Consider the following 54,906-nt stretch of genomic DNA (forward strand, 5'->3'; position numbering starts at 1 on the left):
GTCGCCCGCCAGTACTTCAAGGAAGGCATCGACATGCGCTCCGCGCGCATCCAGGATGCCCTGCGCGAAGGTCAGGAGCTGATCGTCCAGGTCGAGAAGGAAGAGCGCGGCAACAAGGGCGCCGCCCTCACGACCTTCATCTCGCTCGCCGGCCGCTACCTCGTGCTGATGCCGAACAATCCGCGCGGCGGCGGCGTGTCGCGCCGGATCGAAGGCGACGAGCGTCAGGAACTGCGCGAAACCATGGCGCAGCTGCAGATTCCGGACGGCATGAGCATGATTGCCCGCACCGCGGGCATCGGCCGCAGCGCCGAGGAACTGCAGTGGGACCTGAACTACCTGCTGCAGCTGTGGCGCGCGATCGAAGCGGCGTCGCAAAGCGGCAATGCCGGCCAGCCGATGCTGATCTATCTGGAATCGAGCCTCGTGATCCGCGCGATCCGGGACTATTTCCAGCCCGATATCGGCGAAATCCTGATCGACACGACCGAGATCTACGATCAGGCCCGTGCGTTCATGGACATCGTGATGCCGGACAACGTGTCGAAGGTGAAGCGCTACCACGACGACGTGCCGCTCTTCTCCCGCTTCCAGATCGAGCACCAGATCGAGACCGCGTACTCGCGCACGGTGCCGCTGCCGTCGGGCGGCGCGATCGTGATCGACCACACCGAGGCGCTCGTCGCGATCGACGTGAACTCGGCGCGTGCGACCAAGGGCGCGGACATCGAGGAAACGGCGACCCGCACGAACCTCGAGGCGGCCGACGAAGTGGCCCGCCAGCTGCGCCTGCGCGACCTCGGCGGCCTGATCGTCATCGACTTCATCGACATGGAGTCGGCGAAGAGCCAGCGCGAAGTCGAGCAACGCCTGAAGGACGCGCTCAAGCACGACCGTGCGCGCGTGCAGATGGGCAAGATCTCCCGCTTCGGCCTGATGGAACTGTCGCGCCAGCGCCTGCGTCCGGCCCTGTCGGAAGGCAGCCACGTGACGTGCCCGCGCTGTAACGGCACGGGCCACATCCGCGATACCGAATCGTCCGCGCTGCAAGTCCTGCGGATCATTCAGGAAGAAGCGATGAAGGAAAACACCGCGGCGATCCATTGCCAGGTGCCGGTCGAGGTGACCGCCTTCCTGCTGAACGAAAAGCGCCAGGAAATCAACAAGATCGAGTCGCGCTTCAAGGTCGGCATCGTGCTGATCCCGAACAAGCACCTCGATACGCCGCACTACAAGCTCGAACGCCTGCGCCATGACGACGCACGCCTCGACGATCCGCGCGCGTCCTGGAAGATGGCCGAGGAAGCCGCCCGCGAACTGGAGTCGGAAACCGGCTACAGCAAGCGCGCAGCCGAAGTGAAGCCGAAGCAGGAAGCCGCGGTCAAGGGCATCACGCCCGAGCGCCCGGCCCCGAGCCCGGCACCGCAGCGCCCGGTCGAGCCGGTTGCGGCACCCGCACCGGTCGCCGCGGCGAGCGGTGGCTTCATCGGCTGGCTGAAGGGTCTGTTCGGCATGTCGCCGGCTCCGGCGCCCGCGCCGGTCGCACCGGCACCGGCCAAGGAACAGGCTGCCCGTCCGGCCCGCGAGCGGACCGAGAAGACCGAGCAGCGCGGCGGCGATCGCAACCGCAATCGTCGTGGCGGCGCCCAGCAGGCTCAGGGTGGTCGCGACCAGGCAGTGGCAGGCCGTGGCCAGTCGCAACGCCAGGAGCGCGAAGGCAAGGAAGCGCGCGAGCCGCGTGAACCGCGCGAGGGTCGCGAACCGCGTGAAGGCCGCGAGCCGCGCGAAAGCCGTGAAGGTCGTGAAGGTCGTGAGGGCCGCGAAGGTCGCGAGGGCCGTGGCCCGCGCGAAGGCCGCGAACCGCGCGAGCCGCGTGAAAGCCGTGAGCCGCGCGAACCGCGCGAGAACCGCGAACCGCGCGAGCGCACCGAGCAGCCGGAAGCCGTCGAGGCAGCGGGCCGCGGCGAGCGCCAGGAACGCGGCGAACGTCGCGAGCGCGGTGAGCGCCGCAAGCCGACGCAACACGCGGCTACGCTCGAGACCGTCACCCGTGGCGAGAACCATCCGGAAGCGGAAGCCGACCAGGCCGCGGCCGTCGCCCTGCCGGGCGCCGATGTCGCAGCCGACGCGGAAGCCGGCGCACGTGACGGCGAGGAACGTCGTCGCCGCCGCCGCGGTCGCCGCGGCGGTCGTCGCGAGCGCGAGGACGAAGGCGCAGTCGTCGACCACGCCGAGCAAGGCGCGGACGGCGAAGCCGTGCAAGCTGTGACGACGGAAGCCCCGAGCGCGGTCGAGCCGGCCCATACGGCCGCACCGGTCGCCGTGGCAGCGGTCGCCGCAGCGGGCGCCGTGGTAGCCGAGGCCGCAGTCGAACAGCGTGCCGAAGCGGTCGAGCCGGCCGTGGTCGAGCCGCAACCGGCACCGGTTCGCGTCGAAGCGACGCCGGTCGCGCCGATCGAGCCCGCCCCGGTCGCACCGGTCGCCGAATCGGTACCGGTCGCGCCGGCCGCTGCTCCGGAAGCCGGCCCGGCACCGGTCGCGGTGTCGCCGACCGATGCGTTCGAAGTGCCGGCTGCCGTCGAAGCGCCGCAGTCCGCGCCCGTCGAGCAAGCCGCACCGGCACCGGTCGCCGCGGTTGAAGTCGCTCCGGCACCGGTCGCGCCGGCAGCCGTCGAACCGGCCCCGGTCGAAGCCGTTGCCGCGCCCGCGCCGGCGCCGGTTCAACCGGCCGCTGCGCCCGCTTCGGCGAGCCTCGACGTCGTGCTGGAACAAGCCGGCCTCGTGTGGGTGAACACGGATGCCGACAAGTTCCGCGCTGCCCAGGAAGCCGCGTCGCGCCTGCCGCGTCCGGCCCGCGTGCCGCGCGAGCGCAAGGCGCTGCCGCCGGTCGATACGACCCCGATGCAGCAGGTCGAGACGTCGCACCATTAAGCGGCGCATCGCCCGACCAGGAAAAGCCCGCCTCCGGCGGGCTTTTTCATGTCCGCGCTGCGGGTTTCCGCCCACCGGCCCGGCCGGCCGCTTGCGGCTAAAATAGAAGACTGGCTCGCACTTCTTTCAACATGTCCCGACGCATCATTCCCCTCGCCGACGTCAGCGGGATGCCGGATATCTCCGGCGTCGCGCATACCCCTGACGGCGCCCTGGCCGACACGTTCGCCAGGCCGCTGCGCGACCTGCGCATCTCGGTGACGGATCGCTGCAACTTCCGTTGCGTGTACTGCATGCCGCGGGACGTGTTCGACAAGGACTACCCGTTCCTGCCGCACAGCGCCCTGCTCACGCACGAAGAGATCGAGCGCGTGGCACGGCTGTTCGTCGCACACGGCGTCGAAAAGATCCGGATCACCGGCGGCGAGCCGCTGCTGCGCAAGAACCTCGAGTTCCTGATCGAGCGCCTCGCGCGCCTGACGACCCACGACGGCCGCCCGCTCGACCTGACGCTGACCACCAACGGCTCACTGCTCGCGCGCAAGGCGCGCGCGCTGAAGGATGCCGGCCTCACACGCGTGACGGTCAGCCTCGACGCGCTCGACGACACACTGTTCAAGCGCATGAACGATGCCGACTTCGCGAGCGCCGACGTGCTCGACGGCATCTTCGCCGCGCAGGCCGCGGGCCTCGCGCCGGTCAAGGTCAACATGGTCGTGAAGCGCGGCACCAACGACGGCGAGATCCTGCCGATGGCCGAGCGCTTCCGCGGCACCGGCGTGATCCTGCGCTTCATCGAATACATGGACGTCGGCACGTCGAACGGCTGGAACATGACCGAAGTGTTGCCGTCCGCGGACGTCGTCGCACGGATCGCCGAGCAGTTCCCGCTCGTGCCGCTCGAGCCGCACACGGCGGCGGAAACCGCGCAGCGATGGGGCTACGCGGACGGCAGCGGCGAAATCGGCGTGATCTCGAGCGTGACGCAGGCATTCTGCGGCGACTGCACGCGCGCGCGGCTGTCGACCGAAGGCAAGCTGTACCTGTGCCTGTTCGCGTCGACCGGCCATGACCTGCGCGCACTGGTGCGCGGCGGCGCGAGCGACGCCGAGATCGCGACCGCGATCGCCCGGATCTGGCAGGCCCGCACCGACCGCTACTCGCAGCTGCGCGGCAGCGCGGCCGCCGACGCCGCGCCCGACGGCGCCGGCAAGCGCGTCGAAATGTCGTACATCGGCGGCTGACGCGCGCCGCCCGCCCCGCTTTCCCGCGATGTCCGCTTCCGCCTCGCCTTCCATCACCGGCCTGCTGCTCGCGGGCGGGCGCGCGACGCGCATGGACGGCGCAGACAAGGGCCTGCAGCTGCTCGACGGTACGCCGCTCGCGCTGCACGTGCTGCGCCGGCTCGCGCCGCAGGTCGACGAGACGCTGATCAGCGCGAATCGCAACGCCGCGCGCTACGCCGAACTCGGTGCGCCGTTCGATGCGCGCATCGTGCCGGACGAAACCCCCGATTTCCCCGGCCCGCTCGCGGGCCTGCTCGCCGGCATGCGCGCGGCGCGCGCACCGCTCGTCGTGTGCTCGCCGTGCGATACGCCCTATTTGCCGGCCGACCTCGTCGCGCGGCTGCACGCGGCGCTCGACGCGCGGCAGGCCGACATCGCGATGGCGGTGACCGTCGACGCGCACCACGCGCGTTCGCCGCAGCCGACCTTCGCGCTGCTGCGCGCGTCGCTCGCCGACGATCTCGCGGCCAGGCTCGCGGCCGGCGAGCGCAAGGTGCGTGCGTGGTACGCACGCCACAAGACGGTCGAAGTCGAGTTTCGCGACGAGCGTGCGTTTTACAATGCCAATTCCTGGCAGGAACTCGCCGCGCTTGCACGCCGCTGACGGCACCGGCATCCGTTCCCGCCCGCCGCATGCGCCTTCGCGCTTCGGCGCCCTCCGCGCGCCACCGGCCACGAACCCGATACGCCTTGCGGCGCAGTCCGACTGATGATCACGCAATCCTCGCCCGCCTCCCGAACCGCACCCGATTCCGCGGCCCCGCTGTCGCTCGCCGATGCGCAGGCGCTCGCGTGCCGGTTCGCGGTGCCGGTCGACGCGTGCGAAACGGTGCCGCTGCATGACGCCCTCGACCGCGTGCTCGCGGCCGACGTGAATGCGCCGTTCGACATTCCCGCGTACGACAACTCGGCGATGGACGGCTACGCATTCGACGGCAGCGCACTCGCGCTCCCAGCGGCCGCCGACATCGCGCTGACGGTCGCCGGCACGGCACTCGCCGGCCATCCGTTCGATGGGGCCGTGGTGCCCGGCACGTGCATCCGCATCATGACCGGCGCGGCGATGCCGGCCGGATGCGACACGGTCATTCCGCAGGAGCGCGTGCGCGTCGACGGCGACGTCATCCGCTTCGCCGCACACGAGGTCGCGCGCGGCGCAAACTGCCGCCGGGCCGGCGAGGATCTCGCGCGCGGCGCCTGCGCGCTTGCCGCCGGCCGCATCCTGCGCCCGTCCGATCTCGGCCTGCTCGCATCGTTCGGATTGCGCGAAGTCACGGTGCGCCGCCGCGTGCGCGTCGCCGTGTTCTCGACCGGCGACGAACTGCGCGAACCCGGCGAGCCGCTCGGCCGCGGCACGCTGTACGACAGCAATCGCGGGATGCTGGTCGCGATGCTCGAAAGGCTGCACATCGACGCACTCGATCTCGGGATCGTCCGCGACGATCCCGCCGCGCTCGAACGCGCATTGCACGATGCGGTCGCCGCACAGGCCGACGCGGTGATCACGTCCGGCGGCGTATCGGTCGGCGAAGCCGATTTCACGCGCGACGTGATGGCGCGGCTCGGCGACGTGACCTTCGCGAGCCTCGCGCTGCGGCCCGGCCGGCCGCTCGCGTGCGGCACGCTCGCGCGCACGGGCGACGGCCATGTGCTGTTCTTCGGGTTGCCCGGCAATCCGGTCGCCTCCGCCGTGACGTTCTACGCGATCGTGCGCCCCGCGCTGCTGACGCTGGCCGGCGCGCACACGCCGCCGCCGGCGATGTACACGGCACGCAGCACGCAGGCGCTGAAAAAGCGTCCGGGCCGTACCGAATACCTGCGTGCGATCGCGACGCGCGCCGCCGACGGCCAGTGGGACGTCGCGCCGGCCGGTTCGCAGAGTTCCGCATCGCTGAGCGGCCTTGCGGCCGCCAACTGTTTCATCGTCCTGGGCCACGATTCCGCGACAGTCGACGCGGGCGCCCCGGTCGACATCCTGCCGCTCGACGGCCTGATCTGAATTCCAATCGGTATATTTCTACGGGGGCAATCCGCACATGAAGAAACAAATCTCGTCGATCGCCGCGGGGCAGACCGCGAAGGCGCTGATCCTCGTCTACCTGACGTTCAGCGTGCCGATCGTGCTGCTCGGCATCCTGGTCGCGTACATCCGTTACGGGATGGTCGAACTGAGCACGATCCTGAGCGCGCTGCTGCTGAACGCGATCCTCGGTTTCGTGCTGCTGTGGATCGCCTGCCACGCGTACAACTGGGTCGCGTCGCGCTTCGGCGGCATCGAGATCGTGCTGTCCGATCCGCCGGAGGAAGCGTGAGCGGCGCACCGCTGATCCGCGCGGCCGCAACGCGCGACGTCGGCGCGATCCTCGCGCTGATGCGCGAGCTGGCCGAGTTCGAAAAGCTCACGCACCTGTTCGTCGCGAGCGACGCCGACCTGGCCGACGCGCTGTTCGGCGAACGCCCCGCCGCCGAAGCGCTGGTGGCCGAGCGCGACGGCGCGATCGTCGCGTATGCGCTGTTCTTCCACAACTATTCGACGTTCCTCGGCCGGCGCGGGCTGTATCTCGAGGATCTGTACGTGCAGCCGTCGCAGCGCGGCACGGGCCTCGGCACCGCGATGCTGCAGCACCTCGCGGCACTCGCCGTCGAGCGCCGCTGCGCTCGCTTCGAATGGTCGGTGCTCGACTGGAACCAGCCGGCGATCGACTTCTACGAGAAGATGGGCGCGACCGTGCTGCCGGAGTGGCGCATCGTACGCGTCACCGGCGACGCACTGGACGCGCTCGCCGCACGCTGAACGCGCGCCGGCTACGCCGGTCGCCGTGTCAAAGGAAAACGGGCGCCGCGGCGCCCGTTTTTCGTTCCAGCCGGTTTCGGGCTGCGCGCATCATGCGGGATGCGTCATGCGTCGTCCGCATCGGCGCCGTCGGCGGCTTCCGCGCCGAGCAGCCCGGCCGCCGTCTCGCCCGGCAACGCCTCGACCTGTTTCAGCTTGCGGTTCATCACGCGGGTGCGCTGCTCGGCGGCCTCGATCGAACGCGTGACCGTCTCGAGCTGCGCCTTCGTGCGTGCGAGCACGTCGCCAAACTTGCCGAATTCGGTCTTCACCGCACCGAGCACCTGCCACACCTCGCTCGAGCGCTGCTCGATCGCGAGCGTGCGGAAGCCCATCTGCAGGCTGTTCAGCAACGCGGTCAGTGTGGTCGGCCCCGCCACCGTCACGCGATAGTCGCGCTGCAGCAGGTCGGTCAGCCCCGGGCGGCGCAGGATCTCCGCATAAAGCCCCTCGGTCGGCAGGAACAGCAGCGCGAAATCGGTCGTATGCGGGGGTGCGACGTACTTCTCGGCGATCGTACGCGCCTCCATCCGCACGCGCGCCTCGAGCGCACGGGCCGCCTCCTCGACCGCCACCGAATCGGCACGCTCCTGCGCATCGATCAGCCGCTCGTAGTCCTCACGCGGAAACTTCGCGTCGATCGGCAGCCACACCGGCGGCGCGTCGCGCGTGCCGGCTTCGCGGCCCGGCAGCCGGATCGCGAATTCGACGCGTTCGCTGCTCTTCGGCACCGTCGCGACGTTCTTCGCATACTGGTCGGGCGTGAGCATCTGTTCGAGCAACGCTTCGAGCTGCACCTCGCCCCAGGTGCCGCGCGTCTTCACGTTGGTCAGCACCTTCTTCAGGTCGCCGACGCCGGCCGCGAGCGTCTGCATCTCGCCGAGCCCGCGGTGCACCTGCTCGAGCCGGTCCGACACGAGCTTGAACGATTCGCCGAGCCGCTGCTCCAGCGTCGCATGCAGCTTCTCGTCGACGGTGCGGCGCATCTCCTCGAGCTTCGCCGCGTTGTTCGTCTCGATTTCCTTCAATCGCTGTTCGAGCGTCGCGCGCACTTCGCCGATCCGGCGATCGTTGGCCTCGGTCAGCTGTGTGAGCTGCCGGTTCAGCGTATCGCCGAACAGCCGCAGCGCGACCGTCTGCTCTTCGCGCGCCTGCTGCGCCTGGCGCTGCACGCTCTCGCGCATCGCGTCGAACTGCTGCGCGTTGCCCGCGACCAGCTTGCCGAGCTGCTGCGCGAAACCGTCGATCTGGTTGTTCTGCACGGTCGCGATGCTCGTCAGCTGCGTCGCGAGCGTCTGCTGAAGCTGCGAGAAACTGCCGGCCAGCTCGGTGCGCGAACCGCGCGCGTTCTCGACGATCTCGCCGCGCAACTCGCGTTCGAGCCGTTCGACCGCGAGCGCCTGCGCGTGCGCCGCGTCCTCGATCTGGTCGCCGAGCACGACGGCCGCGTCGTCGTGGCGACCGCCGCCGCGCACGATCGCGACGATCGCCACCGCCAGCGCGACGGCCAGCACGACGACCGCCGCCAGCAACAACATCGTCGTCATGCGCGCGGCTTCCCGATCACGTCAGGGTTGATCGGATTCGGCGGCTGCCCCGCGCGCGGCCCTTCGCCCAGCGCGGCGATCAGGTTGTCGGCCGCGAGGTTCGCCATCGCGCGGCGCGTCTTTTCGGTCGCGCTCGCGATATGCGGCGTCAGCACGACGTTCGGCACCTCGAGCAGCGCCGGGTGCACGCTCGGCTCGCCTTCGAACACGTCGAGGCCGGCCGCGGCGATCGTCCCGTCGCGCAGCGCGACGGCCAGCGCCGCGTCATCGACGATGCCGCCGCGCGCGATGTTGGTCAGCGTCGCGGTGGGCTTCATCTTCGCGAGCTCGGCCGCGCCGATCGTGTGATGGTTCTCCTTCGTGTACGGCAGCACGAGCACGACGTGATCGGCGCGCGCCAGCAGCGCATCCTTCGACACGTATTCGGCGTTCAGCTCGGCCTCGATCTCGGGCGCGACCCGCGACCGGTTGTGATAGATCACCTGCATCCCGAAGCCGCGCGCGCGGCGCGCGAGCGCCTGGCCGATGCGCCCCATGCCGATGACGCCCAGCGTCGAGCCGTAAATGTCGCCGCCGAGGAAACCGTCGTACGCCCACTTCTGCCAGTGCCCGGCGCGCAGCCAGTGCTCGGATTCGGCGATCCGGCGCGCGGCGGCCATCATCAGCGCCCAGCCGAAATCCGCGGTCGACTCGTTCAGCACGTCGGGCGTGTTGGTGCCGAGCACGTTCGCCGCGTTGAACGCGGCCATGTCGAAGTTGTTGTAGCCGACCGCCATGTTCGACACGACGCGCAGGCGCGGCGCCGCCGCGAGCGCCGCCGCGCCGACCGGGTCGCCCGCCGTCAGCGCGCCGTCCTTGTCCGCGAGACGCGCGGCGAGCGCATCGGGGGCGAGCGCGTCGCCGTTGTTCCAGTCGACTTCGAAATACTGCTCGAGCCGTTCGATCACGTCCGGAAAGATCGGACGTGCGACCAGGATCTTCTGCATCGCCATCTCCGCATGCCGCGGCCGGAACGCGGCGCATCGTGCGCCGCCGGAACCGTCCGCGCTTGGTTGAAAATCGTCAGCCTACGCCGTGAAGAAGATCCACGACGTCAGCAGGAATACAGGTACCAGGATCACGAGCGCCCAGCCGAGATACGCGAAGAAGCTCGGCATCTTCACGCCGCGCGATTCCGCGATCGCCTTCACCATGAAGTTCGGCGCGTTGCCGATGTAGCTGTTCGCGCCCATGAACACCGCTCCCGCGGAGATCGCGGCGAGCGTCGTCGCGCCCGCCGTCATCAGCGCTTGCGCGTCGCCGCCCGCGAGGTTGAAGAACACGAGGTAGGTCGGCGCGTTGTCGAGGAACGACGACAACAGGCCGGTGGCCCAGAAGTACATCGCATCGATCGGCTTGCCGTCCGACCCCGTCACGAGATGGACGATCTGCGCGAACGCACCGTCCGCCCCCGCGCGCAGGATCACGATCACCGGCGCGATCGTCACGAAGATCCCCGCGAACAGCTTCGCGACCTCCTCGATCGGCGCCCAGTTGAACGCGTTGCCTTCGCGCGCGGAGCGCGGCGTCAGCGCGAGCGACGCGAGTGCCACGACAACCAGCGCGACGTCGCGCACGAGATTCTGCAGCGCGACGTGCGTGCCCCACACGTCGAACGCGATGCCCGGCTTCCAGATGCCGCTCATCAGCACGAGGCCGATCACGGCCGCGAGCAGCACGAAGTTGACCTTGCCGTCGATCGACAGCGCGCCATCGTCGGGTGTCGGGTCGAGCACGACCGGCCGCTCCTCGCCGCCCTTCCGGTAGAAGTACGTATCGAGCACGAAGAACAGCGTCAGCAGCACCGCGCAGATGAACAGCATCGGCAGCGCGAGATGCGTGGTCGTCCAGAAGAAGCTCACGCCGTTCAGGAAGCCGAGGAACAGCGGCGGATCGCCGAGCGGCGACAGCGAGCCGCCCGCGTTCGCGACGAGGAAGATGAAGAAGATCACGACGTGCACGACGTGCTTGCGATTGTCGTTCGCGCGCAGCAGCGGCCGGATCAGCAGCATCGCGGCGCCTGTCGTGCCCATCACGCTCGCGAGCAGCGTGCCGAGCGCGAGGATCGCGGTGTTCAGCTTCGGCGTGCCGTGCAGATTGCCGTTGACGCAAATGCCGCCGGCGACCGTATACAGCGCGGTCAGCAGCACGATGAACGGGATGTACTCCTCGAGCAGCGCGTGCACCAGCGTTCCGAACGCCGTGCCCGCGCCGAACGCGACCGCGAACGGGACCAGAAACGCGATCGCCCACGCCGCGGCGATCTTGCCGAAGTGGTGATGCCAGAACACCGGCGCGACGAGCGGGAACACCGCGATGGACAGCAGGACCCCGGCGAACGGAATGCCCCAGAGTGCGGACAGCGTGGCACCGTCGAGCGTGGCGGCCGATGCGAGCGCGGGAACGGCGCCAAGCGCGGCTCCCGACGCCATGCCCGCCCAGGCGGCATGTCGTTTCATGCAGAACTTCCTTGTGCGAGTGAGTCGAGTGAGGATCGAGCGGACGCGATCGTCATGCACCGCGCACGACGATCGCGTGAACGCGGTACGGGCCATGTGCGCCCAGCACGATGGTCTGCTCGATATCGCCGGTGCGCGACGGGCCCGATACGAAATTGACCGCGCGCGGCAATTCGCCGCGCTCCGCGCGAATCAGCGCGAATGCGTCTTCATGGCCCGCGACGATCCGCGACGCCGGCACGATCGCGATGTGGGTTTCCGGCAGCAGCCCGGCCGATGCATAGGTGTCGGGGCCGGACAGCAGCACCAGCGAGCCCGTTTCGGCGGTGGCGCAAAAGCAGCCGGTGAGGCCGACGAGGTCGCCGTCGCGCGGCTTGCGGCATTCGACCGACAGGCCGGCGCCGGCCCAGTCGAGCTCGGCCAGCGTGCGCCATGCGACGGCCTGCATCGGCAAGCCGTGAGCGGAAAGATAGCGGGCAGCGGCGGCGGGCGCGTCGGCCAGCGTCGCGACTTCGTCGACCGTCGTCGACAGGCGCGCCGCTTCATCGACGAATGCGGCGACGAGGTCGGCCGGCATCGGCGGGCGCGGCCCCTCGGGATGGCGGGCGAGATAGTCGGCGACGCCGTCGCGCTCCGCTGCATCGGGCTCGGGCGCACGTCCTTGCGCCGCGCGAATGCGTGCGAGGATCTGGCGACGGGCAGCGGAAGTGTCCATGAACGGTCCTCGTGACGTTGGCGTGCGATACCGTCGGATTATACCGGCCGCCCCCGCCGCGACGCACCTGGCCGCATGGCCGACGCTTACTGCGATGCGTCGTCGGCCGGCTGCGCGATGCCGAACACCTGGCGCAGGTACGCGAGATACGCCTTGTCGTCGCACATGCTCTTGCCCGGCGTATCCGACAGCTTCGCGACCGGCTGTCCATTGCAGCGGACCATCTTGATCACGATCTGCAGCGGCACGTAGCCGAGATCGTTCGTGAGGTTGGTGCCGACGCCGAACGCGAGCTTGCAGCGGCCGCGGAACCGTTCGTACAGCTGCATGACCCTCGGGATGTCGAGCGCGTCCGAGAACACGAGCACCTTGGTACGCGGATCGCAGCGGTTCGCCTCGTAGTGGCGCAGCATGCGCTCGCCCCACTCGAACGGATCGCCCGAATCGTGGCGCGCGCCATCGAACAGCTTGCAGAAGTACATGTCGAAGTCGTTCAGGAACGCATCCATCCCGTAGACGTCCGACAGCGCGATCCCGAGGTCGCCGCGATACTCCTTCGCCCACATCTCGAAACCGTAGGTCTGCGAATCGCGCAGCCGCGGGCCGAGCGCCTGGCAGGCCTGCAGGTATTCGTGCGCCATCGTGCCGAGCGGCGTCAGGCCGTGCTTCATCGCGTAGAACACGTTGCTCGTGCCCGCGAACTGCGGTCCGAGCCCGTCGCGCAGCGTCAGCGCGACCTCTTCGTGCCAGACCTTCGAGAAGCGCCGGCGCGTGCCGTAGTCGGCGATCTTGCAGTCGGCGAACTCGGGCTTCGCGCCGAGCAGCTTGATCTTCTCGCCCAGCCGCTCGCGGCCTTCGCGATAGTCGGGCTCGCGCTGCGTGTTGCGGAAATAGACCTCGTTGACGATCGCGAGCACCGGGATCTCGAACAGGATCGTGTGCAGCCACGGCCCTTCGATCACGATGTCGATCTCGCCGTTGCCCTTCGGCGAAGGCGTGATCGAGATGTACTTCTCGTTCAGGTGGAACAGCGCGAGGAAGTCGACGAAGTCGCTCTTGATGAAGCGCATGCGCCGCAGGTAGTCGAGTTCTTCGTCGGTGAAGCGCAGCGCACACAGGCCGCGCACCTCGTCGCGGATCTCGTCGATGTACGGCACGAGATCGACGCCGGGCGTGCGACACCGGAACCGGTACTCGACGTTTGCGGCAGGAAAGTGATGCAGGACGACCTGCATCATCGTGAACTTGTAGAGATCCGTGTCGAGCAGCGAAGTGATGATCATGTTTGCGGCACCGCCAATATCGTGACAGGCCCGGCGCACCGCGCGCCGCCCGGTCTGTCGGCCATGTTACCCGAATGCGGGCCCGACCATCGTGAAACCGCCCTGCCCGACGCGCCGGGCGCACGGCCGCACGCGCCGCGCCCTCCGCCAGCCCCATAAACTAATCACGAAACGATATAAGCCGGAAAGCCGACCACGCCATGCGGGTTTTGCGCTTCAGTTACAATGCCGCTTTTGGCGCACACGCCACCCCATATATACCGCCAAGCAGGAGCGTTTTAATGACTCACGTTGTGACCGAAGGCTGCATCAAGTGCAAATACACGGATTGCGTGGATGTGTGCCCGGTGGATTGCTTCCGTGAAGGTCCCAACTTTCTCGCCATCGATCCGGACGAGTGCATCGACTGCGCCGTGTGCGTCGCCGAGTGCCCGACCAATGCGATCTATGCCGAAGAAGACGTTCCGGGCGACCAGCAGCAGTTCACCGCGCTGAACGCCGAGCTGGCGAAGGACTGGCCGTCGATCACGAAGACCAAGCCGGCACCGGCCGACGCGGACGAGTGGAAGGACGTGCAGGACAAGCTGCACCTGCTCGAGCGCTGATCGCGCAGCGGCGCCGGAAAAAATTTTTGGTGCGCCGCCGCTCAAAAGTGTTGACAGGTTAGCGAACACTCCATACAATCTCGTTTCTCTGCTGTTGTTGTTTGTTCCCCGATAGCTCAGTCGGTAGAGCGCCGGACTGTTAATCCGTAGGTCCCTGGTTCGAGCCCAGGTCGGGGAGCCAAAAAACAAAGGCCCGTTGAAAGTGGACGGGTTTTTTGTTGGTTACCGAACACGCAAGCAGATGTACCGATTTATTCCCCGATAGCTCAGTCGGTAGAGCGCCGGACTGTTAATCCGTAGGTCCCTGGTTCGAGCCCAGGTCGGGGAGCCAGACAGCGAAAGGCCCGTCATTCGACGGGCCTTTTGTTTTTCCGGCGCCCGCCGGTCACCGCCGCGCATGCTAGAGTTTCTGTCCCGCATTCGCATCCGGTTCCGTCGATGAAGCACCGCCTCCTTTCCGCCGCGTCGCTCGCCCTTCTGCTCTCCGCCTTTGCCACCGCGCCGCTCGCGCACGCGGAGGAAGTCGGCAGCGTCAACACCCATTTCCGCGTGACAGGCTCCGACCGCGTGGTCGTCGAAGCGTACGACGATCCGCTCGTGACGGGCGTCACCTGCTACGTGTCGCGGGCGCGCACCGGCGGGATCAAGGGCACGCTCGGCGTCGCCGAGGATCCGAGCGAAGCGTCGATCGCGTGCCGGCAAGTCGGCCCGCTCAGCTTCAAGGAGCCGCTCAAGCAGCAGACCGACGTGTTCAGCGAACGGATGTCGTTCATCTTCAAGACGCTGCACGTCGTGCGCGTGGTGGACAAGAAGCGCAACACGCTCGTCTATCTGACCTACAGCGACCGCATCGTCAGCGGCAGCCCGAAGAACGCCGTGACCGCCGTGCCGATGCCGGCCGGCACGACGATTCCGGTCAAGTAAGCCCGCGCCGGCCGGGCGCGCGAGCGCTACACTGTCGATTCGACCGCCCTCGCGCCCGACCATGTCCGCCCCCCGCCTTCTTCCGGACTCCGCACGTTACTGGCGCACGCCGCTGCTGCCGGACGCGGATCTGCTCACCGCCACCTATCGCGACCATACATTCGCGCCGCACTGGCACGACGCGTACACGATCCCCGTGATCCTCGAGGGGGCGGAGCGCTACACCTGTCGCGGCAGCGGCCATGTCGCCGAAACGGGCACCGTGCCCGTGATCAATCCCGGCGAAGTGCACACCGGCTCGCGCGCGACCGACGAAGGCTGGTGCTATCGCGTGAGCTACGTGCCGGTCGACTACATTCGCGCGCTCGCGAGCGCGATCGCGGGGCGGCCGCAGGATGCGCCATGGTTCCCGTCCGACGTGATCCGCGACACGGATCTCGCGGCACGGCTCGCGCTGGCCCACCGGATGATGGAGGCCGGCAGCGAACGCATGCCGCCGTTCCACCCCCACGAGCAGCCGGCCGCCAATGATCCGGCCGCCGCGGCACAGCGCGCGTACGATCCGCTCGCCGCCGAAACGGCGATGCTCGATGCGCTGTCGACACTGATCGCGCGCCATGCCGACGCGCGGCTGCAACCGGCGGCGCTCGCGGCCGACGAACCGCGCGTCGACGCGATGCGCGAACGGCTCGCCGCCGATCTCACGGGCACGGTCACGCTCGACGACGTCGCGCAGGCCGCCGGCCTGTCGCCGTTTCACGCGGCGCGCCTGTTCACGCGCACGACCGGGATGCCGCCGCATGCGTGGCGCAACCAGCTGCGGCTGCAGCGCGCGCTTGCGCCGTTGCGCGCGGGCGTGCCGATCGCCGATGTCGCCGCGGCCAGCGGCTTCGTCGACCAGAGTCACTTCACGCGGCATTTCAAACGAATGTTCGGCGTGCCGCCCGGACGCTGGCAGGCGCGCTGACGCCGCTCCCTGCATTCGACGACGGACGGCAACCCGCACGCACGCAGCGCCGTCGGCACCCGTGCGGGCGCAAGAACATACAAGCCGCCGCTGCATCGCCCCGCTATCCTCCATTTCATGGAGACGCGCCCCTTGAACCCCACACCCACACCTACGCCCCCGCCTCGCCGCCCGCTCAACGAATGGCTCGACGGCGCACGCGACACGATCCCGATGATGATCGGCGCGGCACCGTTCGGCGTGATCTTCGGCACGCTCGTCGGCGGCGGCCCGCTCGCCGCATGGCACGGCGCGCTGATGTCGCTCGCGGTGTTCGCGGGCTCCGCGCAATTCATCGCGCTCGGCCTGATCGCGGGCAGCGCGAGCTTCGTCGTCGTGCTCGCGACGACGCTGATCGTGAACCTGCGGCACCTGCTGTACAGCGCGACGCTCGCGCCGTACGTCGCGCACCTGCCGCTGCGCTGGCGCGCGACGCTCGGCGCGCTGATGACCGACGAGGTGTTCGCGGTCGCCTACGCGCACTACCGCCACTTCCCGCCCGGCGCGATCGGCCCGCACTACTTCTTCGGCTCGGGCCTCGCGATGTACCTGAACTGGCAGGTCTGGACGCTCGCGGGCATCGGCTTCGGCGCGGCCTTTCCGGGCCTCCAGTCGCTCGGCCTCGATTTCGCGATGGCGGCGACCTTCATCGCGATCGTCGTCCCGCAGCTCGGCACGCTGCGCTATCTGGCGGCCGCCGCGACAGCCGGCACGCTCGCGTACTTCTGGCAGGGCTGGCCGTACAAGCTCGGGCTGCTGGGCGCGGTCGCCGCCGGCGTCGTGGTCGGCGTCGCGCTCACGCTGCTGCACGAGCGTTCGCGCACCGCGTCACGCACGGAGGCCGCATCGTGAGCTACGCGCTGCTGATCCTCGGGATGGCCGTGATCACCTATGCGATCCGGACGACGCTGTTCCTGTTCGGCGAGCGGCTGACCTTCCCGCCGCTCGTGCGAACCGCGCTCGGCTTCGTGCCCGTCACCGTGCTGACCGCGATCATCGTGCCGATGACCGTCTCGCCGCACGGCGGCACGGCCGAGCTGACCTGGCGCAATCCGCAGCTGGTCGGCGCGCTCGCCGCCGTGCTCGTGTCGGCGACGACACGCCGGCCGCTCGTGACGATCGCGGTCGGGCTCGCGGTGTTCTTCTTCTGGCAAGGGGTCGTGATGCCGCACTGGCTGCCGGCCTGAGCGGACCTCGCCGGCCGCGCTCAAGTTTCCGTCCGGCGCGCCGATATAGGAAGTGAAGACCCGCCATCGGCCTCGGCGCGAACCGGTCCGTCGACGCCGCGCCCGAACCGGTGCGCGATGTCGGCCGCCGGCCCGCGCGGGCCGCCATCGAGACGATTCATGGGCCAGATCACCCTTTCCCTCAAGGACGACACGCTTGCGTCCCTGCGCAAGGACTACGACGCGTTCGTGCGCGTGTCGCTGAAACTCGACCCGCAGTTCGCGACGCCGTCGTTCGAGGATTTCCTGCGCGCCAAGCTGCTCGACAACATGGTGCCGCTGACCGAGCACGCCGTGCAGCGGATGCTCGAGGGCGGCCAGTACGCGTGGGCGAAGCGCACGCTCGACAAGGAATTCCCGGACGTCGTCGCGATCCTGATGCGGCAGGCCGGCGAATTCGGCTTCGGCTTCGCGTCGCGCTCCGAATGGACGCCCGACGAGCTCGCGAAGGCGTGCCGCGACTGGGCCAAGGCGATCGTCGCCGAAGCGCAGGGCGATGCGTCGCTGGTCGATCCGCTCGCGGCGCAGATCAAGAGCGCGGTCCACGACATCCAGGCGCTCGAGGAATCGATGCAGACGCCCGCGTGGCGGCTCGCGGAATCGCTGCGCCAGCGCATCTACGAGGCGAAGCTCGCGTGCGAGATGAGCGTCGGCAGCGCCGCGCGCGACAAGCTCGGCGAACTGCGCGGCCTGCTGCGGCTCGGGCTCGCGCACGGCTCGTTCCAGAAACAGGAAGCGCAGCAGATCATGGAATACCTGCGGCTGCTGAAGCCCGAGATCTTCGTCGACGAGCCATACGACGTATTCACGCGGCTCGCCGCGTGGCTGCGCAGCGTATTTACCCCGTCCGCGGCACGACCGGCGCACGGACCGGGGCCGGAGCAGCGCCGGCCGTGACGGCCCGCGTCCACGCATGAAGAACGGCCCGGTTCGCGCGAAACGAACCGGGCCGCCGGTCGATCGCCGTCACGACGCGCCGTCCGGGGCGAGCGTCGTGCGACGTCGGGGTGCCGCTTACTGCGCGGCGCCCGAGGCCGATGCACCGCCCTGCACGCCGGCCGACGCACTGCCTTCGACCGCCTCGTCGCCCACCTTCGACTTCGCCGAGCCGGCGTGATGCTTGGCCGACTTCGCCGCATGCTTCGCGTGCTTCTTGGTCGAGTGGACCGACGACGCCGCCGTATCCTTCGCGCCGTCGGCTGCCGCGCCAACCGCATCGGTTGCGCCGCCGACCGCGTTGCCCGACGCATTCGCGCCGGCACCACCCTGCATACCCGCGTCTGCGCCTGCCCCCGCTGCCGGCGCCTGCGTCTGCACGCCGGCGCCTGCGGTGCCCTGCGCCGCGACGCCGGTCTGTGCGAATGCGGCCGAAGTGGCGAACGCCGTCAGCGCGGCACCGATCAGCATCGTACGAATCTTGGACATGACAATCCTCCTCAAGAAGTTGTGGGCGCGGAGCGCATCGATACGCTCCGTCGCGTCCCCTGCCGCGACACGCAGCAGGTACGATGAAAGACCCGCGGGCGGCACGGCCGGTTCTCGAATCTCTCAGACTGTTACCCACCGTTTCATTTGCTGACGAATCGCTCACAGTCCTTAACAGCTACGGGGCGCAAACATGCGCGCGCGGCCGCACTCGCGCGCGGGCCCGCGGTGCCGTATGATGCGGGGCGATTCCTCCCGCGCCTCGCGCGCCTCCTTCGTCATGCCCAACCTGGATTTCACGCTGACCGGCGAATACGTCGAGCTGCACAACCTTCTCAAGATCACCGGCCTCGCCGACAGCGGCGGCACCGCGAAGATGTTCGTCGCGTCCGGCGCGGTGAAAGTCGACGGCGTGGTCGAACTGCGCAAGACCTGCAAGATCCGCGCGGGCCAGGTCGTGCTGTTCGGCGATACGCGGATCGCGGTTCACGACGCATAGCGGTTCCCCCTGACCGTGACATGGCCATCGGCGCGCGCGTTCGACACCGTTCGAATAAAGCCGTAAGCTAGCCGTCTCTCAAAATAAATACAGACAGCGCGGGCCCGCACCCGCGCGAGCGCCCATTCCATGTCGCATTCCGGTCTTACGCGGACGGCCGCCGCGCCGCCGTCGCTGTCCAGTCATGCCGCCGATACCGCGCGCCTCGCCGCGCCGCTCGCGATCGCACAACTCTCGCAAATGGCGATGAGCGTCACCGACACGGTGCTGCTCGGCTCGCTCGGCCCCGATTCGCTCGCGGCCGGCGGCCTCGGCGCGAACTTCTTCTTCGTCATCGTGACCGTGCTGCAGGGTGTGCTGTCGTCGGTCAGCGTGAGCGTCGCGCATGCGCGCGGCGCACAGGCGGAACACCGCGTGCCGCACATCTACTGGACCGGCTTCGTGCTGTCCGTGCTGCTCGCGATTCCGGCGATCGTCGCGCTGTCGCTGTCCGAGCCGATCCTGCTGATGTTCCACGAGCCGCCCACGCTCGCGCGTCACGTCGGCGAGTACACCGGCATCCTGCGGTTCGCGGCGCTCGGCAGCCTGATCGGCGTCGGGCTGATGCGCGCCTTCCTGCCCGCGATCGGCGCCGCACGGCGGCTGCTGTGGGTGTCGATCGGCGGCGTCGGCGTGAACGGCGTGCTGAACTACGGGCTGATCCACGGCGCCTTCGGCTTGCCGCGGCTCGGCTTCCTCGGCTCGGCGGTCGCGACGACCATCACCATCTGGCTCACCGCGCTCGCGCTGATCTGGCTGCTGCACGGCCGCCAGCGGTTCCGCCATTTCGTGACCGCCGCCCGCCCGAAACTGCCGATGATGGGCGAGCTGATCGGCATCGGCTGGCCGGTGGCGATCACGTACGGGGTCGAATCGACGCTGTTTCTCGCCACGGGCCTGACCATCGGCGTGCTCGGCGCGACGTCGCTTGCCGCGCACCAGATCGCGCTGAACGTCGCGTCGGTGGCGTTCATGGTGCCGCTCGCGATCGGCCAGGCCGCCAACGTGCGGGTCGGCTACTGGGTCGGCGCCGGCCAGCCGGTCGCCGCGCGGCATGCGGGCTTCGTCGCGCTCGGCCTCGGCGTCGCGTTCATGTCGCTGTCGGGGCTCGTGCTGATCGTCGTGCCGCATGCGATCGTCGGCCTGTACCTCCAGCTCGACGATCCGGCCAACGCGGCGACCGTGTCGCTGGCCGCGTCGCTCCTCGGCATTGCCGCGGTGTTCCAGATCGTCGACGGCATGCAGACCGTCGGCTCGGGCGCGCTGCGCGGACTGCGCGATACGCGCATCCCGATGCTCGCGGCGACCCTCGGCTACTGGGGCATCGGCTTCCCGACCGGTTACTGGCTGGCATTCCATGCCGGCCTCGGCGCACGCGGCCTGTGGTGGGGGCTCGCGGCCGGCCTCGCGAGCGTCGCCGCGCTGATGGCCTGGCGCTTCCATCTGAAGAGCGCATCGCTCGTCGCATCGAGCCGCTGAGCGCGACGACACGACGCAAAATCGCGGCCGGCGCTATGCTTGTCGGTTGAAGACCCAACACGTCGCGCCAGCGGCGCGACTGCCTCACGATACGCCAGACGCCGCGCGACGCGCGGCCTTTCCCCTTCCCAAGAGGAGTGCATCATGAACGAAGCAGTTCGGATGGAACGCGACACGTTCGGCGAGATCGCCGTGCCGGCCAACCGGCTCTGGGGCGCGCAGACGGAACGCTCGCTGCAGAATTTCCGGATCTCGACGGAGAAGCAGTCGCCCGAGCTGATCCACGCGCTCGCGATCGTCAAGCGCGCCGCGGCCGCCGTGAACCAGTCGCTCGGCGTGCTGGCCGACGACAAGGCGCGCGCGATCATCGACGCGGCCGACGAGATCATCGCGGGCAAGCATCCGCGCGAATTCCCGCTCGCGGTGTGGCAGACGGGCTCCGGCACGCAGACCAACATGAACCTCAACGAGGTGATCGCGAACCGGGCGAGCGAACTGCTCGGCGGCGAGCGCGGCGAAGCACGCAAGGTCCACCCGAACGACGACGTGAACCGCGGCCAGTCGTCGAACGACGTGTTCCCGACCGCGATGCACGTCGCGGCCGCGTACGCGATCGTCAACCATCTGCTGCCCGCGCTGCGCACGCTGCGCGCGACGCTCGACGCGAAGTCGAAGGCCTTCGCCGATATCGTGAAGATCGGCCGCACGCACCTGCAGGACGCGACGCCGCTCACGCTCGGGCAGGAATTTTCCGGTTACGTCGCGCAGCTCGACCAGGGCATTCGGCACGTCGAATCGGCGCTGCCGCACCTGTACGAACTCGCGCTCGGCGGTACCGCCGTCGGCACCGGGCTGAACGCGCATCCGGAGTTCGCGGTGCGCGTCGCCGACGAGATCGGCCGGCTGACGACGCTGCCGTTCGTGACCGCGCCGAGCAAGTTCGAGGTGATGGCGGCCGCCGACGCGCTGGTGTTCGCGCACGGCGCGCTGAAGACGGTCGCGGCCGGCCTGATGAAGATCGCCAACGACGTCCGCTGGCTCGCGAGCGGGCCGCGCTGCGGGCTCGGCGAACTGTCGATTCCGGAAAACGAGCCGGGCAGCTCGATCATGCCGGGCAAGGTGAACCCGACGCAGTCGGAAGCCGTGACGATGCTGTGCTGCCAGGTGTTCGGCAACGACGTCGCGGTGAACGTCGGCGGCGCGAGCGGCAATTTCGAGTTGAACGTGTTCCGGCCGATGATCGCGCACAACGTGCTGCAATCGGTGCGGCTGCTCGCCGACGGCGCGCAGAGCTTCAACGACCACTGCGCGGCGGGCATCGAGCCGAACCGCGCGCGCATCGATCTGCTGCTGAACGAATCGCTGATGCTCGTGACGGCGCTCAACCCGCACATCGGCTACGACAAGGCCGCGCAGATCGCGAAGAAGGCGCACAAGGAAGGCACGACGCTGAAGGCCGCCGCGCTTGCGCTCGGCTACCTGACCGAGGCGGAATTCGACGCGTGGGTGCGCCCCGAGGAAATGATCGGATCGCGGTAATCGCGGGGGCGACGCGATGATGCGACGGGCGCGGCGCGAACGCCGCGCCCGTTGTCGTCAGACGGTGCCCTTCGCCACTTCCTCGGGCTTCATCTCGACGATCTTGTCGAGCGCGGCGCGCACGTCGGCCGCATACTTCGCGAGCACCTTCTGCTCGTCGGTCTCGGGCACGAACGGCGGCACCGGCACCGGGTTGCCGTTCTCGTCGACCGCGACGAACACGACGAGGCAGTCGGTCGTCTGGCGCAGCACGCCGCCCTTCGGATCGCCGGCGTGCACGGACACATGGATGTGCATGCTGGTGCGGCCCGTCGCGACGACGCGCGCCTTCAGCTCGACCAGGTTGCCGACGAGGATCGGACGCTGGAAGCGGATGTTGCCGACGCTGACCGTCACGCAATAGCGGCTCGACCAGACCGCCGCGCACGCATACGCGACCTCGTCGATCCACTTCATCAGCGCGCCGCCATGCACCTTGCCGCCGAAGTTCACGGACGACGGCTCGGCGAGGAAGCGGAATACGGTTTCGGTGCGGTCGAGGGCGGCCGGTACGGGGGATGGTTGGGACATCGTGGTAGCTCCAGGCGGCGGGGGTACGGCAATCGGCGCATTATACGTTGCACTGCGGCAACACGTCGCAGCGCCCGCCGCACGGCCGGCCGCGCCCGTGCGCCGAACCGGCATCGGCACCGGCAATCGACGTCCGTCAGCGGCGCACCGTGATGCCCTGATCGATCGTCCCGTACATCTCGAGGCTGCCGCCCCGCTCGCCGGCGGCGCCCGCACCGCCCTGCGCACAGGCCGCGCAAAGGAACGCGGCGGCCAACAGGCAGAAAATCGTCTTCATCGTTGCATCGTGTCGCATCCGGCGGCCCACTGCCGCCGCGTCCGGCCATTCTACGCGTGCGCGGCCGGCGACCGCGGGTCGCGCACCGCCCCGCCGCATCCGACATTTCACCCGAACCCGAAACATCGAATGTGCGCAGCACCTACACTGCAGTCATTCCGCCTGACGAGACACGACGATGACCGATCAAGACGACCACCACTTTCCGGGCCTGAGCCGAATCGGCGCACTGATCGCCGATCCGGGGCGCGCCGCGATGCTGTGGGTGCTGATGGACGGCAGCGCGCGGCCGGCCGGCGAACTGACGATGATCGCTGGGCTGTCGCCGTCCGCGGCGAGCGCGCACCTCGCGCGCCTGACCGAAGGCGGCCTGCTCGCGCTCGACGTGCGCGGCCGGCACCGCTACTACCGGCTCGCGTCGGCCGACATCGCGGCGTCGCTCGAGGCGCTCGCGAACGTGGCCCGCGCGGCCGCGCCGAACCGTCCGGTGCCGCCGCCGTCGCGCGCGGTGCCGGCCGAACTGCGCTACGCGCGCACCTGCTACGACCACATGGCCGGCGAACTCGCGGTCCGCATCTTCGACGGGCTCACCGCACGCGGCTGGCTGCAGGCGGACGGCGACGCGATCGAAGCCACCGAACTCGGCACCCAGGCGCTCGCGCGCTGGGGCATCGACGTCGCGCAGCAGCGCACGCGCCGCCGCCGCTTCGCATGCGGCTGCCTCGACTGGAGCGAGCGCCGCCCCCATCTCGGCGGCGCGCTCGGCGCGGCACTGCTCGACAGCTTCTGCGCCCACGGCTGGATCGAGCGCACCGCACGGCCGCGCGTGCTGCGCGTCACCGTGCCCGGACAGCAGGTTTTCGACGACTGGCTTACGTCCGCTTGACGCATACATTGCGACGGGACGACAACGGCGCGCGGTGGACAGGTTTTGTTACATCGCGTGCCATCCGACTTACAAAACACCGAGCACTGAAACAGGCCGAGCGGATATCGTGAATTCAACGGCACGAATCGACGCGCCGCGATAACGACGAAGACGCTCACCATGGCTTCCCTGTTCACGCTCAAGCGAACCGCCCGCTGCACGCTGCTCGCGTTCGCCGCGCTGGCGACCGTGCCCACCGCATTCGCGCAAACGACCGAGGCCGCCGCGTATGCGGCCGCCGCCCGGCAACCGGGCGGCGATCCGCCGAGCCGCGTCGCCCGGCTCAACTACAAGTCGGGTGCCGTGACGACGGAGCCCGCCGGCACCGATACGTGGTCGTACGCCGCCGTGAACCGCCCGCTGACCACCGGCGACCAGTTGTGGAACGATGCCGGCGCGCGCTCGGAACTGCACATCGGCTCGACCGCGGTGCGACTCGGCGAATCGACGAGCCTGTCGGTGCTGAACCTCGACGACACCACGACGCAATTGAAGGTCGGGCTCGGCACCGTATCGACGCACGTGCGCGATCTGCCGTCCAGCGGGTCGTACGAAATCGACACGCCCAATCTCGCGCTCGGCATCTCGGGCCCGGGCGACTATCGCGTCGACGTCGCGCCGAATGGCGCAAGCACGACGGTCACCGTGCGCAGCGGCAGCGCGACCGTCTACGGCAGCAACGGGCAGTATCCGCTGTCGCCCGGACAGCAGGTCGTGTTCACCGGCACCGACCTGCAGGTCGCGCAGCAATCGGCCGCGCCGGCTCCCGATGCGCTCGACCAGTGGGCCGCCGGCCGCGATGCGGCCGAGCAGCGCTCGGTGTCGGCCCGCTACGTATCGCGCGACGTGCCCGGCTATCAGGATCTCGACGCGAACGGCACGTGGCGCGATACCCCGAATTACGGCGAGGTCTGGGTGCCGAACGACACGCCCGCCGACTGGGCGCCGTATCACGACGGTCACTGGATCTGGCAGGCGCCGTGGGGCTGGACCTGGGTCGACGATGCGCCGTGGGGCTTCGCGCCGTATCACTACGGCCGCTGGGCCTATGTCGACGACAGCTGGGCGTGGGTGCCCGGCCCGATGGTCGTCAGCCAGCCGCCCGTCTACGCGCCGGCGCTCGTCGCCTTCGTGGGCGGCGGCGGCGGTCCCGACTGGAGCGTCGCGCTGACGGTCGGCGGCGTCGCGGCGGCCGGCTGCGCATGGTTCGCACTCGGCCCGGGCGAACCCTGGCATCCCGGCTGGGGTGGATGGAGCCCGCATTACTACGATCGCGTGAACCGGAACATCGTGGTCAACAACGTGACGGTCAACAAGACCGTGAACGTGACGAACATCACCAACATCACGAACATCAACAAGACGTACGTGAATTTCCGCGCGCCGCATGCGATCACGGCCGTGCCGGCGTCCGCGTTCGTGCACGGCCAGCCGGTCGCGCACTTCGCGCAACGCGTCGATCCGCAGCAGTGGCGCAACGCGCACGTGATGCCGGGCACGCCCGGCATTGCGCCGGTACGCCAGAGCTTGACCGGCGGACTGCGCACGGCCAGCTACCGTCCGCCGGCGGCGCTCGGACAGCACACGTTCGTCGCGACGCGCAATCCGGCCGTGCCGGCCGCCTATCGTGACCAGGCGGCCGCGCATCTCGCCCGGCAGGGCCAGCACGTGCCGGGTGCAGGCGCACCGGTCGCGACGACGAGCGTGCCGGCCGACTACCAGGCGCGCCCGGTCCGCGTTCCGGGCAACCCGAAAGCCGGTGCGTGGGCGATGCGCAACGTGCAGCTCGTGAATCCGCACGGTCCCGTCGTGCAACCGGCGCACGCACCACGCGACGGCCAGCCGGCACCGGCCCAGGTCGCGCGGCCTGGTGCGCCGATGCCGGTCGTGGCGAACGGCGCACAGCCGACGAACGGCGAAGCCCCCAATGCGCCGCGCTTCGCCAACGGTGCGATGCCGCAGGCGCCGGGCCATCCGGCTCCGCATCAGGCGTTGAGCCCCGGAAATGGCGTCCCGCATCCGCCGGCGGCCGCCAACGAGCCGGCCGGGCGCGACAACACGCATGCGGCCGCGGCGCCCGCGCCCGCGTGGATGCAGCCGCACACGCCGATGGAGCGTCAGCGCCCGACGCCGCCGACGGCACTCCACGCAGCCGGACAGAACGCGCTGCCGCCCGTGCGCAGCGCGGCGCCGGTCCCGCATCCGGAAGCCACGCCCGGTGCGCAGCCCGCCCGTCGGCAGGAAACGCCGCGCGCGTTGCCGCAACCGCGACTCGACATGACCGCGCAGATTCCGCAGCAGCGTCCGCGCCCCGATTTCGCGGCACCGGCCCAGCATGCGCAGCCGCGGCCCGAGCGGACCGCTCCGGCACCGCAACCGCGCCCCGAATTCGCGCAACCGGCACCGCGCCGCGAAGTCGCGCCGCCGCACGTGAACGAGTACCGTCCGCCCGCGCCCGCCGCGCATGACATGCCGCGACCGCAGCCGCAGGCCCCGCGCATGGAGCCGCGGCCGTCGATGCCCGCGCCGCACATGGAACCGCGGCCGTCCATGCCCGCGCCGCGCATGGAACCGCGGCCGCAACCGGCGCCGCACGTCGAGGCGCCGCACCCGGGCAATCCGCCGCCCGGCGGCCACGACGAGCGGCGCCACCAATAATCCGACCGTTGATACGGCAAGGCCCGACCGGCGGGTGCCGGTCGGGCCTTCTTCATGCTGCCCGGCGCGGGTCGCGTCACCCGCCGCCGTCGCAGGCCGGGCTCAGACCGCCATCGGCGCGGTCAGCGGCTCATGGTGACGGTAGCCGACGAGCGAGAAATCCGACGGCTCGATCTGCTCGAGCCATTCGGGCGCATAAACGCCGCTCTTCGCGTAGTCCGGCACGCGCTCGGCAATTTCGAGCCGCGGGCTGTCGTACGGCTCGCGCGTGAGCTGCTGCTGCAGCATGTCGAGCTGGTTCTCGTAGATGTGCGCGTCACCGATGAAGTACGTGAACCAGCGCGGCGTGTAGCCCGTCAGCCGGCCGACGAGCGACAGCAGCGCGGCCCCTTCCGTCAGGTTGAACGGCGTGCCGAGCCCGACATCGTTGCTGCGGATGTACAGGCACAGCGAAATCTCGCGCTTCGTGACGTTCGGCAGGAACTGGTACAGCAGATGGCAGGCGGGCAGCGCGATCTGGTCGAGTACGGCCGGATTCCATGCGTGAAACAGGATGCGGCGGTCGGCCGGGTTCTCCATGATCGTGTCGAGACACTGGCGCAGCTGGTCGATTGCCTTGTACAGCAGCACCTTCGGCACCCCGTCCTCGTCGAAACGCGTGACGATCCGGAAACCGCGGCGCGTCGCGTCGGCGATCTGCGCCTCGGCGCCTGCGTCGAGCACCTTGTAGCCGGGCCACTGGCGCCATTGCACGCCGTACACGTCACCCAGGTCGTCGACGCCCTGGCGGTACGGGTTCGCGAGCCACTGCGCGTTGTCGTTCGCGTTCGCGTCCCACACCTTGCAGCCGAGCGCGCGGAAATCGGCCGCGCTGCGCGATGCGCGCAGGAAACCGACCAGTTCGCCGATCGCGGACTTGAACGCGAGCTTCTTGGTCGTGACCGCCGGGAAACCTTGCTGCAGGTCGAACCGCAGCATCGCACCGGGCATGCTGATGGTGCGGATGCCCGTGCGGTTCTCCTGCCAGGTGCCGGTGTCGAGGATGGTGCGAACGAGGTCGAGGTACTGTTTCATGCGGGTTCCTTCGGCCGCGAGGGCGACCGTTACCCGCCAATTCTAGCAAGCGTGATGCCGAACCTCGGGCAACGGCGCCGAAAACCCGCCCAGCGGGTCGCCGCGATCGCGCATGCCATGCGCGCACATCAGCCGGTACAGCGTGACGCGCGACACGCCGAGTTCGCGCGCCGCGTCGGCAAACCGGCCGCGGTGACGCAGCAGCGCCTGCTCGATCACCTGCCGTTCGGCCGCTTCGCGCGCCTCGGTGAGCGAGACGGGCGCCAGTACCGCGAATTCGTTGAGTTCGAGATCGGCCGCGGTAATCATCCGGCCCTCCGACATCACGATCGCGCGGCGCACGCGATTGATCAGCTCGCGCACGTTGCCCGGCCACGAATAACCGTACAGCGCGGCGATCGCGTCCGGCGAGAAGCCGCGCAGGCGGCGATGCGCATCCCCCTTGAAACGCTCGAGCATGTGGCGCGCCAGCAGTTCGATATCCTTGCCGCGCGCGCGCAGCGGCGGCTCCTCGATCTTCAACACGCACAGCCGATGAAACAGGTCCTCGCGGAACCGCCCTTCGCGCAGCGCCGCTTCCATGTCCACGTGCGTCGCACAGATCACGCGCACGTCGACCGGCACCGATACATGCGCGCCGAGCCGTTCGATCTTGCCTTCCTGCAGGAACCGCAGCAGGCTCGCCTGGCTCTCGAGCGGCAGGTCGCCGATCTCGTCGAGAAACAGCGTGCCGCCGTTCGCGGCCTCGACCCTGCCGATCTTGCGCTGGTTCGCGCCCGTAAACGCGCCGCGCTCATAGCCGAACAGTTCGGCCTGGAGCAGCGTCGACGGAATCGCACCGCAATTGATCGCGACGAACGGCGCTTGCGCGCGCGCCGAGCGCTCGTGGATCGCCACGGCCGTCAGTTCCTTGCCGGTACCCGATTCGCCGGAGATGAACACCGGCGCATCGGTCGTCGCCACGCGCCGGATCGTCCTGAACAGCCCGAGTATCGCGTCGCAGGTGCCGACCATCTCGCCTTCGGCGCGTCCGGCACCGACGGGTGCGGCTACCGGCTCGGTCAGCGCGATCATGCCGTGCGCGTGGCCGATGGTCTCGACGATGCGCGCCGCCTCGTACGGCATCGTGACGTAGTCGAAGCAATAGTCACGAATGAGATGCCGCAGCGTGGCGTCCTGCAGCTGGCCGCGCCGGGTCGCCGCGATCCAGCCGATGTGCTGGATGCTCAGACACGCTTCGAGTTCGCGCAGATCCGCGGGTCGAAAGCCCGGCGAGAAGTCGAGCAGGCCGGCCGTTGCCACGCCGTGCTGCACGACACGCCGCACGTCGCGTGCGCTTTCCGCAAGATCGACGCGCCACCCGCATTCGTCGAAATGCCCGCGCAACGCGTCGTTCGGCTCGCGCGAGAAGTAGATCACATGCCGCTGCTCGGCTCCCATATGCTCACCCCGTTCATCAACCGTCTAACGATTGCCGTACACGCCAAGTCGCGTGCAAAAGGATCGAACCGGGTCAGCCGAAGCGGCTCGATTCGCCATGCCGATGCGCGGCGACGACAGGCCTCGCATGATGGCGCTCATCTCGCGTCCAGTTATTTTTTTGATCAAGACAGCTTAGTTATAGGCGCCGAATACGACAAACCGATTGCAGCGCGGATGAGCGAACGGTCGAATCGCTCAGCGGTCGACGTTGATCAATCGTCTGCAAATAGAAACGCGCAGCGACGCGTACCTGCATCGACACACGCGCAAATTTTCATCCTTGAAGCGTATCGATTGAATCCGCAGTATTCCCGAGCCCCCTCGTTTCACGCCTGAAACATTTCCCGGCGTTTTCGATCGCCAGTCACGACGCTTCCCCGCAAATCGCAGACGCGGCAATGCGCCTCGCCCGATGGCATGCATTTCGCTGAACGCGTAACGGATCGGGAGAAGGTGGCCATGCGAACAATTTTTTTGCAGTCTTGTGTGCAGATGACGATTGCATTCGCACTCGCCTGCCACTTCATGCCGGCACGCTCGGAAGAAAGCACGAGGCCCGAACGCGCGATGCCGCTTGCCGGTAACGCGCCGCGCATGCAACAGGACCACCGCTTCCGCATCGTGCCCGTCGCCGCGCCGCGAGCGCGTTCGTCAGACAAGTCGTCGGTGACGCTGTGGGACGAACTCGTCCCGCCGGCCCGGCTGCCGATACCGATTCCTGTGGCGCTCCCCGGCAACGTGCAGCATGCGATGGAAGGAACCGCAGGGAACCGCATGCATCAATAATCCGCACACGACTCCATCATGCCGCTTGATCGATGAGGATTGCAGAATAATATGAACGGCGCAGGTCGTTTCCTGCAGCGTCGACTTCGCGACGCGAACCGTTTTTTGTGTCCGTCCCCCGGCGGGCACTCTTTTTATTCAGGACATCACGGAGCAAACGCCGCACCTACGCCCGCGCATCCGCCCCGGCGCGGTCGCGTGCCTCCATTCCGGTAGAATCGGCGCCATTCCGGTTCTCCTCTTCCCCCGACCTTCATGACGACGTTGACCCTGATCGTCGCGCGCGCCCGCAACGGCATCATCGGCCGCGACAACCAGTTGCCCTGGAAACTTCCCGAGGACCTCGCGTTCTTCAAGCGCACGACGATGGGCGCGCCGATCGTGATGGGCCGCAAGACCCACGAGTCGATCGGCCGGCCGTTGCCGGGCCGCCGCAATATCGTCGTCACGCGCGACGCAGCGCGCCGCTTCGACGGCTGCGACACGGTCACGTCGCTCGCCGACGCGCTCGCGCTCGCCGCGCGCGACGGCGCGCCCGAAGCATTCCTGATCGGCGGCGCACAACTCTATGCGGAAGGCCTCGCGCTCGCCGACAAGCTGGTCGTCACCGAGATCGATGCCGACTTCGACGGCGATGCGTCGTTCCCGGCGCCCGATCCCGCGCACTGGCGCGAAGTCTCGCGCGACCCGCACCAGGCCGCCACGCCCAATACGTTCGGCTATGCGTTCGTCGTGTACGAGCGCAAGCGCGGCTGACACTCGGCACGCGGCACGCGACAAAAAAGCCCGACCGGCTCATGAGCGCCGGTCGGGCTTTTCGTTTCCTGGCGGCCGATGCCGCGCCGCTTACTGCCCGGCGATCATCATCTGCTCGATCAGCACCGAGCCCGTTTCCTTCGTACCGCGCACGATCGAATCCGCGCCGATCGCGACGATATGCCGGAACATCTCCTGCAGCGTGCTCGCGACGGTGATTTCCTCGACCGGATACTGGATCACGCCGTTCTCGACCCAGAAGCCGGCCGCGCCGCGCGAATAGTCGCCGGTCACGTAGTTCACGCCCTGCCCCATCAGCTCGGTCAGCAGCAGGCCCGTGCCGAGCTTCTTCAGCATCGCGTCGAAATCGTCGCCCGGCTGCGTGTTCGAGCTGCGCAGCGCGAGGTTGTGCGAGCCGCCCGCGTTGCCGGTGGTCTGCGTGCCGAGCTTGCGTGCCGAATAGGTCGACAGGAAGTAGCCTTCGACGACACCGTCGTTGACGACGCTGCGCGCACGCGTGCGCACGCCTTCCTCGTCGAACGGCGCGCTGCCCATCGCGCGCGGCACGTGCGGATCCTCGACGACCTGCACGTGCGGTGCGAACACCGGCTTGCCGAGGCTGTCGACGAGGAACGACGTCTTGCGGTACAGCGCGCCGCCGCTGACGGCCTGCACGAACGCGCCGAGCAGGCCGGCCGCGAGCGGTGCCTCGAACAGCACGGGCACCTTGCGGGTGTCGAGACGGCGCGCGCCCATCCGCGCCAGCGCACGCTCGGCCGCATAGCGCCCGACGGCTTCCGGCGCCGCGAGATCGACCGCGCTGCGCTTCGACGAATACCAGTCGTCGCGCTGCATGTGGCGGCCGGTGCCCGCGATCGGCGCGCACGCGATGTAGTGGCGCGAGTACGGGTAGCCGGCGAGGAAACCGCGCGACGTCGCGAGCACGAACTGCGAATGCTGCGCCGACACGCTCGCGCCTTCCGAGTTGCGGATCTGCGGGCTGACCGCGAACGCGGCGTCCTCCGCGCGGCGGGCGAGCTCGACGGCCTCGTCGGCCGTCAGCGCCCACGGGTGATAGAGGTCGAGGTCGCGCGGGTCGGTTTCGAGCAGTTCGGCCTCGGCGAGGCCGGCCGCGTCGTCCTCGGCCGTGAAGCGCGCGATGTTGTACGCGGCGGCGACGGTATCCTTGATCGCGGCCGGCGAGAAATCCGACGTGCTCGCGTTGCCGCGCTTCTTGCCGATGAACACCGTCACGCCGACCATCTTGTCGCGGTTGTGTTCGATCGTCTCGACCTCGCCGCGGCGCACCGACACCGACAGGCCGTCGCCTTCGGAGATTTCGGTCGCGGCGTCCGTCGCGCCGAGCGCCTTCGCATGGCGAAGGATGTCCGAGGCAATTTCTTTGAGCTGGTCCTGCGTGTGCGGGAAATAGCGCGCTTGTACGTCGAGATTGGCTGCCATCGTCGTGATATCCGGTGGCGGGCGATCCGCCCGCATGGTCAAAATGTTGCGTATCCCGCGATCATAGCAAGGTCCGGGGCCATATACCGACAAGCTTGGGGCGTCCGCGCCGCGATACAATGCCGCCCATGACACGCAAAACCCGAATCCAGCCGATCGAGCACGCCGACGACGACGCCGGCAATGGCTACGATCGCCCCAGCAAATCCCAGTTGAAACGCGAGATGCACGCGCTGCAGGAGCTCGGCCAGGCCCTGGTCGACCTGCCGAAGGACGCGCTCAAGCGCATGCCGATGCCCGAGGACCTCGCGGACGCCGTGCGCGAGGCACGCCGGATCACCGACCACGAAGGCAAGCGCCGCCAGCTCCAGTACGTCGGCCGCGTGATGCGCTCGCTGACCGACGACGAAACGGCCGCGCTGCGCACCGCGCTCGACGCCCAGCGCGGCGTGAACAAGGCCGCGACCGCCCGCCTGCACTGGATCGAGCGCACGCGAGAACAGCTGCTCGCGAACGACGACGCGCTGACCGAGTTCCTCCGCCAGCACCCCGAAGCCGACATCCAGGAAGGCCGCACGCTGATCCGCAACGCGCGCAAGGAAGCGCAGCAAGGCAAGCCGCCGCGCTATTTCCGCGAGCTGTTCCAGTGGATCAAGACCGCGAGCGGTACCGACGAGGCGGAGGCAGACGAAGCGCCGGACGACGCCGGAGACGACCATGACGACGAAGCGTAACCACCCGGACGAACTCGTGGTCGGCCTCGTGTCGATCAGCGACCGCGCCAGCACGGGCGTCTACGAGGACAAGGGCATCCCGGCACTGCAGGAATGGCTCGCCGGCGTGCTGCGCTCGCCATGGCGCGCCGAAACCCGGCTGATCCAGGACGACGCGCCGACGATCTCCGCCACGCTGGCCGAACTCGTCGACGTCGCCGGCTGCGATCTGGTGCTGACGACGGGCGGCACCGGCCCGGCGCGGCGCGACGTGACGCCGGAAGCCACGCTGGCCGTGGCGACGAAGGAAATGCCGGGATTCGGCGAACAGATGCGGCAGATCAGCCTGAATTTCGTGCCGACCGCGATCCTGTCGCGGCAGGTCGCGGTGATTCGCGAGACGGCCGACCACGCGGCGCTGATCATCAACCTGCCCGGCCAGCCGAAGTCGATCCGGGAAACGCTCGAAGGGCTGCGCGACGCCGACGGCAAGTCGACCGTGCCCGGCATCTTCGCGGCGGTGCCCTACTGCATCGACCTGATCGGCGGCCCGTACATCGAGACCGACGCCGCGGTGGTCGCGGCGTTCCGGCCGAAGAGCGCGCAGCGCGCGCCACGCTGAGCGCGCGTGCCGGCCCGCTCAGGCGGCCGGCGCGGACTCGCCTGCCGGCGCCGACGCGGCCGGAATCAGGAAATGCTCGCGGTAGTACTTCAGTTCGTCGATCGACTCGTGGATGTCCGCGAGCGCCGTGTGCATCGCACGCTTCTGGAAGCCCTTGTAGATCGCCGGCTGCCAGCGGCGGCACAGCTCCTTGAGCGTGCTGACGTCCAGGTTGCGGTAGTGGAAGAATCGTTCGAATTCCGGCATCCAGCGCGCCATGAAGCGGCGATCCTGGCAGATCGAGTTGCCGCACATCGGCGACTTGCCGGGCGACACGTACTGCGAGAGGAACGCCTGCAACTGCGCGGCGGCGTCCGCCTCGGTCACCGTCGACGCGCGCACGCGGTCGATCAGCCCCGAACGGCCGTGCGTCGACTTGTTCCAGTCGTCCATCTTCGCGAGCGTTTCGTCGCTCTGGTGGATCGCGAACACGGGGCCTTCCACCGCGATGTCGAGCGTCGAGTTGGTCACGACGACCGCGATTTCGATGATGCGGTCGTTATCCGGGTCGAGGCCGGTCATCTCCATGTCGAGCCAGACGAGGTTCAACTCGTTGCGCACGAGCGCGGGCTGGCTGGCGGAAGCGGCGGTATCGGTCATGAGTCATCCTGGAAAATGGCGGACGGCGCATGGCGCCGCCCGGGCGGCCGGCATCGCGTGAGCGGGCCCGGTCCGCAAGAACATATAATTCTCGCATAGAACCCTTTGGCGCCTTCGATGTCACCCTTTTCGTTCACCCTGCTGTTCGCGATCGCCGTGCTCGCGATGGTCGTCACCAAGCTGTGGCTCGCGTCGCGGCAGATCCGCTTCGTCGCCGCACATCGCAACAGCGTGCCCGCGCAGTTCAGCGCCACCATTCCATTGACCGCCCATCAGCGTGCGGCCGACTACACGGTCGAGCGCACCCGACTGGCGATGTTCGAGATCGTCGTCAGCGCGGCCGTGCTGGTCGGCCTCACGCTGCTGGGTGGCGTCGGCGCGCTCGACACGCTGCTGACGGGCTGGTTCGGCCGCGGCTACGGGCAGCAGGTCGCACTCGTCGCCGCCGTGCTCGCGATCACGAGCGTGATCGACGTGCCGTTCGAGTATTACCGCCAGTTCGGGATCGAGCAGCGGTTCGGCTTCAACCGGATGACCCAGCGCCTGTTCTTCACCGACATGCTGAAGAACACGCTGCTCGGCGCCGTGCTCGGCCTGCCGCTGCTGTTCGTCGTGCTGTGGCTGATGAACCAGGCCGGCAGCCTGTGGTGGCTGTGGACCTGGATCGTCTGGGTCGCGTTCCAGATGCTCGTGCTGCTGATCTATCCGACCTTCATCGCGCCGATCTTCAACAAGTTCGAACCGCTGAAGGACGAAGCGCTGCGCGCGCGCATCGAGTCGCTGATGAAACGGTGCGGCTTCGCGGCGAAGGGGCTGTTCGTGATGGACGGCAGCCGCCGTTCCGCGCACGGCAACGCGTACTTCACGGGCTTCGGCGCATCGAAGCGGATCGTGTTCTTCGACACGCTGCTCGCGCGGCTGACGGGCCAGGAAATCGAGGCCGTGCTCGCCCACGAGCTCGGCCACTTCAAGCGCCGCCACGTGATGAAGCGGATGCTCGTGTCGTTCGTGCTGAGCCTCGTGCTGCTCGCGCTCCTCGGCTGGCTCGCGCAGCGCACCTGGTTCTATACGGGCCTTGGCGTCACGCCGTCGCTCGACACGAGCAACGCGGGCGCCGCGCTCGTGCTGTTCTTCCTCGCGATCCCCGTGTTCCTGTTCTTTGCAACTCCGTTCAGCAGCCTGACCTCGCGCAAGCACGAATTCGAGGCCGACGCGTTCGCGGCCAGCCAGACCGACGCGCAGGATCTCGTCAGCGCGCTCGTGAAGCTTTATGAGGACAACGCGTCGACGCTCACGCCGGACCCCGTCTACACGGCCTTCTACTACTCGCATCCGCCCGCGTCGCAGCGGATCGACCGCCTGATGCAGCACGCATGAGCGGGCCGACCTCCCGCAAGCCGGCCCCGCGCGCGTCGGGCGCGCCGCGTGTCGAAGGCCGCGTGATCGCGGCGCACGGCCGCCACTACATCGTCGCGCCCGACGACGGCGGCCCGATGCTGCAGTGCTTCCCGCGCGGCAAGAAAAGCGAGATCGCGGTCGGCGACCGCGTCGTGTACGAGCAGGCGTCGGCCGACCAGGGCGTGATCGTCGAGATCGGCGAGCGGCGCAACCTGCTGTACCGCTCCGACCAGTTCAAGTCGAAGCTGTTCGCGGCCAACCTCGACCAGCTGCTGATCGTGCTCGCGACCGAGCCCTATTTCAGCGAGGATCTGCTCGGTCGCGCACTGATCGCGGCCGAAGCGAACGAACTGAAGCCGCTCGTCGTGCTGAACAAGATCGACGTCGAGGCCGCGCTGCCGGTCGCCCGCGAGCGCCTCGCGCCCTATCGCGCGCTCGGCTACGACGTGCTCGAGCTGTCGGTGAAGGGCGCGCCCGACGATGCGCGTGCGCAGCTGATGCCGCATCTGGCCGGCCATTCGACCATCCTGCTCGGCCAGTCCGGGATGGGCAAGTCGACGCTCGTGAACCTGCTCGTGCCCGATGCCGAGGCCGCGACCCGCGAAATCTCGGCCGCGCTCAACAGCGGCCGCCACACGACGACGTTCACGCGCCTCTACCCGCTCGACGGCGGCGGCGCGCTGATCGATTCGCCGGGTTTCCAGGAATTCGGCCTCTACCACCTGACGGAAGGCCGTCTCGAGCGCGCATTCCCGGAATTCCGCCCGCTGCTCGCGGACTGCCGTTTCTATAATTGCCATCATCTGCACGAGCCGGGCTGCGCGATTCTCGAGGCCGTCGCCGACGGCCGCATTGCACCGTCGCGGCATGCGCTTTACGCGCAGCTCGTGCACGAGGCAAGCCAGATCGTCCGCTGACCGCGGCGCGACGGGCAGAAGGCGGCCGGGGCCCCGCCCGGCCTTCACCGACAGGAGCCGCGATGCGTTTCAAGGCCCCCGATCTCGCCACCGCGCAGCATTGGGCGAACGTGCTGCAGGCGGCCGGCATCGGCTGCGAGTTGCACAACTGCTACGCGACCGGTGCGCTCGGCGGCCTGCCCGCCGACGCGTGCACGCCCGAGCTGTGGCTCGACGACGAGCGCGACGATGCGCTCGCGCGGCGGCTTCTCGATGCCGCGTCGCACGGCCCGTCGGCCGGCGCCGCGCCGTGGCGCTGCCGTCAGTGCGGCGAGGCGCTCGAGGCCCAGTTCACGGCCTGCTGGCAATGTGGCGCCATACGCGATCCGCTCGACGATTGAGCGGACGGGTCACGCACAGCAAAAAGGCCGGCATGAAGCCGGCCTTTTCGTTTCATCGCGCACTGCGCTGCCGCGTCACGATACCCAGACGGCCAGCGTCAGCATCAACAGCAGGATCATCCACAGGATCACGGCGCGCCACACCAGGCCGACTGCCGACTGCAGCGTGCGCGGCGTGCAATCGTCACCGACCGTCAACGGACCGCTGTCGCCGACCGCCAGTGCGTCGAGGCTCGATGGTTCCGCGAGCGGCCCCGCGAGACGCGCGCCGAGCGCGCCGCTGCCGGCCGCGAGCAGCACGCCGTCGTTCGGGTCGGGCCACTGGCGCGTGTGATTGCGCCACGCGTAGATCGCGTCCTCGAAGTTGCCGACGATCGCGAAACCGAGCGCGGTCAGCCGCGACGGAATCCAGTCGATCACGAAGAACGCGCGCTGCGCGAACGTCGAGAACGCGGCCGTGCGATCGTCGCCCGGCGTCGACCAGCTGCGCGCGAGATATTCGGAGATGCGGTACAGCACCGCGCCGGCCGGACCGATCGGCAGCACATACCAGAAGAACACGCCGAACACGTGACGATGCGACGCAACGACCGCATGAATCAGCGTATGACGGACGATTTCGCCGACCGGCATGTCGACCGTGTCGAGGCCCGTCCACTCGTGCAGGATTTCACGCGCGCGCGGCACGTCGTCGTTGTTGAGCGCGAGATGGATATCGGTGAAGTAGTGGCTGAACTGGCGAAAACCGAGCGTGAAATACACGACGGCGACGTTCCAGATGAACGCCAGCACGAAGCTCACCTTGTACAGCAGGAAGTAGATCAGCGCGACGATCAGCACCCACGGCAGCACGACCGCGAGCCATGCGAGCACGCCATGCTTTTGCTTGCCGGCGTCGAGGCCATGCGCGACGGTTTCCGCGTGAAACTGGAACAGCGCAAACACCGGATTGCTCGGCGACAACGCGCGGACCTGTTCGATGATGAGAGCGAGGAGAACCGAAAAGAAAGTCATGCGTGCGCCGTCTTCGGAGTTATGTCATTTTTTGCATAACGATAGCACAGCGTAAGCGACGCATGGCTGACGATGCGATCGCCCGGCGGCCGGCCGCGCGCGCCGCACAGCGCAGGAAGTCAGCCGGCTGCCAAGAAGCGGTAGAGATTGCGCAACATGCCGGCAGTTGCGCCCCAGATGAAGTAATGCCCGGCTGATTCGCCACTGGGATAGGGCATCGCAAAAAAACGACGCTCGCCGCCTTCCCAGCGGAACACGCGCACCTGGTGGTTCGCGGGGCTCATCAGGAACGCGAGCGGCACCTCGAAAATCTCGGCGACTTCGAACGTGTCGGCCTGCACGGTGAACGGCGGATGCACGAGCGCCACGACGGGCGTCACGCAGAAACCGGTCCCCGTCAGGTAGTCGGGCAGCGCACCGAGAATCTCCACCGGCTCGGCGGCCAGTCCGATTTCTTCCTTCGCCTCGCGCAACGCGGTTGCCGTCGCATCGCGATCGAACGGCTCGCGACGGCCGCCGGGGAAGCTGATCTGCCCGGCATGGTCGTTCAGGTGATCGGCGCGCTGGGTCAGCAGCACGGTGAGGCCGCTCTCGCGAACGACGAGCGGGATGAGGACGGCGGCGCTGCGCGGGTCGACGCCCTCCTGCAGCCGCGCCTCGCCGGGCTCGACGCTCCATTCGAGCGTGCGCGCAAAACGCTCGCGCAGCCCGGGCGGCGTCATCAGGCGGGACTCGATGGACGGCAGGCCCGCGCCGGTGCCTTCAACCGGCAGCACTTCGGGATCGATGATGGGGCGGCGATTCAATGGGGCTCTCGTGTTCGTGACATAACGAGCATATTGTCGCGCCAGAATGAAAAAAGCACCCGGGTGGGTGCTTTTTCCTTACAGCTCTTACTCTTGGGAAGCTGCTGCGGCGCGATCCTTCGACACCAGCTTTTCCTTGATACGAGCCGACTTGCCCGAACGCTCGCGCAGGTAGTACAGCTTCGCACGACGCACATCACCGCGACGCTTCACGACGATGCTCGCCAGCAGCGGCGAGTACGTCTGGAACGTACGCTCGACGCCTTCGCCCGACGAGATCTTGCGGACGATGAAGTTCGAGTTCAGGCCGCGGTTGCGAATCGCGATCACGACGCCTTCGTAAGCCTGAACGCGCTTGCGGTTACCTTCAACCACGTTCACGTTCACGATCACCGTGTCGCCCGGGGCGAAATCGGGGATCGTCTTGCCGGCGAGCGCGCGCTCGATCTCTTCCTGCTCAAGTTTTGCGATCAGATTCATTACTGACTCCTTATGCCATCTTGTCGGCGTTTGCACCCGCCCGTTTCCAGGCCTGGCCCCGATAGAGGATGGATTTACATCAGGCACCGCACACACATGCACGGCACCGCCATTTCCCGTCCGCGACGCCGCCTCAAGAGGCGTTCTTCGCTTCGCGTGCGAGGTTCGCAAGCCACGCCTCGTCGGCACGACTCAGCAACTTCTCGCGGCGCGCCCGGACGATCAGGTCCGGCCGCTTCCGCAACGTATTCTTCAATGCTTCCTGCCGCCGCCACTTCTCGATCTCGGCATGATGCCCGCCGAGCAGCACGTCCGGCACACGCATTCCCTCGTATTCCTCGGGGCGCGTGTAATGCGGGCAATCGAGCAGCCCGTCGGCGAAGCTGTCCTGCACGGCCGACTGCGCATCGTTCAGCACGCCGGGCAACAGGCGCACGACGGCATCCATCATCGCCATCGCCGGCAGTTCGCCGCCGGACAGAACGAAATCGCCGAGGCTGATTTCCTCGTCGACACAACGGTCGAGCAGACGCTGATCGATCGCCTCGTAGCGACCGCACAGCACGATGACACCGGGCTCCTGCGCCATCCGCACCGCACGTTCGTGCGTGAACGGCGCACCTTGCGGCGACATCATCACCACCCGCGTGCTTGCGACGCCCTGCTCCGCCTGCGCGGCTTTCGCAGCACCGATCGCGGCCTCGAGCGGCCTGGCCAGCATTACCATGCCCGGACCGCCGCCGTACGGGCGATCGTCGACCGTGCGGTAGTTGTCCGTCGTGAAATCACGCGGATTCCAGGTGCGCAACCCGAAGCGCTCCTGCTTCACGGCCCGGCTGGTGATTCCCCAGTCGGTCAGCGCGCGGAACATTTCGGGAAAGAGCGTGACGACGTCGAACTGCACCGCGCTCTCCGTAACCTGGTTCATTAGTAATCGGCTTCCCAGTCGACGACGATGCGACGTGCCGCCTGATCCACCGTCTTGACGTAGACGCCGACGAACGGAATCAGCCGCTCGTCGGTGGTCGGCCGACCATCCTTGCCGACTGCCGGATACTCGACGCGCATGATCGAATGCACGCCGTTGTCGATCATCCCGCTCACCGTCCCGAGCGCCACCGATTGCTCGTTGACGACCTCGAGGCCGATCAGGTCGACCCAATAGAATTCGTCCGCGGCCAATGCCGGGAAATCTTCCCGGCGCACGAACACGCGAAAGCCGCGCAAAGCCAGTGCGGCATCGCGGTCGCTGACACCCGCGGTATGCGCGACGACCGTGTCGCCGTGCGTCTTCGACTGCAGGATGCGAGCGGACAACCGCTCCCCACCCCGTTCCAGCCACCAGCGGCGCGCCGTGAGCAGCGCATCGCCGCCGCGACCGGCGTCGGCATGCGTCGCCACCTTGACCCAGCCTTTCAGGCCGTAGGCGTCGACTACTGCACCGACCTCGACAGCATCGTCGGGCCAGGCTTGCACCGCTTCGAGACTGCCCTGCTCGGCAGCCGTACCGGCGCTCGCGACAGTGTCGCGCTCGACCGGCTTGCGGACGAATGCGCCAAACGACGCTCGCCCGCGCCTTGCGTTACCGGAATCGTGACCGGACATCAATGCTCCTTGCAGCCGGCACGACCGGCACACCGCGCCACGTTAGGCAGCCGGTTGCGCCTTTTGCGCTTCCTTCACGAGACGCTGGACGGTCGGCGACAGTTGCGCGCCAACGCCTTGCCAGTACGTCAGGCGGTCCTGAGCGATACGCAGCGATTCGCCCTTCGTGGCGACCGGGTTGTAGAAGCCGACGCGCTCGATGAAGCGGCCGTCACGACGGTTGCGCGAATCGGTAGCAACGATGTTGTAGAACGGGCGCTTCTTCGAGCCGCCGCGAGCCAGACGGATGATAACCATATGAAATCCTTCGGGAAAACCGGGTTCGAAACTACTGAAACGTGCGATTATAGCCGTAAACCAAAGCCACAACAAACACTTACGCGCAAAAATTCCGCAGACGCCCTGTTCGCCGGGCATACAATCGTCGTGTCCACGACGCTCCCCGCCGCCATGCCGCTATTTCGCGTCACCTCGGCGCGCCGCGCGCAGCACCGCCTCGCAGGCTTGCTGACCGGCCTCGTCACCTGTCTCGCATCCGCCGCGGCTTGCGCCGCACCACCGGTGGACGAACTCGTCGTGCCGCCCGGCTTCCATGTCGACGTGCTGACCAACGCCGTGCCGACCGCCCGTGAAATGGCGTGGTCGCCGCGCGGCATCCTGTATGTCGGCTCGCAGGAAGGCCGCGTACATGCCTTCGTGATGCAGGAGGGCCGGATCACTGCCCGCCATGTAATCGCGTCGGGGCTCGACACGCCCGTCGGCGTCGCATATCGCGACGGCGCCCTCTATATCTCCGCCGTGTCGCGCATCCTGCGCCTCGACCACATCGACGACCGGCTCGCCAGGCCGCCCGCGCCGGCGGTCGTGACGGACGCGCTGCCGACCGATCATCATCACGGCTGGAAATTCATCGCGTTCGGCCCCGACGGCAAGCTCTACGTGCCGGTCGGCGCACCGTGCAACGTCTGCCTCGCCGATCGCAGCCGATACGCGATCATCGCACGCATGCACGCCGACGGCAGCAACCGCGAAGTATTTGCCCGCGGCGTGCGCAATACCGTCGGCTTCGCGTGGCACCCCGATTCGGGCGAGCTATGGTTCACCGACAACGGGCGCGACATGATGGGCGACGACGTGCCCGACGACAAGCTGAACCGTGCGCCGCGCGCGGGCCTCGATTTCGGCTTTCCGTACTGCCATGGCGGCGACACGCCCGACCCCGAATTCGGGAGCCCCGACGTGTGCCGGCGCTACGCGCCGCCCGCGCTGAAACTCGGCGCGCACGTCGCGGCGCTCGGCATGCGCTTCTATACGGGGCCGATGTTTCCGGCGTCGTATCGCAACAACATCTTCATTGCCGAGCACGGTTCGTGGAATCGCAGCACGAAGGTCGGCTACCGCGTGATGCGCGCTGTCGTGTCGGCCGACGGCAGTCATACGCGCCAGACGCCGTTCATCACGGGCTGGCTGCGCGCGGACGGCAGCGTGTGGGGACGCCCGGCCGACGTACTGCCGCTGCCGGACGGCTCGCTGCTCGTCAGCGACGACTACGCGGGCGCCATCTACCGTGTCACCTATGCGGCACCTTGACGCAGCCGAGGGGTGACCGGGCCCGACCGGGCATCGTAGAATGCGTGCCGGGCCCGAGCGCCCTGCGCCGGCCTGCCGGCCGCCCATGCCACCGATAATCCGCCGCCACCCATGTCCAGCAGCACCGCATCGCCCCGCCGCTTCCGCTCCAAGACGCTCACCGCCGCCCTCGCGCTCCTGTTCGGTTCGCTCGGCGCGCACCGCTTCTACCTGTACGGCTTGCGCGACGTGTACGGCTGGGCGCACCTGCTCGCGACGATCGTCGGGATCCCGGGTTTCCTGCTGCTCGCCGCGACCCAGCGCAGTGCCGGCCTCGGCTGGTGGCTCGCCGTGCCGGGTGCGATCTCGCTGCTGGCCGCGTTCCTCGCCGCGCTCGTCTACGGCCTGCGCCCCGACGAGAAATGGGACGCGCAATTCAATGCCGACACGGGCAAGCACAGCCGGTCAGGCTGGACGGTGATCTTCATCGTGATCTTCTCGCTGCTGATTGGCGCGTTCCTGCTGATGACCGCGCTCGCGCTGTCGTTCCAGACGTATTTCGAGTCGCAAGTCGAAGCGGCGAAGCAAATCTCGCAGTAAGCTGCCGACGCGGGTCGGTCAGAACAGGCTCATCTGCAAGTCGTCGCGCGATTTCGCGCCAGTTGCGCCCTTCACCGTGCGCGGCGCGGCCGCCCCGGCCGCCGGCGCACCGCGAAACTGCGACAGATCCAGAATGCCGTTCCTGCGCTCGTTCAACCCGAGCCGCTTCACGGCCTGACGGAAACGCTGCCGCAACAGGTCGGCCCAGATCCCCTCGCCCTTCATCCGTTTCGAGAAATCCGAGTCGTAGTCCTTCCCGCCGCGCATGTCGCGCACGCGATTCATCACGCGCTCCGCTCGATCGGGGAAATGCGCGGAGAGCCAGTTCTTGAACAGTGGCGCGACCTCCCACGGCAGCCGCAGGATGATGTAGCTCGCGTGCGTCGCGCCGGCTTCCGCACAGGCTTCCAGCACACGCTCCATGTCCGGCTCGGTGACGAACGGGATCATCGGTGCAATGCTCACACCCACCGGCACGCCCGCGTCGCGCAGTGCGCGGATCGTACGCAGCCGGCGCGCCGGTGTCGCCGCACGCGGCTCGAGCGTGCGCGCGAGATCGGCGTCGAGCGTCGTGATCGTGACTGCGGCCATCACCTGCCCGCGCTCGGCCATCGGGGCCAGCAGATCCAGATCGCGCTCGATCAGCGACGATTTCGTGATCGCGGCGAACGGCAGCCCGTGATCGTGCATCACCTGGATCACGCTGCGCGTGATGCGCAGATCGCGCTCGACCGGCTGGTATGCATCGGTGTTGACGCCGAGCGCGATCGGCTCCGGCACGTAGCGCTTGCGCGAAATCTCGCGCTCGAGCAGTTCGGCCGCGTTGACCTTCGCATAGATGCGGCTCTCGAAATCGAGCCCCGGCGAAAGGCCGAGATAGCTATGGGTCGGCCGTGCGAAGCAGTAGATGCAGCCATGCTCGCAGCCGCGATACGGATTGAGCGACACGCTGAACGGAATGTCCGGCGACTGGTTGTGCGTCAGGATGCTCTTTGCGCGCTCCTCGAACACCTGGGTCCGCAGCGGAGCAGGCAGATCGGCGTCGTCCGATTCGTGCGTCCAGCCGTCGTCGACCGCTTCGCGCAGTGCCGTTTCGTACCGCCCCTGGAGATTGTCGACCGCACCGCGCCCCTTGCGGGGCGCCGGCGGCGCTATCGGAAATTCGTTGTCGGACCGACCGTCCATGTGCCCACCCATTCGCCTGCACCCAATACTGTATATTTATACAGTATTGGGTGCAGCATGCCAAGGGCGAGATAGCGGGGCCGGCAGCAGGCCCCCGCCGCGCTCATTCGCCGACCGAAATCGTCAGCGTCTCCTTGATTTCCTCCATCACGACATAGCTCTTCGACTGCACCGCGCCGGGAAGTTGCAGCAGGATGTCGCCGAGCAGCTTGCGATAGTCGGCCATTTCGCCGATCCGCGCCTTGATCAGGTAGTCGAAGTCGCCGGACACGAGATGACATTCGAGCACCTCGTCGATCTTCATCACTTCGCGGCGGAACTGCTCGAACATGTTGCCGCCCTTGTGACCGAGCGTGATCTCGACGAACACCAGCAGCGCGGCATCCAGCTGGTGAGGATCGACACGCGCGTGGTAGCCGGTGATCACGCCGTCGCGCTCCATGCGCCGCACGCGCTCGATGCACGGCGTGACGGTCAGTCCGACCTGTTCCGCGAGGTCCTTCATCGCCATCCGGCCGTCGTCCTGGAGCAGTTTCAGGATGCGCCGGTCGAGCTTGTCGAGCGAGCGTACTGGCTGGCGTTGCGTTCTCATTTGTTTATGCTGAAAACCTGAAAAATACGATAACAAAACCTACACATTCGACAATACCATAGCGCAAAAAACTAGATCAGCTAGAGGTTACACGGAGACGCAGGTGCCCCCGGCCTCGACCTGATCCCTTCCATCTGGAGCAGCTATGCGAGTCGTCATTCTGGGCAGCGGTGTGGTGGGCGTGGCAAGCGCGTATTACCTCGCGCGCGCCGGTCATGAAGTCACGGTGATCGACCGGGAAGCCGGCCCGGCGCTCGAGACGAGCTTCGCAAACGCAGGTCAGATCTCGCCCGGCTATGCGGCGCCGTGGGCCGCGCCCGGCGTGCCGCTGAAGGCCGTCAAGTGGATGTTCGAGAAGCACGCGCCGCTCGCGATCCGCCTCGACGGCACGCGCTTCCAGCTCCAGTGGATGTGGCAGATGCTGCGCAACTGCACGGCCGAGCGCTATGCGGTCAACAAGGGCCGCATGGTCCGCCTCGCCGAATACAGCCGCGATTGCCTGCAGGCGCTGCGCGCCGACACGGGCATCGAGTACGAAGGGCGCACGGGCGGCACGCTGCAGCTGTTCCGCACGCAACAGCAACTCGACGGCGCGGCGAAGGACATCGCGGTGCTGCAGGAAGCGAACGTGCCGTTCGAACTGCTGTCGCCGGCCGAACTGAAAAATGCCGAACCGGCGCTCGCCGCCGTGTCGCACAAGCTGACCGGCGGCCTGCGCCTGCCCGGCGACGAAACGGGCGACTGCCAGCTGTTCACGACGCGCCTCGCGGCGCTCGCGGAATCGCTCGGCGTGAAGTTCCGCTACAACACGCCGATCGACGCGCTCGCGATCGCGGGCGGCAAGATCGCCGGCGTGCAGTGCGGCAGCGAGACGGTGCGCGCGGATGCGTACGTCGTCGCGCTCGGCTCGTACTCGACCCGCTTCGTCTCGAACCTGATGAAGATTCCGGTCTATCCGCTGAAGGGCTATTCGATCACCGCGCCGATCGTCGACGAGGCGGCCGCCCCCGTGTCGACGGTGCTCGACGAAACCTACAAGATCGCGATCACGCGTTTCGACCAGCGCATCCGTGTCGGCGGCATGGCGGAAATCGTCGGTTTCGACAAGAACCTGCGCGCAGCGCGCCGCGAAACGCTCGAGATGTGCGTGAACGACCTGTTCCCGGGCGGCGGCGACACGTCGAAGGCAACCTTCTGGACGGGCCTGCGCCCGATGACGCCGGACGGCACGCCGATCGTCGGCCGCACGCCGGTCTCGAACCTGTTCCTGAACACCGGCCACGGCACGCTCGGCTGGACGATGTCGTGCGGATCGGGCCAATTGCTCGCCGACCTGATCTCGGGCAAGAAGCCGGCGATCCAGGCCGACGACCTGTCGGTGCATCGCTACCTGAAGGACGTGGCCGGCCAGACGCGCCCGGCATACGCATAAGTCGGGACGGCCCGCGGCGACGCAGGCCGGTAGGTATCAATGGAGAAGGCGCCCGTCAGGGCGCCTTTTTCGTTTCAGCGCATGCGATACCGGCTCGGAAAGGGGGCTTGCGTCAACGCGCACGCGCGTTGCCCCTTCGCTCCGGCGATCGATGCTTCGGTCCCATCTGCTCGCACAAAAACTGTTCCGTACGGCATGGTGCGATGGCGATGCGCTGCATCGAAGACAGATGCGTCCCCGCCCCTTCTGCCATCGCACAAAAAAAGGGGCGCTCATCGCGCCCCTTGTCGTACGACTTGCTGCCGAAGCATCAAGTCACGCAGCGTCAGCCCAGCTCGTTCACGAGCTCCGGCACGAGCGCGAACAGATCGCCGACGAGGCCGTAGTCGGCCACGCTGAAGATCGGCGCTTCCGGATCCTTGTTGATCGCGACGATCACCTTCGAATCCTTCATGCCGGCCAGATGCTGGATCGCACCCGAGATGCCGACCGCGATGTACAGCTGCGGTGCGACGATCTTGCCGGTCTGGCCGACCTGGTAGTCGTTCGGCACGTAGCCGGCGTCGACTGCTGCGCGCGATGCGCCGAGCGCGGCGCTCAGCTTGTCGGCCAGCGGCTCGAGAACCTTCGTGTAGTTCTCGCCGCTGCCCAGGCCGCGGCCACCCGACACGATGATGCTTGCCGACGTCAGTTCCGGACGGTCCAGCTTCGTCACTTCACGGCTCACGAACTGCGACTTGCCGGCGTCCGCCGCGGCTTCGATCTTCTCGACCGCTGCGCTGCCGCCTTCCGCTGCCACCGGATCGAAACCCGTCGCACGCACCGTGATGACCTTGATCGGGTCGCTCGACTGCACCGTCGCGATCGCGTTGCCCGCGTAGATCGGGCGCTCGAACGTGTCGGCACTGTCGACCGCCGTGATGTCCGAGATCTGCGCGACGTCCAGCTTCGCGGCGATACGCGGCGCGATGTTCTTGCCGTAGGCGGTAGCCGGAGCCAGGATGTGCGAATAGTCCTTCGCGATGTTCAGCGCGGTCGCCTCGACGTTTTCCGCGAGGCCCGCTTCGAGCTGCGGCGCATCGGCCAGCAGCACTTTCGAAACACCTGCAATCTTTGCTGCTGCGTCCGCCGCCGCTTGCGCATTGTGGCCCGCGACCAGCACGTGGATGTCGCCGCCGATCTTCGCTGCCGCCGCCACCGTGTTCAGCGTCGCGGCCTTGATCGACGCGTTGTCGTGTTCTGCAATCACCAGAATCGTCATTTCTTTCCGCTCCCTCTTACAGCACCTTGGCTTCGGTCTTCAGCTTCTCGACCAGCGTCTTCACGTCCGGCACCTTCACGCCGGCCGCGCGCTTCGGCGGCTCGGCCACCTTCAGCGTCTTCAGACGCGGCGCGACGTCCACGCCGAGGTCTTCCGGCTTCACCGTTTCCAGCGGCTTCTTCTTCGCCTTCATGATGTTCGGCAGCGTCACGTAGCGCGGCTCGTTCAGGCGCAGGTCGGTCGTCACGACCGCCGGCAGCGACAGCGACAGCGTTTCCGCGCCGCCGTCGACTTCGCGTGCAACCGTTGCCTTGCCGTCGGCGATCGTCACCTTCGACGCGAACGTCGCTTGCGGCAGGCCGGCCAGCGCGGCCAGCATCTGGCCCGTCTGATTCGAGTCGTCGTCGATCGCCTGCTTGCCCAGGATCACGAGTTGCGGCTGTTCCTTGTCGACCAGCGCCTTCAGGATCTTCGCGACGGCCAGCGGCTCGACGCTGTCGTTCGACTCGACGAGGATCGCGCGATCCGCGCCGATCGCCAGCGCCGTGCGCAGCGTTTCCTGCGCTTGCGTCACGCCGACCGACACCGCGATCACTTCGGTCGCCACGCCCGCTTCCTTCAGCCGCACCGCTTCTTCAACCGCGATTTCGTCGAACGGGTTCATCGACATCTTCACGTTCGCGATGTCGACGCCCGTGTTGTCCGACTTCACGCGGACCTTCACGTTGTAATCGACCACTCTTTTCACTGGCACCAGGATTTTCATGCACACGCTCCAAAGTTACGAATACGACCAGAGGCCATTCTATAGCGAGGCCTCATGACTGCGCGGCCAAGCGGACCAATCCATCGCGGCTATCGAGGATAGCGCGCCTCTTCGGCGCGCCGGCAATAGCGAACGGTCGTTCTATTTTAAAAGAGAAAAAACCCGGACGCAAAGCCCGGGTTTTCGATCATCGACTCTAATCGTCACCGGGCGCGCCCCGCATCACGTGTTACCAGGCAGCGATCACCGCGCCGCCGAACTTCTGTTCGATGAACTGCTTCACTTCCGCGGAATGATAAGCCGCGACCAGCTTCGCGACCCACGGCTTGCCCCGGTCGGCCTCGCGAATCGCGAGAATGTTCGCGTACGGGCCGGTCGGGCCCTCGATCGCGATCGCATCCTGTTTCGGTTTCAACCCCGCTTCCATCGCGTAGTTGGTATTGATCGCCGCCGCGTCGACGTCGCCGAGCGAGCGCGGAATCTGCGCCGCATCGAGCTCGACGATCTTCAGCTTGCGCGGGTTGTCGACGATGTCGAGCGGCGTCGCCTTCAGCCCGGCGTCCGCGCGCAGCTTCAGCAGCCCCTGCTTCTGCAGCAACAGCAGCGCACGGCCGCCGTTGGTCGGATCGTTCGGCACCGCGATGCGCGCGCCCGGCTTCAACTCGGCCAGCGACTTCACCCGCTTCGAATAGATGCCCATCGGGAACGTGACGGTCTCCGCGACCTTGATCAGCTTGTAGCCGCGATCCTTCACCTGCGCCTGCAGATACGGATCGTGCTGGTAGCTGTTCGCGTCGAGATCGCCGGACGCGAGCGCCGCGTTCGGTTGCACGTAATCCGAGAATTCGACGACGCGGATGTCGAGGCCGCCCTTGGCCGCGACCTTCTTCACCACCTCCATGATCTGCGCGTGCGGGCCGCCCGTCACGCCCACCTTGATGGTTTCGGTCTGCGCGTGCGCGCTCGCGAACAGTGCGGCCGCGCCGAACGCGGCCGCGAACTTCAGCATGAAGCGTCGTTGCATCCTATCCCCCAACGAATGAATGTCGTGTTACTTGTGGCTCAGCCGGCGCACGAGCCAGTCGCCGAACGACTGCACGATCTGCACGAACACGATCAGGATCGCGACGACCGTCCACATCACTTCCGGCAGATAGCGCTGGTAGCCGTAGCGGATCCCGAGATCGCCGAGCCCGCCGCCGCCGATCGCACCGGCCATCGCCGAATAGCCGACGAGCGACACGAACGTGATCGTCAGGCCCGCGACGATGCCCGGCAGCGATTCGGGCAGCAGCACCTTGAACACGATCTGCGAGGTCGTCGCACCCATCGACTGGGCCGCCTCGATCAGCCCGCGGTCGACTTCGCGCAGCGCGGTCTCGACCAGCCGCGCGACGAACGGTGCGGCCGCGAGCGTCAGCGGCACGACCGCTGCGGCCGTGCCGATCGACGACCCCGTGACGAGCCGCGTGAACGGAATGACCGCGACCAGCAGGATGATGAACGGCGTCGAGCGCACCGCGTTCACGATGCCGCCGAGCACGCGATTCACGCCGAGATTCTGCAGCACGCCCTGGCGGTCGGTCAGGTAGAGCAGCACGCCGAGCGGCAGCCCGACGAGCGCGCCGACCGCCCCCGAGATGCCGACCATGATCAGCGTCTCCCAGAACGACTGCACGAACATATCGAACATCTCACTCAACATACGAAAGCTCCTCTACCACCACACCTTGCTCGCGCAGGAACGCGAGCGCCTGCCCGACCTTGCCCGGTTCGCCGCCCGCGAGCACCGCGAGCGACCCGAACGCCTGCCCCTGGATCTCGTCGATCTGGCCATGCAGGATGTTGAAATCGAGTTCGTACCGGCGGATCGTCTCCGACAGGATCGGCTGGTCGACACCCGAGCCGGTGAACGCGAGCCGCAGCAGATGCCCGCTGCCCGTCTTCAGCCGCTCGGCCACGCGTGCCTTCAGCGCGGGCGGCAGTTCCTGCGCGATCACGTCGCCGATCAGCGCGCGCGTCACTTCGTGATGCGGCTGCAGGAACACGTCGATCACGCGGCCCTCTTCGACCACGCGGCCCGCGTCGAGCACCGCCACGCGATCGCACACCTGCTTGATGACTTCCATCTGGTGCGTGATCAGCACGATCGTCAGGCCGAGCTCGCGGTTGATGCGCTTCAGCAGGTCGAGGATCGCGCGCGTGGTCTCGGGGTCGAGCGCCGACGTCGCTTCGTCCGACAGCAGCACCTTCGGCTTGCTCGCGAGCGCGCGGGCGATGCCGACGCGCTGCTTCTGGCCGCCGCTGATCTGCGCCGGATAGCGATCCTTCTGCGCGGACAGCCCGACGAGGTCGAGCAGCGGCAGCACCGCCGCCTCGATCTCGGCACGGCTCGCGCCGGCCAGCTCGAGCGGCAGCGCGACGTTGTCGAACACCGTGCGCGACGACAGCAGATTGAAGTGCTGGAAGATCATGCCGATTTCGCGGCGCGCTTCGCGCAGCGCGCCGGACGACAGCAGCGTGAGATCGCGTCCCCCGACGACGACATTGCCTTCGGTCGGCCGCGTGAGCAGGTTGATGGTGCGCACGAGCGTGCTCTTGCCGGCGCCGCTTCGGCCGATGATGCCGAACACCTCTCCCTGCGGGATCGTCAGATTGACGTTGTGCAATGCGTCGACCCAGCCGGTCGGCCCGGGAAAACGCTGCGACAGATTGCGTAATTCGATCATGTAAACAAAACGGCGGCCGGCTGGCGAGGCCCGCCAGTCGGCCGCCGAAGCATCTGGAATAGCCGGCGATTTTACCGCAAACGCCTCATTCCACTTAATAATCGATTTCGATCTTTTCATAACCAGACGAAATTAGAGGGGCGCTGCTGGCCCGCCGCGCGGGTACCGCGACTATGATCCGGAACACCGATGCCAACGAGACAGGGGACCCGCCAGATGACCGCCACCACCACGCAGGCCGCCGCACCCGCCGCCACCTCGGCATCGGGCCTGGTATCGCCGCCCGCCCCGCGGATGGGCCGGCTGCGTACCGCGGACGGGCTCGAACTGGCGTCGTATCGCTGGCCGGCCGGCGACGGCACGGTGCCGCCGCTTGCGACGATCGCGCTCGTCCACGGCCTCGCCGAGCATGCGGGCCGCTACGCGGCGCTCGCGGCCAGATTGAACGCGGCGGGCATCGACGTGCTGGCGATCGATCTGCGCGGGCACGGCCAGTCGCCCGGCAAACGCGCATGGGTCGAGCGTTTCGACGATTACCTGAACGATGCGGATGCGCTGGTTGCCGAAGCCGCCCGCGGCGCCACGCCGCTCTTCCTGATGGGGCACAGCATGGGCGGCGCCGTCGCGGCGCTGTATGCGATCGAACGCGTGCCGGCTCGCGGCCACGCGCTGGCAGGCCTCGTGCTGTCGAGCCCGGCGCTCGCGCCGGGACGCGACGTGCCGCGCTGGATGCTCGCGATGAGCCGCTTCATCAGCCGCGTGTGGCCGAGCTTCCCTGCAATCAGGATCGATGCGGCGCTGCTGTCGCGCGATCCGGCCGTCGTCGCGGCCAATCCGGCCGATCCGCTCGTGCACCACGGCGCGGTGCCGGCGCGCACCGGCGCCGAAATCCTCGATGCGATGGCGCGCATCGAGCGCGGTCGCGGCGCGCTGCGCGTGCCGGTGCTCGTCTATCACGGCACCGAGGACAAGCTGACCGAACCCGATGGAAGCCGCGCGTTCGGCGCCCGCGTCGGCTCGCCCGATCGCACGCTGACGCTATACGAAGGCGGGTTCCACGAAACGATGAACGATCTCGAGCGCGACCGCGTGATCGATGCGCTGATCGCGTGGATTCACGCGCACGTGCCGGCGCGCTGAGCGCGCGCCGATCCGCTGCCGGTCAGATGCCGGCCAGCACGCGCAGGTGCGCGACGACGCTGCGCCCGAGTGCCGACAGGTTGTAGCCGCCCTCGAGACAGCTGACGATGCGGCCCTGCGCATGCCGGCGCGCGACGTCGACGACCTGCGCGGTCAGCCATTCGAAATCGGATTCGACGAGACCGAGGTTGCCGATGTCGTCCTCGCGATGCGCGTCGAAACCGGCCGACACGAACAGCATTTGCGGCTTGAACGCGTCGAGACGCGGCAGCCAGAACATGTCGACCGCTTCGCGGATCGCCATCCCGTTGCTGCGCGCAGGCATCGGCAGGTTGACCATGTTCGGCGCCTGGTGATCGGCGCCCGAGAACGGGTACAGCGGATGCTGGAAGAAGCTGCACATCAGCACGCGCTCGTCGTTCGCGAACGCGGCTTCGGTGCCGTTGCCGTGGTGCACGTCGAAATCGATGATCGCGACCCGCTCGAGGCCGTGCACGTCGAGCGCGTGCCGCGCGGCGATCGCGACGTTGTTGAAGAAGCAGAAGCCCATCGCGCGCGCGGGTTCCGCGTGATGGCCGGGCGGCCGAACGCTGCAGAACGCATTCGCGTAGCGGCCTTCGATCACCGCGTCGGTCGCCGCGATCGCGGCGCCGGCCGCACGCAGCGCGGCGCGCCACGTGTCGCGGTTCATCAGCGTGTCGGGATCGATCTCGACGTAGCCGTCGACGGGCATCATGCTGCGGATGTAGTCGATATGGGCCTGCGTATGCACGCGGCCCAGCGCCACCTCGCTCGCGAACGGCGCGGTTTCGTGCACGATCAGGTCGTCGATGCGGCTCGCGATCAGCTGATCCTGGATCGCCGACAGTCGGGCCGGGCATTCCGGATGCCATTCCCCCATCTCGTGCAGCATGCAGTCGGGGTGCGTATAGAAGGCGGTTGCCATAAGCTGTCATCCGCGACGCGGGTTGCGCCGCAGGTCTCCATCAATGATGTCCATCGTCTGCCGCGAATTCGCCGCTAACTTACCACAACGGTGCGCTGCTACGCCCCGGCACGCAAGGTGCGTCGGGTATACTGCGCCGAACCCCATCGCCCTGTCCGCCCGCTTCGACATGAATTCCAGCAAGCCTGCCGCCCTTCTCTCCGCACTGTTCCGCGTTCGCGTTCCGCTCGTTGCCGCTGCCGTCGCCGCTACCCTGGCCGCCGCACCCGCCGCCGCGCAAACACAGCCTGCGAAGTCTCCCGGCACGCTCGTCGCGCAGGCGCAACCGCAGCAGCCGACGCCGCCGGGCCAGACCTTCGAAGAGGAGATCGTTCCGCAGCGTTACGCGAGCAACGCGAAGGTCGATGCGTTCATCGACGAGATGGTGAGCCGTAACGGCTTCGATTCCGCGAGCCTGCACGCGCTGTTCTCGCGCGTCAGCTATTCGGCCACGGCCGTGAAACTCGTGAAGCCGGCGCCGACGCCTTCGGTGAAGAACTGGAGCGTCTATCGTTCGCGCTTCATCGAACCGATCCGCATCAACGCGGGCGTGAAATTCTGGAAGGCGAACCGGGCAACGCTGCAGCGCGCGTCCCAGGAATTCGGCGTGCCGCCCGAGGTGATCGTCGGCATCATCGGCGTCGAAACGATCTACGGCCGCTACATGGGCAACTTCCGCGTGCTGGATGCGCTGACGACGCTCACGTTCGACTACCCGGACACGCCGAATCGCGACAGCCGCCAGGCCACGTTCCGCAAGAACCTCGAGGACTTCCTCGTCTGGACCCGTGACAACCAGCTCGACCCGACCACCGTGCTCGGCTCGTACACGGGCGCGATCGGCATCCCGCAGTTCCTGCCGAGCAGCATCCGCGAGTATGCGGTCGACTACGACGGCGGCGGCCACGTCGATCTGCGCAGCAGTCCTGCCGATGCGATCGGCAGCGTCGCAAACTACCTGAAGCAGCACGGCTGGGAAACCGATCGCCCGGTGGTCTGGCGGATCACGCCCGACACGGGCAGCCTCGGCATCGCCCAGGCGGCCGCGGACGGCCAGCCCGAACCGCACTGGGCACTGTCGCAGCTGCTGCGCGCCGGCATGACGCTCAACGAGCCGACGGTCAATATCACCACCGAAGCCGGCACGCCGGTGACCGTGGTCGATCTGCCGTCGCCGGGGCGCGCGACCGAATACATGCTCGGCCTCAAGAACTTCTACGTGCTGACGCGCTACAACCGCAGCTTCTTCTACGCGCTCACCGTGTACCAGCTCGGCGAAGCCGTGAAGGCGCAGATGGAAGCGAGCGGCGCACTGCCGCTGCCCGCGGCGGACACGGAAGCGCCGGCGCAGTAAGCTCGGCCCGCGCAAAGAAAAAGCGCCGCTCGTGCGGCGCTTTTTTTTCGCGTGATCCTGCCGATGCCGTTCCGGCTCACGCAGGAAACACGCCGGTCGACAGGTAGCGGTCGCCGCGATCGCAGACGATGAACACGATCGTCGCGTTCTCGACCTGGCGCGCGATGCGCATCGCGACTTCGCATGCGCCACCCGACGAGATGCCGGCAAAGATGCCTTCGACGGCCGCGAGCCGGCGCGCCATCGTTTCAGACGCGGCCTGGCTCACGCTCTCGACGCGATCGACGCGGCTGCGATCGAAGATCGTCGGCATATAGGCCTCCGGCCACTTGCGAATGCCCGGGATGCGCGACCCTTCTTCCGGCTGCGCGCCAACGATCTCGATCGCCGGATTCTGTTCCTTCAGAAAACGCGACGTGCCCATGATCGTGCCCGTCGTGCCCATCGCCGACACGAAGTGCGTGACGCGCCCCTCGGTGTCGCGCCAGATCTCAGGGCCTGTGCCTTCGTAGTGCGCGATCGGGTTGTCGGGGTTCCCGAACTGATCGAGGATCACACCCTTGCCTTCGCGCTGCATCTGCTCCGCGAGGTCACGCGCCAGTTCCATCCCGCCCTTTACCGGCGTCAGGATGATTTCGGCACCGTAAGCGGCCATGCTCTGGCGACGCTCGACCGACAGGTCCTCCGGCATGATCAGCACCATCTTGTAACCGCGGATCGCCGCGGCCATCGCGAGCGCGATGCCCGTATTGCCGCTCGTCGCCTCGATCAGCGTATCGCCCGGCTTGATGCGGCCGCGCGCCTCGGCCTTGTTGATCATCGACAGCGCCGGGCGATCCTTCACGGAACCGGCCGGATTGTTACCTTCCAGCTTGGCGAGCAACACGTTGTT

The 54,906-nt window shown here is 67.9% G+C and carries 57 protein-coding genes and 2 tRNA genes (2 of these 59 running past the window's edge); 32 read left to right on the plus strand and 27 right to left on the minus strand.

Going from position 1 to position 54,906, the window contains the following annotated elements:
* From U4Z31_RS12415 to U4Z31_RS12440, 6 genes are all read left to right on the plus strand, one after another.
* On the plus strand, window positions 1-2,931 hold the 3' portion of the coding sequence (locus U4Z31_RS12415; RefSeq protein WP_321810495.1) for an Rne/Rng family ribonuclease. It extends 216 nt beyond the left edge of the window; only the last 2,931 of its 3,147 coding nucleotides appear in the window; its start codon lies beyond the left edge, outside the window; its stop codon occupies window positions 2,929-2,931.
* Between the two features lie 131 nt (window positions 2,932-3,062).
* Window positions 3,063-4,175, plus strand: a complete 1,113-nt coding sequence (gene moaA, locus U4Z31_RS12420; RefSeq protein WP_044844785.1) for a GTP 3',8-cyclase MoaA — start codon at window positions 3,063-3,065, stop codon at window positions 4,173-4,175.
* Between the two features lie 28 nt (window positions 4,176-4,203).
* The gene (mobA, locus tag U4Z31_RS12425; RefSeq protein WP_044844786.1) at window positions 4,204-4,821 is read left to right on the plus strand and encodes a molybdenum cofactor guanylyltransferase MobA; all 618 of its coding nucleotides are present in this window, start codon (window positions 4,204-4,206) and stop codon (window positions 4,819-4,821) included.
* 105 nt (window positions 4,822-4,926) lie between these two features.
* Window positions 4,927-6,216: a gephyrin-like molybdotransferase Glp gene (gene glp / locus U4Z31_RS12430; protein ID WP_321810496.1), complete on the plus strand. Its 1,290-nt coding sequence runs from the start codon at window positions 4,927-4,929 to the stop codon at window positions 6,214-6,216.
* Window positions 6,217-6,253: 37 nt separating this feature from the next.
* Complete coding sequence (locus tag U4Z31_RS12435; RefSeq protein ID WP_006476519.1) at window positions 6,254-6,529, plus strand: hypothetical protein; 276 nt, start codon at window positions 6,254-6,256, stop codon at window positions 6,527-6,529.
* Window positions 6,526-7,011: a GNAT family N-acetyltransferase gene (locus tag U4Z31_RS12440; RefSeq protein ID WP_321810497.1), complete on the plus strand. Its 486-nt coding sequence runs from the start codon at window positions 6,526-6,528 to the stop codon at window positions 7,009-7,011. The genes U4Z31_RS12435 and U4Z31_RS12440 overlap by 4 nt, the downstream gene beginning before the upstream one ends.
* A 104-nt stretch (window positions 7,012-7,115) precedes the next feature.
* Here the strand turns inward: U4Z31_RS12440 and U4Z31_RS12445 are convergent, their stop codons facing one another.
* From U4Z31_RS12445 to pncB, 5 genes are all read right to left on the minus strand, one after another.
* The gene (locus tag U4Z31_RS12445; protein WP_321810498.1) at window positions 7,116-8,597 is read right to left on the minus strand and encodes a DNA recombination protein RmuC; all 1,482 of its coding nucleotides are present in this window, start codon (window positions 8,595-8,597) and stop codon (window positions 7,116-7,118) included.
* Window positions 8,594-9,583 (minus strand): 2-hydroxyacid dehydrogenase, encoded by a 990-nt coding sequence (locus tag U4Z31_RS12450; protein WP_044844856.1) that lies wholly within the window; start codon window positions 9,581-9,583, stop codon window positions 8,594-8,596. The genes U4Z31_RS12445 and U4Z31_RS12450 overlap by 4 nt, the downstream gene beginning before the upstream one ends.
* 81 nt (window positions 9,584-9,664) lie before the next feature.
* Window positions 9,665-11,095 carry a sodium:proton antiporter gene (locus U4Z31_RS12455; protein ID WP_321810499.1) on the minus strand — a complete coding sequence of 477 codons (1,431 nt, stop codon included), beginning with the start codon at window positions 11,093-11,095 and terminating at the stop codon, window positions 9,665-9,667.
* A gap of 52 nt (window positions 11,096-11,147) precedes the next feature.
* On the minus strand, window positions 11,148-11,810 hold the full coding sequence (locus U4Z31_RS12460; RefSeq protein WP_059523763.1) for a LutC/YkgG family protein: 663 nt from the start codon (window positions 11,808-11,810) through the stop codon (window positions 11,148-11,150).
* Window positions 11,811-11,896: 86 nt separating this feature from the next.
* On the minus strand, window positions 11,897-13,093 hold the full coding sequence (pncB, locus tag U4Z31_RS12465; protein WP_044844792.1) for a nicotinate phosphoribosyltransferase: 1,197 nt from the start codon (window positions 13,091-13,093) through the stop codon (window positions 11,897-11,899).
* Between the two features lie 281 nt (window positions 13,094-13,374).
* On the opposite strand from pncB, the gene fdxA reads away from it, so the two are divergent.
* The 8 genes from fdxA to U4Z31_RS12505 all read left to right on the plus strand — a co-directional run bounded on the left by fdxA (window position 13,375) and on the right by U4Z31_RS12505 (window position 17,751).
* Window positions 13,375-13,698, plus strand: a complete 324-nt coding sequence (fdxA, locus tag U4Z31_RS12470; protein ID WP_011351384.1) for a ferredoxin FdxA — start codon at window positions 13,375-13,377, stop codon at window positions 13,696-13,698.
* 105 nt (window positions 13,699-13,803) lie between these two features.
* Window positions 13,804-13,879: transfer RNA gene (locus tag U4Z31_RS12475), tRNA-Asn, on the plus strand.
* Between the two features lie 74 nt (window positions 13,880-13,953).
* Window positions 13,954-14,029 (plus strand) — tRNA-Asn (locus tag U4Z31_RS12480).
* A 107-nt stretch (window positions 14,030-14,136) separates the two neighbouring features.
* Window positions 14,137-14,622, plus strand: coding sequence for a CreA family protein (locus U4Z31_RS12485; RefSeq protein ID WP_044844793.1), 486 nt, complete (start codon window positions 14,137-14,139; stop codon window positions 14,620-14,622).
* Between the two features lie 61 nt (window positions 14,623-14,683).
* Window positions 14,684-15,589, plus strand: a complete 906-nt coding sequence (locus tag U4Z31_RS12490; RefSeq protein WP_044844794.1) for an AraC family transcriptional regulator — start codon at window positions 14,684-14,686, stop codon at window positions 15,587-15,589.
* Between the two features lie 117 nt (window positions 15,590-15,706).
* On the plus strand, window positions 15,707-16,480 hold the full coding sequence (locus U4Z31_RS12495) for an AzlC family ABC transporter permease (RefSeq protein ID WP_044844795.1): 774 nt from the start codon (window positions 15,707-15,709) through the stop codon (window positions 16,478-16,480).
* Complete coding sequence (locus U4Z31_RS12500) at window positions 16,477-16,815, plus strand: AzlD domain-containing protein (RefSeq protein WP_044844796.1); 339 nt, start codon at window positions 16,477-16,479, stop codon at window positions 16,813-16,815. The genes U4Z31_RS12495 and U4Z31_RS12500 overlap by 4 nt, the downstream gene beginning before the upstream one ends.
* Before the next feature lie 159 nt (window positions 16,816-16,974).
* On the plus strand, window positions 16,975-17,751 hold the full coding sequence (locus tag U4Z31_RS12505; RefSeq protein ID WP_044844797.1) for a DUF4088 family protein: 777 nt from the start codon (window positions 16,975-16,977) through the stop codon (window positions 17,749-17,751).
* Window positions 17,752-17,868: 117 nt separating this feature from the next.
* On the opposite strand, the gene U4Z31_RS12510 is transcribed toward U4Z31_RS12505, so the two are convergent.
* Window positions 17,869-18,279, minus strand: a complete 411-nt coding sequence (locus tag U4Z31_RS12510) for a hypothetical protein (protein WP_124487477.1) — start codon at window positions 18,277-18,279, stop codon at window positions 17,869-17,871.
* A 280-nt stretch (window positions 18,280-18,559) separates the two neighbouring features.
* On the opposite strand from U4Z31_RS12510, the gene U4Z31_RS12515 reads away from it, so the two are divergent.
* The 3 genes from U4Z31_RS12515 to fumC all read left to right on the plus strand — a co-directional run bounded on the left by U4Z31_RS12515 (window position 18,560) and on the right by fumC (window position 21,835).
* On the plus strand, window positions 18,560-18,778 hold the full coding sequence (locus U4Z31_RS12515) for an RNA-binding S4 domain-containing protein (RefSeq protein WP_006753074.1): 219 nt from the start codon (window positions 18,560-18,562) through the stop codon (window positions 18,776-18,778).
* Between the two features lie 129 nt (window positions 18,779-18,907).
* The gene (gene norM / locus U4Z31_RS12520; protein WP_044844799.1) at window positions 18,908-20,296 is read left to right on the plus strand and encodes a multidrug efflux MATE transporter NorM; all 1,389 of its coding nucleotides are present in this window, start codon (window positions 18,908-18,910) and stop codon (window positions 20,294-20,296) included.
* 144 nt (window positions 20,297-20,440) lie between these two features.
* A complete protein-coding gene (fumC, locus tag U4Z31_RS12525; RefSeq protein ID WP_044844800.1) occupies window positions 20,441-21,835 on the plus strand; it encodes a class II fumarate hydratase in 1,395 nt (464 codons plus the stop codon).
* Between the two features lie 57 nt (window positions 21,836-21,892).
* On the opposite strand, the gene U4Z31_RS12530 is transcribed toward fumC, so the two are convergent.
* Window positions 21,893-22,405 (minus strand): acyl-CoA thioesterase, encoded by a 513-nt coding sequence (locus U4Z31_RS12530; RefSeq protein ID WP_014897688.1) that lies wholly within the window; start codon window positions 22,403-22,405, stop codon window positions 21,893-21,895.
* Between the two features lie 136 nt (window positions 22,406-22,541).
* Window positions 22,542-22,682, minus strand: coding sequence for a hypothetical protein (locus tag U4Z31_RS12535; RefSeq protein WP_185500387.1), 141 nt, complete (start codon window positions 22,680-22,682; stop codon window positions 22,542-22,544).
* A gap of 178 nt (window positions 22,683-22,860) precedes the next feature.
* Here U4Z31_RS12535 and U4Z31_RS12540 point away from each other — a divergent pair, with 178 nt between their 5' ends.
* A complete protein-coding gene (locus tag U4Z31_RS12540) occupies window positions 22,861-23,568 on the plus strand; it encodes an ArsR/SmtB family transcription factor (protein WP_124892576.1) in 708 nt (235 codons plus the stop codon).
* Between the two features lie 162 nt (window positions 23,569-23,730).
* The gene (locus tag U4Z31_RS12545) at window positions 23,731-26,268 is read left to right on the plus strand and encodes a DUF6600 domain-containing protein (RefSeq protein ID WP_321810500.1); all 2,538 of its coding nucleotides are present in this window, start codon (window positions 23,731-23,733) and stop codon (window positions 26,266-26,268) included.
* A gap of 102 nt (window positions 26,269-26,370) precedes the next feature.
* On the opposite strand, the gene U4Z31_RS12550 is transcribed toward U4Z31_RS12545, so the two are convergent.
* Complete coding sequence (locus U4Z31_RS12550; RefSeq protein WP_321798370.1) at window positions 26,371-27,342, minus strand: thymidylate synthase; 972 nt, start codon at window positions 27,340-27,342, stop codon at window positions 26,371-26,373.
* Window positions 27,343-27,384: 42 nt separating this feature from the next.
* Window positions 27,385-28,782, minus strand: a complete 1,398-nt coding sequence (locus tag U4Z31_RS12555) for a sigma-54 dependent transcriptional regulator (protein WP_044844805.1) — start codon at window positions 28,780-28,782, stop codon at window positions 27,385-27,387.
* Between U4Z31_RS12555 and U4Z31_RS12560 the strand changes: the two genes are divergently transcribed.
* The 3 genes from U4Z31_RS12560 (at window position 28,762) to U4Z31_RS12570 (ending at window position 30,366) form a co-directional block, all read left to right on the plus strand.
* Entirely contained in the window at window positions 28,762-29,160 is a 399-nt protein-coding gene (locus U4Z31_RS12560) for a hypothetical protein (RefSeq protein WP_321810501.1), read from the plus strand. The genes U4Z31_RS12555 and U4Z31_RS12560 overlap by 21 nt on opposite strands.
* Before the next feature lie 123 nt (window positions 29,161-29,283).
* On the plus strand, window positions 29,284-29,610 hold the full coding sequence (locus U4Z31_RS12565; protein ID WP_321810502.1) for a hypothetical protein: 327 nt from the start codon (window positions 29,284-29,286) through the stop codon (window positions 29,608-29,610).
* A 255-nt stretch (window positions 29,611-29,865) separates the two neighbouring features.
* Entirely contained in the window at window positions 29,866-30,366 is a 501-nt protein-coding gene (locus U4Z31_RS12570; RefSeq protein ID WP_044844807.1) for a dihydrofolate reductase, read from the plus strand.
* A 90-nt stretch (window positions 30,367-30,456) separates the two neighbouring features.
* Here U4Z31_RS12570 and pmbA read toward each other — a convergent pair whose 3' ends face one another.
* Window positions 30,457-31,827, minus strand: a complete 1,371-nt coding sequence (pmbA, locus tag U4Z31_RS12575) for a metalloprotease PmbA (RefSeq protein ID WP_321810503.1) — start codon at window positions 31,825-31,827, stop codon at window positions 30,457-30,459.
* 128 nt (window positions 31,828-31,955) lie between these two features.
* Here pmbA and yjgA point away from each other — a divergent pair, with 128 nt between their 5' ends.
* Together yjgA and mog are read left to right on the plus strand one after the other, a co-directional pair.
* Window positions 31,956-32,561, plus strand: coding sequence for a ribosome biogenesis factor YjgA (gene yjgA, locus U4Z31_RS12580; protein ID WP_311766332.1), 606 nt, complete (start codon window positions 31,956-31,958; stop codon window positions 32,559-32,561).
* Window positions 32,545-33,162 (plus strand): molybdopterin adenylyltransferase, encoded by a 618-nt coding sequence (mog, locus tag U4Z31_RS12585; protein WP_321810504.1) that lies wholly within the window; start codon window positions 32,545-32,547, stop codon window positions 33,160-33,162. Before yjgA ends, mog begins: the two co-directional genes overlap by 17 nt.
* An 18-nt stretch (window positions 33,163-33,180) precedes the next feature.
* Here the strand turns inward: mog and orn are convergent, their stop codons facing one another.
* Window positions 33,181-33,801, minus strand: coding sequence for an oligoribonuclease (orn, locus tag U4Z31_RS12590; protein ID WP_044844810.1), 621 nt, complete (start codon window positions 33,799-33,801; stop codon window positions 33,181-33,183).
* Window positions 33,802-33,918: 117 nt separating this feature from the next.
* Between orn and U4Z31_RS12595 the strand changes: the two genes are divergently transcribed.
* The 3 genes from U4Z31_RS12595 (at window position 33,919) to U4Z31_RS12605 (ending at window position 36,496) form a co-directional block, all read left to right on the plus strand.
* Window positions 33,919-35,178 (plus strand): M48 family metallopeptidase, encoded by a 1,260-nt coding sequence (locus U4Z31_RS12595; protein WP_044844811.1) that lies wholly within the window; start codon window positions 33,919-33,921, stop codon window positions 35,176-35,178.
* Window positions 35,175-36,116: a ribosome small subunit-dependent GTPase A gene (gene rsgA / locus U4Z31_RS12600; protein ID WP_321810505.1), complete on the plus strand. Its 942-nt coding sequence runs from the start codon at window positions 35,175-35,177 to the stop codon at window positions 36,114-36,116. The genes U4Z31_RS12595 and rsgA overlap by 4 nt, the downstream gene beginning before the upstream one ends.
* Before the next feature lie 62 nt (window positions 36,117-36,178).
* Entirely contained in the window at window positions 36,179-36,496 is a 318-nt protein-coding gene (locus tag U4Z31_RS12605; protein WP_257767908.1) for a DUF2007 domain-containing protein, read from the plus strand.
* A 75-nt stretch (window positions 36,497-36,571) separates the two neighbouring features.
* Here U4Z31_RS12605 and U4Z31_RS12610 read toward each other — a convergent pair whose 3' ends face one another.
* The 6 genes from U4Z31_RS12610 to rpsP all read right to left on the minus strand — a co-directional run bounded on the left by U4Z31_RS12610 (window position 36,572) and on the right by rpsP (window position 40,698).
* A complete protein-coding gene (locus tag U4Z31_RS12610) occupies window positions 36,572-37,510 on the minus strand; it encodes a CobD/CbiB family protein (protein ID WP_044844813.1) in 939 nt (312 codons plus the stop codon).
* A 119-nt stretch (window positions 37,511-37,629) separates the two neighbouring features.
* Window positions 37,630-38,316: a CoA pyrophosphatase gene (locus U4Z31_RS12615; RefSeq protein ID WP_044844814.1), complete on the minus strand. Its 687-nt coding sequence runs from the start codon at window positions 38,314-38,316 to the stop codon at window positions 37,630-37,632.
* Between the two features lie 87 nt (window positions 38,317-38,403).
* Window positions 38,404-38,796, minus strand: coding sequence for a 50S ribosomal protein L19 (gene rplS, locus U4Z31_RS12620; protein ID WP_006486838.1), 393 nt, complete (start codon window positions 38,794-38,796; stop codon window positions 38,404-38,406).
* A gap of 133 nt (window positions 38,797-38,929) precedes the next feature.
* Entirely contained in the window at window positions 38,930-39,724 is a 795-nt protein-coding gene (gene trmD, locus U4Z31_RS12625) for a tRNA (guanosine(37)-N1)-methyltransferase TrmD (RefSeq protein WP_124487488.1), read from the minus strand.
* The gene (rimM, locus tag U4Z31_RS12630) at window positions 39,724-40,401 is read right to left on the minus strand and encodes a ribosome maturation factor RimM (protein ID WP_124487489.1); all 678 of its coding nucleotides are present in this window, start codon (window positions 40,399-40,401) and stop codon (window positions 39,724-39,726) included. The genes trmD and rimM overlap by 1 nt, the downstream gene beginning before the upstream one ends.
* Window positions 40,402-40,443: 42 nt before the next feature.
* On the minus strand, window positions 40,444-40,698 hold the full coding sequence (gene rpsP / locus U4Z31_RS12635) for a 30S ribosomal protein S16 (protein WP_006476550.1): 255 nt from the start codon (window positions 40,696-40,698) through the stop codon (window positions 40,444-40,446).
* 153 nt (window positions 40,699-40,851) lie between these two features.
* Between rpsP and U4Z31_RS12640 the strand changes: the two genes are divergently transcribed.
* Together U4Z31_RS12640 and U4Z31_RS12645 are read left to right on the plus strand one after the other, a co-directional pair.
* On the plus strand, window positions 40,852-41,991 hold the full coding sequence (locus U4Z31_RS12640; RefSeq protein WP_044844817.1) for a PQQ-dependent sugar dehydrogenase: 1,140 nt from the start codon (window positions 40,852-40,854) through the stop codon (window positions 41,989-41,991).
* Between the two features lie 111 nt (window positions 41,992-42,102).
* A complete protein-coding gene (locus tag U4Z31_RS12645) occupies window positions 42,103-42,570 on the plus strand; it encodes a TM2 domain-containing protein (RefSeq protein ID WP_321810506.1) in 468 nt (155 codons plus the stop codon).
* A gap of 18 nt (window positions 42,571-42,588) precedes the next feature.
* Here the strand turns inward: U4Z31_RS12645 and U4Z31_RS12650 are convergent, their stop codons facing one another.
* Complete coding sequence (locus U4Z31_RS12650) at window positions 42,589-43,767, minus strand: PA0069 family radical SAM protein (RefSeq protein WP_321810507.1); 1,179 nt, start codon at window positions 43,765-43,767, stop codon at window positions 42,589-42,591.
* Between the two features lie 91 nt (window positions 43,768-43,858).
* Window positions 43,859-44,347, minus strand: a complete 489-nt coding sequence (locus U4Z31_RS12655) for an Lrp/AsnC ligand binding domain-containing protein (RefSeq protein WP_044844820.1) — start codon at window positions 44,345-44,347, stop codon at window positions 43,859-43,861.
* Window positions 44,348-44,492: 145 nt separating this feature from the next.
* Between U4Z31_RS12655 and U4Z31_RS12660 the strand changes: the two genes are divergently transcribed.
* Entirely contained in the window at window positions 44,493-45,779 is a 1,287-nt protein-coding gene (locus U4Z31_RS12660) for a D-amino acid dehydrogenase (RefSeq protein ID WP_124521932.1), read from the plus strand.
* Between the two features lie 325 nt (window positions 45,780-46,104).
* Here the strand turns inward: U4Z31_RS12660 and U4Z31_RS12665 are convergent, their stop codons facing one another.
* The 5 genes from U4Z31_RS12665 to U4Z31_RS12685 form a co-directional block, all read right to left on the minus strand.
* Window positions 46,105-47,040: an electron transfer flavoprotein subunit alpha/FixB family protein gene (locus tag U4Z31_RS12665; protein ID WP_060309578.1), complete on the minus strand. Its 936-nt coding sequence runs from the start codon at window positions 47,038-47,040 to the stop codon at window positions 46,105-46,107.
* A gap of 16 nt (window positions 47,041-47,056) precedes the next feature.
* A complete protein-coding gene (locus tag U4Z31_RS12670; protein ID WP_044844823.1) occupies window positions 47,057-47,806 on the minus strand; it encodes an electron transfer flavoprotein subunit beta/FixA family protein in 750 nt (249 codons plus the stop codon).
* Window positions 47,807-48,035: 229 nt separating this feature from the next.
* Entirely contained in the window at window positions 48,036-48,830 is a 795-nt protein-coding gene (locus U4Z31_RS12675; protein WP_124487834.1) for a MetQ/NlpA family ABC transporter substrate-binding protein, read from the minus strand.
* A gap of 27 nt (window positions 48,831-48,857) precedes the next feature.
* On the minus strand, window positions 48,858-49,511 hold the full coding sequence (locus tag U4Z31_RS12680; RefSeq protein ID WP_044844825.1) for a methionine ABC transporter permease: 654 nt from the start codon (window positions 49,509-49,511) through the stop codon (window positions 48,858-48,860).
* Entirely contained in the window at window positions 49,501-50,535 is a 1,035-nt protein-coding gene (locus U4Z31_RS12685; protein ID WP_044844826.1) for a methionine ABC transporter ATP-binding protein, read from the minus strand. Before U4Z31_RS12685 ends, U4Z31_RS12680 begins: the two co-directional genes overlap by 11 nt.
* Window positions 50,536-50,751: 216 nt before the next feature.
* On the opposite strand from U4Z31_RS12685, the gene U4Z31_RS12690 reads away from it, so the two are divergent.
* Window positions 50,752-51,675, plus strand: coding sequence for an alpha/beta hydrolase (locus U4Z31_RS12690; RefSeq protein ID WP_321810508.1), 924 nt, complete (start codon window positions 50,752-50,754; stop codon window positions 51,673-51,675).
* Between the two features lie 22 nt (window positions 51,676-51,697).
* Here U4Z31_RS12690 and U4Z31_RS12695 read toward each other — a convergent pair whose 3' ends face one another.
* Entirely contained in the window at window positions 51,698-52,621 is a 924-nt protein-coding gene (locus U4Z31_RS12695; RefSeq protein WP_044844828.1) for a histone deacetylase family protein, read from the minus strand.
* 43 nt (window positions 52,622-52,664) lie between these two features.
* Between U4Z31_RS12695 and mltB the strand changes: the two genes are divergently transcribed.
* A complete protein-coding gene (gene mltB / locus U4Z31_RS12700; protein ID WP_321810509.1) occupies window positions 52,665-54,014 on the plus strand; it encodes a lytic murein transglycosylase B in 1,350 nt (449 codons plus the stop codon).
* Window positions 54,015-54,090: 76 nt separating this feature from the next.
* Here mltB and cysM read toward each other — a convergent pair whose 3' ends face one another.
* Window positions 54,091-54,906: the 3' portion of a cysteine synthase CysM gene (gene cysM, locus U4Z31_RS12705; protein WP_321798341.1), read on the minus strand. The gene runs 87 nt beyond the window's last position; the window shows 816 of its 903 coding nt (coding positions 88-903); the start codon falls outside the window, past its right edge; it ends in the stop codon at window positions 54,091-54,093.

It is taken from the genome of Burkholderia sp. BCC1985 (assembly GCF_905339915.1).
Classification (GTDB): domain Bacteria; phylum Pseudomonadota; class Gammaproteobacteria; order Burkholderiales; family Burkholderiaceae; genus Burkholderia.

Bases quoted from the DNA above. Each gene is read 5' to 3' on its own strand.
- mltB (WP_321810509.1), top strand. From the start codon at position 52,665: ATGATGTCCATCGTCTGCCGCGAATTCGCCGCTAACTTACCACAACGG.
- U4Z31_RS12535 (WP_185500387.1), bottom strand. From the start codon at position 22,682: ATGAAGACGATTTTCTGCCTGTTGGCCGCCGCGTTCCTTTGCGCGGCC.
- pncB (WP_044844792.1), bottom strand. From the start codon at position 13,093: ATGATCATCACTTCGCTGCTCGACACGGATCTCTACAAGTTCACGATG.
- U4Z31_RS12485 (WP_044844793.1), top strand. From the start codon at position 14,137: ATGAAGCACCGCCTCCTTTCCGCCGCGTCGCTCGCCCTTCTGCTCTCC.
- U4Z31_RS12675 (WP_124487834.1), bottom strand. From the start codon at position 48,830: ATGCAACGACGCTTCATGCTGAAGTTCGCGGCCGCGTTCGGCGCGGCC.
- U4Z31_RS12655 (WP_044844820.1), bottom strand. From the start codon at position 44,347: ATGAGAACGCAACGCCAGCCAGTACGCTCGCTCGACAAGCTCGACCGG.
- U4Z31_RS12515 (WP_006753074.1), top strand. From the start codon at position 18,560: ATGCCCAACCTGGATTTCACGCTGACCGGCGAATACGTCGAGCTGCAC.
- moaA (WP_044844785.1), top strand. From the start codon at position 3,063: ATGTCCCGACGCATCATTCCCCTCGCCGACGTCAGCGGGATGCCGGAT.
- norM (WP_044844799.1), top strand. From the start codon at position 18,908: ATGTCGCATTCCGGTCTTACGCGGACGGCCGCCGCGCCGCCGTCGCTG.
- rimM (WP_124487489.1), bottom strand. From the start codon at position 40,401: ATGTCCGGTCACGATTCCGGTAACGCAAGGCGCGGGCGAGCGTCGTTT.
- rplS (WP_006486838.1), bottom strand. From the start codon at position 38,796: ATGAATCTGATCGCAAAACTTGAGCAGGAAGAGATCGAGCGCGCGCTC.
- U4Z31_RS12540 (WP_124892576.1), top strand. From the start codon at position 22,861: ATGACCGATCAAGACGACCACCACTTTCCGGGCCTGAGCCGAATCGGC.
- mobA (WP_044844786.1), top strand. From the start codon at position 4,204: ATGTCCGCTTCCGCCTCGCCTTCCATCACCGGCCTGCTGCTCGCGGGC.
- mog (WP_321810504.1), top strand. From the start codon at position 32,545: ATGACGACGAAGCGTAACCACCCGGACGAACTCGTGGTCGGCCTCGTG.
- U4Z31_RS12545 (WP_321810500.1), top strand. From the start codon at position 23,731: ATGGCTTCCCTGTTCACGCTCAAGCGAACCGCCCGCTGCACGCTGCTC.
- U4Z31_RS12665 (WP_060309578.1), bottom strand. From the start codon at position 47,040: ATGACGATTCTGGTGATTGCAGAACACGACAACGCGTCGATCAAGGCC.
- U4Z31_RS12505 (WP_044844797.1), top strand. From the start codon at position 16,975: ATGGGCCAGATCACCCTTTCCCTCAAGGACGACACGCTTGCGTCCCTG.
- U4Z31_RS12550 (WP_321798370.1), bottom strand. From the start codon at position 27,342: ATGAAACAGTACCTCGACCTCGTTCGCACCATCCTCGACACCGGCACC.
- U4Z31_RS12560 (WP_321810501.1), top strand. From the start codon at position 28,762: ATGCCGCTGCTCGGCTCCCATATGCTCACCCCGTTCATCAACCGTCTA.
- U4Z31_RS12680 (WP_044844825.1), bottom strand. From the start codon at position 49,511: ATGTTGAGTGAGATGTTCGATATGTTCGTGCAGTCGTTCTGGGAGACG.
- U4Z31_RS12450 (WP_044844856.1), bottom strand. From the start codon at position 9,583: ATGCAGAAGATCCTGGTCGCACGTCCGATCTTTCCGGACGTGATCGAA.
- U4Z31_RS12605 (WP_257767908.1), top strand. From the start codon at position 36,179: ATGCGTTTCAAGGCCCCCGATCTCGCCACCGCGCAGCATTGGGCGAAC.
- U4Z31_RS12530 (WP_014897688.1), bottom strand. From the start codon at position 22,405: ATGTCCCAACCATCCCCCGTACCGGCCGCCCTCGACCGCACCGAAACC.
- U4Z31_RS12455 (WP_321810499.1), bottom strand. From the start codon at position 11,095: ATGAAACGACATGCCGCCTGGGCGGGCATGGCGTCGGGAGCCGCGCTT.
- yjgA (WP_311766332.1), top strand. From the start codon at position 31,956: ATGACACGCAAAACCCGAATCCAGCCGATCGAGCACGCCGACGACGAC.
- U4Z31_RS12495 (WP_044844795.1), top strand. From the start codon at position 15,707: ATGGAGACGCGCCCCTTGAACCCCACACCCACACCTACGCCCCCGCCT.
- U4Z31_RS12595 (WP_044844811.1), top strand. From the start codon at position 33,919: ATGTCACCCTTTTCGTTCACCCTGCTGTTCGCGATCGCCGTGCTCGCG.
- U4Z31_RS12565 (WP_321810502.1), top strand. From the start codon at position 29,284: ATGCGAACAATTTTTTTGCAGTCTTGTGTGCAGATGACGATTGCATTC.
- U4Z31_RS12695 (WP_044844828.1), bottom strand. From the start codon at position 52,621: ATGGCAACCGCCTTCTATACGCACCCCGACTGCATGCTGCACGAGATG.
- U4Z31_RS12460 (WP_059523763.1), bottom strand. From the start codon at position 11,810: ATGGACACTTCCGCTGCCCGTCGCCAGATCCTCGCACGCATTCGCGCG.
- U4Z31_RS12610 (WP_044844813.1), bottom strand. From the start codon at position 37,510: ATGACTTTCTTTTCGGTTCTCCTCGCTCTCATCATCGAACAGGTCCGC.
- U4Z31_RS12690 (WP_321810508.1), top strand. From the start codon at position 50,752: ATGACCGCCACCACCACGCAGGCCGCCGCACCCGCCGCCACCTCGGCA.
- trmD (WP_124487488.1), bottom strand. From the start codon at position 39,724: ATGAACCAGGTTACGGAGAGCGCGGTGCAGTTCGACGTCGTCACGCTC.
- pmbA (WP_321810503.1), bottom strand. From the start codon at position 31,827: ATGGCAGCCAATCTCGACGTACAAGCGCGCTATTTCCCGCACACGCAG.
- U4Z31_RS12435 (WP_006476519.1), top strand. From the start codon at position 6,254: ATGAAGAAACAAATCTCGTCGATCGCCGCGGGGCAGACCGCGAAGGCG.
- U4Z31_RS12685 (WP_044844826.1), bottom strand. From the start codon at position 50,535: ATGATCGAATTACGCAATCTGTCGCAGCGTTTTCCCGGGCCGACCGGC.
- U4Z31_RS12670 (WP_044844823.1), bottom strand. From the start codon at position 47,806: ATGAAAATCCTGGTGCCAGTGAAAAGAGTGGTCGATTACAACGTGAAG.
- U4Z31_RS12660 (WP_124521932.1), top strand. From the start codon at position 44,493: ATGCGAGTCGTCATTCTGGGCAGCGGTGTGGTGGGCGTGGCAAGCGCG.
- U4Z31_RS12570 (WP_044844807.1), top strand. From the start codon at position 29,866: ATGACGACGTTGACCCTGATCGTCGCGCGCGCCCGCAACGGCATCATC.
- U4Z31_RS12490 (WP_044844794.1), top strand. From the start codon at position 14,684: ATGTCCGCCCCCCGCCTTCTTCCGGACTCCGCACGTTACTGGCGCACG.
- glp (WP_321810496.1), top strand. From the start codon at position 4,927: ATGATCACGCAATCCTCGCCCGCCTCCCGAACCGCACCCGATTCCGCG.
- U4Z31_RS12645 (WP_321810506.1), top strand. From the start codon at position 42,103: ATGTCCAGCAGCACCGCATCGCCCCGCCGCTTCCGCTCCAAGACGCTC.
- U4Z31_RS12650 (WP_321810507.1), bottom strand. From the start codon at position 43,767: ATGGGTGGGCACATGGACGGTCGGTCCGACAACGAATTTCCGATAGCG.
- fumC (WP_044844800.1), top strand. From the start codon at position 20,441: ATGAACGAAGCAGTTCGGATGGAACGCGACACGTTCGGCGAGATCGCC.
- orn (WP_044844810.1), bottom strand. From the start codon at position 33,801: ATGACCGATACCGCCGCTTCCGCCAGCCAGCCCGCGCTCGTGCGCAAC.
- U4Z31_RS12640 (WP_044844817.1), top strand. From the start codon at position 40,852: ATGCCGCTATTTCGCGTCACCTCGGCGCGCCGCGCGCAGCACCGCCTC.
- rpsP (WP_006476550.1), bottom strand. From the start codon at position 40,698: ATGGTTATCATCCGTCTGGCTCGCGGCGGCTCGAAGAAGCGCCCGTTC.
- rsgA (WP_321810505.1), top strand. From the start codon at position 35,175: ATGAGCGGGCCGACCTCCCGCAAGCCGGCCCCGCGCGCGTCGGGCGCG.
- U4Z31_RS12555 (WP_044844805.1), bottom strand. From the start codon at position 28,782: ATGGGAGCCGAGCAGCGGCATGTGATCTACTTCTCGCGCGAGCCGAAC.
- U4Z31_RS12445 (WP_321810498.1), bottom strand. From the start codon at position 8,597: ATGACGACGATGTTGTTGCTGGCGGCGGTCGTCGTGCTGGCCGTCGCG.
- U4Z31_RS12510 (WP_124487477.1), bottom strand. From the start codon at position 18,279: ATGTCCAAGATTCGTACGATGCTGATCGGTGCCGCGCTGACGGCGTTC.
- fdxA (WP_011351384.1), top strand. From the start codon at position 13,375: ATGACTCACGTTGTGACCGAAGGCTGCATCAAGTGCAAATACACGGAT.